At 69.0% G+C, this 54,449-nt stretch carries 65 protein-coding genes and 2 tRNA genes (2 of these 67 only partly in view); 26 read left to right on the forward strand and 41 right to left on the reverse strand.

Annotation, left to right across the window (positions count from 1 at the left end):
- The 5 genes from AOM45_RS10170 to AOM45_RS10190 all read left to right on the forward strand — a co-directional run.
- A protein-coding gene (locus AOM45_RS10170) for a TetR/AcrR family transcriptional regulator (RefSeq protein ID WP_030472159.1) crosses the window boundary here: on the forward strand, nt 1–306 show its 3' portion. The gene continues 231 nt to the left of window position 1, outside the view; the window shows 306 of its 537 coding nt (coding positions 232–537); its start codon lies beyond the left edge, outside the window; it ends in the stop codon at nt 304–306.
- A gap of 107 nt (nt 307–413) precedes the next feature.
- Nucleotides 414–1,952, forward strand: coding sequence for an ABC-F family ATP-binding cassette domain-containing protein (locus AOM45_RS10175; RefSeq protein ID WP_030472158.1), 1,539 nt, complete (start codon nt 414–416; stop codon nt 1,950–1,952).
- 43 nt (nt 1,953–1,995) lie between these two features.
- Entirely contained in the window at nt 1,996–3,210 is a 1,215-nt protein-coding gene (locus tag AOM45_RS10180; protein WP_030472157.1) for a cytochrome P450, read from the forward strand.
- Nucleotides 3,207–3,398, forward strand: coding sequence for a ferredoxin (locus AOM45_RS10185; RefSeq protein WP_059362331.1), 192 nt, complete (start codon nt 3,207–3,209; stop codon nt 3,396–3,398). The genes AOM45_RS10180 and AOM45_RS10185 overlap by 4 nt, the downstream gene beginning before the upstream one ends.
- 252 nt (nt 3,399–3,650) lie before the next feature.
- The gene (locus tag AOM45_RS10190; protein WP_030472155.1) at nt 3,651–4,451 is read left to right on the forward strand and encodes a phospholipid scramblase-related protein; all 801 of its coding nucleotides are present in this window, start codon (nt 3,651–3,653) and stop codon (nt 4,449–4,451) included.
- Here AOM45_RS10190 and AOM45_RS10195 read toward each other — a convergent pair.
- From AOM45_RS10195 to AOM45_RS50705, 7 genes are all read right to left on the reverse strand, one after another.
- A complete protein-coding gene (locus AOM45_RS10195) occupies nt 4,448–7,372 on the reverse strand; it encodes an AfsR/SARP family transcriptional regulator (protein WP_081902611.1) in 2,925 nt (974 codons plus the stop codon). The two genes, AOM45_RS10190 and AOM45_RS10195, sit on opposite strands and share 4 nt — an antisense overlap.
- Before the next feature lie 281 nt (nt 7,373–7,653).
- On the reverse strand, nt 7,654–8,613 hold the full coding sequence (locus tag AOM45_RS10200) for an NsdA family TPR-like regulatory protein (RefSeq protein ID WP_051784471.1): 960 nt from the start codon (nt 8,611–8,613) through the stop codon (nt 7,654–7,656).
- A 276-nt stretch (nt 8,614–8,889) separates the two neighbouring features.
- Nucleotides 8,890–9,084: a ferredoxin gene (locus tag AOM45_RS10205; RefSeq protein WP_030472152.1), complete on the reverse strand. Its 195-nt coding sequence runs from the start codon at nt 9,082–9,084 to the stop codon at nt 8,890–8,892.
- On the reverse strand, nt 9,081–10,277 hold the full coding sequence (locus AOM45_RS10210) for a cytochrome P450 (protein ID WP_051784470.1): 1,197 nt from the start codon (nt 10,275–10,277) through the stop codon (nt 9,081–9,083). The genes AOM45_RS10205 and AOM45_RS10210 overlap by 4 nt, the downstream gene beginning before the upstream one ends.
- 78 nt (nt 10,278–10,355) lie before the next feature.
- Nucleotides 10,356–10,919: a TetR-like C-terminal domain-containing protein gene (locus AOM45_RS10215; protein ID WP_059362320.1), complete on the reverse strand. Its 564-nt coding sequence runs from the start codon at nt 10,917–10,919 to the stop codon at nt 10,356–10,358.
- 77 nt (nt 10,920–10,996) lie between these two features.
- Nucleotides 10,997–12,889, reverse strand: a complete 1,893-nt coding sequence (locus tag AOM45_RS10220; protein WP_035913017.1) for a bifunctional polysaccharide deacetylase/glycosyltransferase family 2 protein — start codon at nt 12,887–12,889, stop codon at nt 10,997–10,999.
- An 82-nt stretch (nt 12,890–12,971) separates the two neighbouring features.
- Nucleotides 12,972–13,391: a DUF6542 domain-containing protein gene (locus tag AOM45_RS50705; protein WP_030472148.1), complete on the reverse strand. Its 420-nt coding sequence runs from the start codon at nt 13,389–13,391 to the stop codon at nt 12,972–12,974.
- A 34-nt stretch (nt 13,392–13,425) separates the two neighbouring features.
- Here AOM45_RS50705 and AOM45_RS10230 point away from each other — a divergent pair, with 34 nt between their 5' ends.
- Nucleotides 13,426–14,490, forward strand: a complete 1,065-nt coding sequence (locus AOM45_RS10230) for an LCP family protein (protein WP_236703277.1) — start codon at nt 13,426–13,428, stop codon at nt 14,488–14,490.
- A gap of 73 nt (nt 14,491–14,563) precedes the next feature.
- Here AOM45_RS10230 and AOM45_RS10235 read toward each other — a convergent pair whose 3' ends face one another.
- The gene (locus AOM45_RS10235) at nt 14,564–16,747 is read right to left on the reverse strand and encodes an ATP-binding protein (protein WP_051784468.1); all 2,184 of its coding nucleotides are present in this window, start codon (nt 16,745–16,747) and stop codon (nt 14,564–14,566) included.
- 235 nt (nt 16,748–16,982) lie between these two features.
- On the opposite strand from AOM45_RS10235, the gene AOM45_RS10240 reads away from it, so the two are divergent.
- Nucleotides 16,983–17,759 (forward strand): STAS domain-containing protein, encoded by a 777-nt coding sequence (locus tag AOM45_RS10240; protein WP_051784467.1) that lies wholly within the window; start codon nt 16,983–16,985, stop codon nt 17,757–17,759.
- A gap of 15 nt (nt 17,760–17,774) precedes the next feature.
- On the opposite strand, the gene AOM45_RS10245 is transcribed toward AOM45_RS10240, so the two are convergent.
- Nucleotides 17,775–18,134 (reverse strand): hypothetical protein, encoded by a 360-nt coding sequence (locus AOM45_RS10245; protein WP_030472144.1) that lies wholly within the window; start codon nt 18,132–18,134, stop codon nt 17,775–17,777.
- Between the two features lie 159 nt (nt 18,135–18,293).
- On the opposite strand from AOM45_RS10245, the gene AOM45_RS10250 reads away from it, so the two are divergent.
- The 5 genes from AOM45_RS10250 to AOM45_RS10265 all read left to right on the forward strand — a co-directional run bounded on the left by AOM45_RS10250 (nt 18,294) and on the right by AOM45_RS10265 (nt 21,707).
- A complete protein-coding gene (locus AOM45_RS10250; protein ID WP_156094273.1) occupies nt 18,294–19,166 on the forward strand; it encodes a tetratricopeptide repeat protein in 873 nt (290 codons plus the stop codon).
- Nucleotides 19,167–19,233: 67 nt separating this feature from the next.
- On the forward strand, nt 19,234–19,596 hold the full coding sequence (locus AOM45_RS10255) for a hypothetical protein (RefSeq protein WP_030472142.1): 363 nt from the start codon (nt 19,234–19,236) through the stop codon (nt 19,594–19,596).
- A gap of 5 nt (nt 19,597–19,601) precedes the next feature.
- Complete coding sequence (locus tag AOM45_RS53445) at nt 19,602–19,724, forward strand: hypothetical protein (RefSeq protein ID WP_269083635.1); 123 nt, start codon at nt 19,602–19,604, stop codon at nt 19,722–19,724.
- Between the two features lie 4 nt (nt 19,725–19,728).
- Complete coding sequence (locus AOM45_RS10260; protein ID WP_030472141.1) at nt 19,729–20,400, forward strand: response regulator transcription factor; 672 nt, start codon at nt 19,729–19,731, stop codon at nt 20,398–20,400.
- The gene (locus tag AOM45_RS10265) at nt 20,397–21,707 is read left to right on the forward strand and encodes a HAMP domain-containing sensor histidine kinase (protein WP_030472140.1); all 1,311 of its coding nucleotides are present in this window, start codon (nt 20,397–20,399) and stop codon (nt 21,705–21,707) included. Before AOM45_RS10260 ends, AOM45_RS10265 begins: the two co-directional genes overlap by 4 nt.
- 41 nt (nt 21,708–21,748) lie before the next feature.
- Here AOM45_RS10265 and AOM45_RS10270 read toward each other — a convergent pair whose 3' ends face one another.
- Nucleotides 21,749–22,609 carry an exodeoxyribonuclease III gene (locus AOM45_RS10270; RefSeq protein ID WP_236703280.1) on the reverse strand — a complete coding sequence of 287 codons (861 nt, stop codon included), beginning with the start codon at nt 22,607–22,609 and terminating at the stop codon, nt 21,749–21,751.
- 23 nt (nt 22,610–22,632) lie between these two features.
- Complete coding sequence (locus tag AOM45_RS10275) at nt 22,633–23,766, reverse strand: MFS transporter (RefSeq protein ID WP_236703282.1); 1,134 nt, start codon at nt 23,764–23,766, stop codon at nt 22,633–22,635.
- Between the two features lie 53 nt (nt 23,767–23,819).
- Between AOM45_RS10275 and AOM45_RS10280 the strand changes: the two genes are divergently transcribed.
- Nucleotides 23,820–24,551, forward strand: coding sequence for an AraC family transcriptional regulator (locus tag AOM45_RS10280; RefSeq protein ID WP_030472137.1), 732 nt, complete (start codon nt 23,820–23,822; stop codon nt 24,549–24,551).
- Here the strand turns inward: AOM45_RS10280 and AOM45_RS10285 are convergent.
- Nucleotides 24,548–25,249 (reverse strand): SDR family NAD(P)-dependent oxidoreductase, encoded by a 702-nt coding sequence (locus AOM45_RS10285; protein WP_030472136.1) that lies wholly within the window; start codon nt 25,247–25,249, stop codon nt 24,548–24,550. The genes AOM45_RS10280 and AOM45_RS10285 overlap by 4 nt on opposite strands.
- Nucleotides 25,250–25,359: 110 nt before the next feature.
- On the opposite strand from AOM45_RS10285, the gene AOM45_RS10290 reads away from it, so the two are divergent.
- Complete coding sequence (locus AOM45_RS10290; RefSeq protein ID WP_030472135.1) at nt 25,360–25,923, forward strand: TetR/AcrR family transcriptional regulator; 564 nt, start codon at nt 25,360–25,362, stop codon at nt 25,921–25,923.
- 27 nt (nt 25,924–25,950) lie between these two features.
- Here AOM45_RS10290 and AOM45_RS10295 read toward each other — a convergent pair.
- Nucleotides 25,951–26,028, reverse strand: a tRNA-Ile gene (locus AOM45_RS10295).
- Between the two features lie 105 nt (nt 26,029–26,133).
- On the opposite strand from AOM45_RS10295, the gene AOM45_RS10300 reads away from it, so the two are divergent.
- Nucleotides 26,134–26,595 (forward strand): GNAT family N-acetyltransferase, encoded by a 462-nt coding sequence (locus tag AOM45_RS10300; protein WP_051784462.1) that lies wholly within the window; start codon nt 26,134–26,136, stop codon nt 26,593–26,595.
- On the opposite strand, the gene AOM45_RS10305 is transcribed toward AOM45_RS10300, so the two are convergent.
- From AOM45_RS10305 to AOM45_RS10315, 3 genes are all read right to left on the reverse strand, one after another.
- Nucleotides 26,550–27,407, reverse strand: a complete 858-nt coding sequence (locus AOM45_RS10305) for an oxygenase MpaB family protein (RefSeq protein ID WP_030472133.1) — start codon at nt 27,405–27,407, stop codon at nt 26,550–26,552. The two genes, AOM45_RS10300 and AOM45_RS10305, sit on opposite strands and share 46 nt — an antisense overlap.
- Before the next feature lie 52 nt (nt 27,408–27,459).
- A complete protein-coding gene (locus AOM45_RS10310) occupies nt 27,460–28,197 on the reverse strand; it encodes a glycosyltransferase family 2 protein (protein WP_030472132.1) in 738 nt (245 codons plus the stop codon).
- 74 nt (nt 28,198–28,271) lie between these two features.
- Nucleotides 28,272–28,344, reverse strand: a tRNA-Asn gene (locus AOM45_RS10315).
- Nucleotides 28,345–28,486: 142 nt separating this feature from the next.
- Here AOM45_RS10315 and AOM45_RS10320 point away from each other — a divergent pair.
- Nucleotides 28,487–28,768: a YtxH domain-containing protein gene (locus tag AOM45_RS10320; RefSeq protein WP_030472131.1), complete on the forward strand. Its 282-nt coding sequence runs from the start codon at nt 28,487–28,489 to the stop codon at nt 28,766–28,768.
- A gap of 6 nt (nt 28,769–28,774) precedes the next feature.
- Here AOM45_RS10320 and AOM45_RS10325 read toward each other — a convergent pair whose 3' ends face one another.
- From AOM45_RS10325 to dnaG, 3 genes are read right to left on the reverse strand one after another with little or no spacing between them, the layout of a single operon-like run.
- Nucleotides 28,775–29,515: a trans-aconitate 2-methyltransferase gene (locus tag AOM45_RS10325; protein ID WP_030472130.1), complete on the reverse strand. Its 741-nt coding sequence runs from the start codon at nt 29,513–29,515 to the stop codon at nt 28,775–28,777.
- Nucleotides 29,516–29,539: 24 nt separating this feature from the next.
- Nucleotides 29,540–30,031, reverse strand: coding sequence for a hypothetical protein (locus AOM45_RS10330; protein WP_030472129.1), 492 nt, complete (start codon nt 30,029–30,031; stop codon nt 29,540–29,542).
- The gene (gene dnaG / locus AOM45_RS10335) at nt 30,031–31,920 is read right to left on the reverse strand and encodes a DNA primase (protein WP_030472128.1); all 1,890 of its coding nucleotides are present in this window, start codon (nt 31,918–31,920) and stop codon (nt 30,031–30,033) included. Before dnaG ends, AOM45_RS10330 begins: the two co-directional genes overlap by 1 nt.
- A 35-nt stretch (nt 31,921–31,955) precedes the next feature.
- Here dnaG and AOM45_RS10340 point away from each other — a divergent pair, with 35 nt between their 5' ends.
- Entirely contained in the window at nt 31,956–32,822 is an 867-nt protein-coding gene (locus tag AOM45_RS10340) for a sigma-70 family RNA polymerase sigma factor (RefSeq protein WP_030472127.1), read from the forward strand.
- 96 nt (nt 32,823–32,918) lie between these two features.
- The gene (locus tag AOM45_RS10345) at nt 32,919–33,545 is read left to right on the forward strand and encodes a dioxygenase family protein (RefSeq protein ID WP_030472126.1); all 627 of its coding nucleotides are present in this window, start codon (nt 32,919–32,921) and stop codon (nt 33,543–33,545) included.
- 1 nt (nt 33,546) lies between these two features.
- Here the strand turns inward: AOM45_RS10345 and AOM45_RS10350 are convergent, their stop codons facing one another.
- On the reverse strand, nt 33,547–34,359 hold the full coding sequence (locus AOM45_RS10350; RefSeq protein WP_035913004.1) for a class I SAM-dependent methyltransferase: 813 nt from the start codon (nt 34,357–34,359) through the stop codon (nt 33,547–33,549).
- Nucleotides 34,360–34,363: 4 nt separating this feature from the next.
- Nucleotides 34,364–34,921 (reverse strand): carboxymuconolactone decarboxylase family protein, encoded by a 558-nt coding sequence (locus AOM45_RS10355; protein WP_030472124.1) that lies wholly within the window; start codon nt 34,919–34,921, stop codon nt 34,364–34,366.
- Between the two features lie 82 nt (nt 34,922–35,003).
- Between AOM45_RS10355 and AOM45_RS10360 the strand changes: the two genes are divergently transcribed.
- On the forward strand, nt 35,004–35,183 hold the full coding sequence (locus AOM45_RS10360) for a hypothetical protein (RefSeq protein ID WP_030472123.1): 180 nt from the start codon (nt 35,004–35,006) through the stop codon (nt 35,181–35,183).
- Here the strand turns inward: AOM45_RS10360 and AOM45_RS10365 are convergent.
- The 4 genes from AOM45_RS10365 to AOM45_RS10380 form a co-directional block, all read right to left on the reverse strand.
- Nucleotides 35,180–35,698, reverse strand: coding sequence for a Scr1 family TA system antitoxin-like transcriptional regulator (locus AOM45_RS10365; RefSeq protein WP_030472122.1), 519 nt, complete (start codon nt 35,696–35,698; stop codon nt 35,180–35,182). The two genes, AOM45_RS10360 and AOM45_RS10365, sit on opposite strands and share 4 nt — an antisense overlap.
- Nucleotides 35,699–35,767: 69 nt before the next feature.
- The gene (locus AOM45_RS10370) at nt 35,768–36,775 is read right to left on the reverse strand and encodes a serpin family protein (RefSeq protein ID WP_030472121.1); all 1,008 of its coding nucleotides are present in this window, start codon (nt 36,773–36,775) and stop codon (nt 35,768–35,770) included.
- Between the two features lie 238 nt (nt 36,776–37,013).
- On the reverse strand, nt 37,014–38,252 hold the full coding sequence (locus tag AOM45_RS10375) for a deoxyguanosinetriphosphate triphosphohydrolase (RefSeq protein WP_030472120.1): 1,239 nt from the start codon (nt 38,250–38,252) through the stop codon (nt 37,014–37,016).
- Complete coding sequence (locus tag AOM45_RS10380; protein WP_051784460.1) at nt 38,252–38,926, reverse strand: YdcF family protein; 675 nt, start codon at nt 38,924–38,926, stop codon at nt 38,252–38,254. The genes AOM45_RS10375 and AOM45_RS10380 overlap by 1 nt, the downstream gene beginning before the upstream one ends.
- Before the next feature lie 51 nt (nt 38,927–38,977).
- Between AOM45_RS10380 and AOM45_RS10385 the strand changes: the two genes are divergently transcribed.
- Together AOM45_RS10385 and AOM45_RS10390 are read left to right on the forward strand one after the other, a co-directional pair.
- Nucleotides 38,978–39,709, forward strand: coding sequence for a Type 1 glutamine amidotransferase-like domain-containing protein (locus AOM45_RS10385; protein ID WP_030472118.1), 732 nt, complete (start codon nt 38,978–38,980; stop codon nt 39,707–39,709).
- Between the two features lie 16 nt (nt 39,710–39,725).
- Nucleotides 39,726–40,634 (forward strand): serine hydrolase, encoded by a 909-nt coding sequence (locus AOM45_RS10390; RefSeq protein WP_156094271.1) that lies wholly within the window; start codon nt 39,726–39,728, stop codon nt 40,632–40,634.
- Here the strand turns inward: AOM45_RS10390 and AOM45_RS10395 are convergent.
- The 6 genes from AOM45_RS10395 to AOM45_RS10420 form a co-directional block, all read right to left on the reverse strand.
- Nucleotides 40,624–41,448 carry a hypothetical protein gene (locus AOM45_RS10395; protein WP_030472116.1) on the reverse strand — a complete coding sequence of 275 codons (825 nt, stop codon included), beginning with the start codon at nt 41,446–41,448 and terminating at the stop codon, nt 40,624–40,626. The two genes, AOM45_RS10390 and AOM45_RS10395, sit on opposite strands and share 11 nt — an antisense overlap.
- A gap of 35 nt (nt 41,449–41,483) precedes the next feature.
- Complete coding sequence (locus tag AOM45_RS10400) at nt 41,484–41,990, reverse strand: hypothetical protein (protein ID WP_030472115.1); 507 nt, start codon at nt 41,988–41,990, stop codon at nt 41,484–41,486.
- Nucleotides 41,987–42,754, reverse strand: a complete 768-nt coding sequence (locus tag AOM45_RS10405) for a hypothetical protein (protein WP_030472114.1) — start codon at nt 42,752–42,754, stop codon at nt 41,987–41,989. The genes AOM45_RS10400 and AOM45_RS10405 overlap by 4 nt, the downstream gene beginning before the upstream one ends.
- Nucleotides 42,751–43,071, reverse strand: coding sequence for a hypothetical protein (locus AOM45_RS10410; RefSeq protein WP_030472113.1), 321 nt, complete (start codon nt 43,069–43,071; stop codon nt 42,751–42,753). Before AOM45_RS10410 ends, AOM45_RS10405 begins: the two co-directional genes overlap by 4 nt.
- Entirely contained in the window at nt 43,068–43,760 is a 693-nt protein-coding gene (locus AOM45_RS10415) for a YbaB/EbfC family nucleoid-associated protein (protein ID WP_030472112.1), read from the reverse strand. The genes AOM45_RS10410 and AOM45_RS10415 overlap by 4 nt, the downstream gene beginning before the upstream one ends.
- Before the next feature lie 86 nt (nt 43,761–43,846).
- Entirely contained in the window at nt 43,847–45,232 is a 1,386-nt protein-coding gene (locus AOM45_RS10420) for a glycine--tRNA ligase (RefSeq protein WP_030472111.1), read from the reverse strand.
- 93 nt (nt 45,233–45,325) lie between these two features.
- Between AOM45_RS10420 and AOM45_RS10425 the strand changes: the two genes are divergently transcribed.
- Entirely contained in the window at nt 45,326–46,003 is a 678-nt protein-coding gene (locus tag AOM45_RS10425) for a tetratricopeptide repeat protein (RefSeq protein ID WP_051784459.1), read from the forward strand.
- On the opposite strand, the gene AOM45_RS53450 is transcribed toward AOM45_RS10425, so the two are convergent.
- Nucleotides 45,984–46,418, reverse strand: coding sequence for an antibiotic biosynthesis monooxygenase (locus AOM45_RS53450; RefSeq protein WP_308202656.1), 435 nt, complete (start codon nt 46,416–46,418; stop codon nt 45,984–45,986). The two genes, AOM45_RS10425 and AOM45_RS53450, sit on opposite strands and share 20 nt — an antisense overlap.
- Here AOM45_RS53450 and AOM45_RS10435 point away from each other — a divergent pair.
- Genes AOM45_RS10435 through AOM45_RS10445 form a run of 3 tightly spaced genes read left to right on the forward strand, consistent with a single transcriptional unit; the run spans nt 46,379 to nt 47,417 of the window.
- A complete protein-coding gene (locus AOM45_RS10435; protein WP_051784458.1) occupies nt 46,379–46,657 on the forward strand; it encodes a hypothetical protein in 279 nt (92 codons plus the stop codon). The genes AOM45_RS53450 and AOM45_RS10435 overlap by 40 nt on opposite strands.
- Nucleotides 46,658–46,668: 11 nt before the next feature.
- Nucleotides 46,669–47,019, forward strand: coding sequence for an ArsR/SmtB family transcription factor (locus tag AOM45_RS10440; RefSeq protein WP_030472107.1), 351 nt, complete (start codon nt 46,669–46,671; stop codon nt 47,017–47,019).
- Nucleotides 47,016–47,417: a Fur family transcriptional regulator gene (locus AOM45_RS10445; RefSeq protein WP_030472106.1), complete on the forward strand. Its 402-nt coding sequence runs from the start codon at nt 47,016–47,018 to the stop codon at nt 47,415–47,417. Before AOM45_RS10440 ends, AOM45_RS10445 begins: the two co-directional genes overlap by 4 nt.
- On the opposite strand, the gene AOM45_RS10450 is transcribed toward AOM45_RS10445, so the two are convergent.
- The 9 genes from AOM45_RS10450 to AOM45_RS10490 form a co-directional block, all read right to left on the reverse strand.
- Nucleotides 47,404–47,967, reverse strand: coding sequence for a hypothetical protein (locus tag AOM45_RS10450; RefSeq protein WP_030472105.1), 564 nt, complete (start codon nt 47,965–47,967; stop codon nt 47,404–47,406). The two genes, AOM45_RS10445 and AOM45_RS10450, sit on opposite strands and share 14 nt — an antisense overlap.
- An 8-nt stretch (nt 47,968–47,975) precedes the next feature.
- Nucleotides 47,976–48,680 (reverse strand): TIGR03943 family putative permease subunit, encoded by a 705-nt coding sequence (locus AOM45_RS10455; RefSeq protein ID WP_030472104.1) that lies wholly within the window; start codon nt 48,678–48,680, stop codon nt 47,976–47,978.
- A complete protein-coding gene (locus AOM45_RS10460) occupies nt 48,677–49,687 on the reverse strand; it encodes a permease (protein WP_030472103.1) in 1,011 nt (336 codons plus the stop codon). The genes AOM45_RS10455 and AOM45_RS10460 overlap by 4 nt, the downstream gene beginning before the upstream one ends.
- Nucleotides 49,684–50,124: a hypothetical protein gene (locus AOM45_RS52140; protein WP_063757157.1), complete on the reverse strand. Its 441-nt coding sequence runs from the start codon at nt 50,122–50,124 to the stop codon at nt 49,684–49,686. Before AOM45_RS52140 ends, AOM45_RS10460 begins: the two co-directional genes overlap by 4 nt.
- A 13-nt stretch (nt 50,125–50,137) precedes the next feature.
- Entirely contained in the window at nt 50,138–50,536 is a 399-nt protein-coding gene (locus AOM45_RS10470; RefSeq protein ID WP_030472101.1) for a YbjN domain-containing protein, read from the reverse strand.
- Nucleotides 50,533–51,351 carry an isoprenyl transferase gene (locus AOM45_RS10475; protein ID WP_030472100.1) on the reverse strand — a complete coding sequence of 273 codons (819 nt, stop codon included), beginning with the start codon at nt 51,349–51,351 and terminating at the stop codon, nt 50,533–50,535. The genes AOM45_RS10470 and AOM45_RS10475 overlap by 4 nt, the downstream gene beginning before the upstream one ends.
- 42 nt (nt 51,352–51,393) lie before the next feature.
- Nucleotides 51,394–52,146, reverse strand: coding sequence for a DNA repair protein RecO (gene recO / locus AOM45_RS10480; protein ID WP_030472099.1), 753 nt, complete (start codon nt 52,144–52,146; stop codon nt 51,394–51,396).
- Entirely contained in the window at nt 52,146–53,042 is an 897-nt protein-coding gene (gene era / locus AOM45_RS10485) for a GTPase Era (RefSeq protein WP_030472098.1), read from the reverse strand. The genes recO and era overlap by 1 nt, the downstream gene beginning before the upstream one ends.
- Before the next feature lie 62 nt (nt 53,043–53,104).
- A complete protein-coding gene (locus tag AOM45_RS10490) occupies nt 53,105–54,049 on the reverse strand; it encodes a PLL family lectin (RefSeq protein ID WP_236703283.1) in 945 nt (314 codons plus the stop codon).
- Between the two features lie 228 nt (nt 54,050–54,277).
- Between AOM45_RS10490 and AOM45_RS10495 the strand changes: the two genes are divergently transcribed.
- A protein-coding gene (locus AOM45_RS10495) for an ester cyclase (protein WP_030472096.1) crosses the window boundary here: on the forward strand, nt 54,278–54,449 show its start. The gene runs 263 nt beyond the window's last position; the window shows 172 of its 435 coding nt (coding positions 1–172); its start codon is at nt 54,278–54,280; the stop codon falls past the right edge of the window.

The raw sequence follows: 54,449 nt of genomic DNA on the forward strand, positions 1-54,449 counted from the left end.
ACGATCGACGGCTGGCTCGTCGAGCGGAACCGGACGCTCGCCAGGTACGCGGCGATGCTCGAAGCCACGCACCACCCGGAGCTCAGGACGATCCTCGCCCACTCCCCGCGCGAGCAGGCGACCGCGCTCGCACAGGCGTTGGGCCACGAAGATCCCGAACGCTCCGGCGCGCACATCACCGCGTTCATCGAGGGCCTGCTCTTCTACCGGCTCGTCGGCGGCGGCAGCACGACCGGACCGGCGCCCGGCACGGAGGAGAACGTGCGAGACCTCGAGCGGGCGGTCGAAAAAGCGTTGCGACCGTAAGTACCGTGGGTCTCATGGGATTCGGGTACGGGGTCTTCTACCTCTGATCACGGACGTGTGCCACCACGCAACACGTCCGGATTTCGCATACCCAAAAAGAGGATCCCGTGCGCTCGCACGTTCATTTGACGACCCAAGATCTCACCAAGGGCTATGAGGCCGCCCCCGTCGTCGACGGCATCTCGCTGAAGGTCTCGGCAGGCCAGCGTCTCGGCGTCATCGGCGAGAACGGCCGCGGCAAGACCACGTTGCTCCGCCTGCTCGCCGAGGACCTGGCTCCAGACCAGGGAACTGTCACGCGCCACGGTTCGTTGAGCCTGGTGCGACAGGAAATGCCGTTCCACGACGGCGAAACGGTGGGGGACCTGCTGTCAGAAGCGCTGCGCGAAAGCCGCACCGCACTGTCCGAACTGGACAGTGCGGCGGATCCCTTCGACGAGCAGCGCTACGAGAACGCTCTCGCCCACGCCGAGGCCATCGAGGCGTGGGACGCCGAACGCCGCGCCGACATCGCGTTGAAGGCACTGGACGCCGACCACGACAGGTCGACCGCACTGGCGACTCTCTCGGTGGGACAACGCTATCGGGTCAGGCTCGCGTGCCTGCTCGCCGAACGCGCGGACGTCCTGCTGCTCGACGAACCGACGAACCACCTCGACGCGGGCGCGTTGACCTTCCTCACCGAACGCCTCCAGCAGCACCACGGCGTCGTAGTGCTCGTGAGCCACGACCGCACGCTGCTGGACGACGTCTGCACCCAGCTGCTCGACCTCGACCCGTCCCCGGACGGCGAGGTGCACCTGCACGGTGGCGGCTACCGCGCGTTCAAGGAGGCCAAGCGCGCCGAACGCCTGCGCTGGGAGCAGCGGTTCGCCCAGGAGGAGGCCGAGCACGACGAACTGGCCGAGAAGGTCGAACGCGCCCAGTCACGCCTCAAGGACGCCTGGCGCCCGCCGAAGGGCGCGTTCAAGCACAAGCGCGGCACCCGCGCGGCGAACAAGATGCGCAACGTCGCACGGAGGCTGGAAGAGCTCGACGACCAGCGCGTCGACGCTCCCCCACCACCGTTGCGCTTCACTCCGCCGGAGCTGGAGGCGAGCGGCGACCTGCTGCACGCCACCCCGCTCGAAGTACCCGAAAGGCTGAACCTCACCGAACCGATCTCGCTCAGCGCGGGCGAGAAGCTGCTCATCACCGGTCCGAACGGGGCGGGCAAGTCGACGCTGCTGAACGTCCTGGCCGGTCGCCTGACACCGGCGACGGGCACCGTCCACCACGTCGGCCGCGTCGCGCTGCTGGCCCAGGAGTCCACGTTCGAGAACGAGGAGGCCACCGCGGCCCAGTTGTGTTCGCGGGTGGGGGAACTCGGTCTGCTCAGCGGAAAAGACCTCGTGCGCCCGGTCGGCCGGCTGTCCACCGGCCAACGCAGGCGGCTCGAGCTGGCGATCCTGCTGAGCGGCGGCCCGCACGTGCTGCTGCTCGACGAACCGACCAACCACCTGTCGATCGCACTGGTCGACGAGCTCACGGAGGCACTGCTCCAGACTCGCGCGGCCGTGGCCGTCGCGACCCACGACCGTCAGATGCGGACAGATTTCGCGTCGTGGCGATCCGTGACTCTTCACAGAGTCATGAAAGTTCTGTAGCTTCGAAACAAGGTCTTCTACCGAGCACTGGGAGGTGTGCGAGATGACCGAAGTGATCTCCGAAGAGCTGCCGATCACGCGCCAGAAACCGTTCGACCCGCCCGCCGAAGTCACCGAGATCCGCGAGAAGGCCCGCATCAGCAGGCTGAGGTTCACGGACGGTCACCTCGGCTGGCTGGTCACGGGTCACCACCAGGTCCGTGAGGTGCTGGGAAGTCCAAAGTTCAGCAACGACCCGAGAAAGCACCACCTGCTCGACAAACGCTTCCAGGGCGACGTGCCGGACGACCCGGAGGCCCGCAAGCCCCAGCCGGGCCTGTTCCTCAGCCAGGACCCGCCGGACCACACACGGCTGCGCAAGATGCTCCAGGGCCAGTTCACGGTCCGGCGGATGAACCAGCTGTCCGAGTGGATCGGCACGATCGTCGACGACCAGCTCAAGCACGTGCGGTCGTTGAACGGCAAGGCCGACCTGGTGACGGAGTTCGCGCTTCCGGTGCCGTCACTGGTGATCTGCGCGCTGCTCGGCGTCGACTACGACGAGCGGCACCGGTTCCAGGAGGACACCGCGACGTTGCTGCGCCTGGGCTCGTCGTTCGAGGAGGTGAGAGCCGCCCTCGAACGCATCCAGGGGTTCATGCGCGAGCTGATCACCCGCAAGAAGGCGAACCCCGGCGACGACATGATCAGCGACCTGCTGGCCACCGGGGAGCCGACGGACGAGGAAGCGTCGAACATGGCGATGCTGCTCCTGCTCGCCGGGCACGAGACCACGGCGAACATGTTGGGCCTCGGCACGTTCACGCTCCTGCGGCACCCGGACCAGCTGAAAATTCTCAAGGACGAGCCGGAGAGCATCGACAACGCCGTCGAGGAGCTCATGCGGTACCTGTCGATCGTCCACTTCGGACCGGTCCGCACCGCGGTCGAGGACGTGGAGATCGACGGTCACCTGATCAAGGCGGGCGACACGGTGCTGCTGCACCTGCCGGCCGCGAACCGCGATCCCGACAAGTTCGCGGGCGACCCCGATGAGCTCGACCTGCGCCGGCCCGCGTCGGGGCACGTCGCGTTCGGGCACGGCATCCACCAGTGCCTCGGCCAGCAGCTCGCCCGCATCGAGATGCGGATCGGGTTCTCCAAGCTGTTCCAGGAGTTCCCGGACCTGCGGCTGGACGTGGCACCGGAGGAGGTGCCGCTGCGCGCCGACATGGGGATCTACGGGGTCCACTCGTTGCCGGTAGCGTGGTCGGCATGAGGATTTCCGTCGACCAGTCGAAGTGCTGCGGTTCGGGAATGTGCGTTTTGACCGACCCGGACCTCTTCGACCAGAGCGAAGAAGACGGGACGGTCGTGCTCCTGCAGGAGCACCCGGACGCCGCGCACGAGGCCACCGCGAAGGAAGCGGCGAGTCTGTGCCCGGCGAGCGCGATCACGATCAGCTGATCCGCCCGCGGGGAAGAGCTGCCAGGCGACGACAAGGGCCTGTGTCGAAGTCTGGTTCGATGAGAGCCGCGCTTGAGGTGGTTCCTGGTGGTGCGGCCGGACGGCCCGCATACCGGTGTTGTATGTGGGTCGTCCGGCCGTGCCGCCAGGGGCCGCCTCGGGCCCGGCTGTCGCGGATCAGACTTCGACACAGGCCCTGGTGCCCTGTCGCCTGGCACCCCAGCGGTCGTCGTGAGGTCGTACGCTCACGCCATGAACACCGCGCCCGGCTGGTACCCGGACAACGCCGACCCGCGCTTCGTCCGCTGGTGGGACGGCACGCAGTGGACGTCCCACGTGCAGCCGCGCCAGCAGCAGGCCGACGCCCACCACGCGGAGCTCCAGATGGGCGGTACGGGCCAGGAGAAGGTGGCCCAGCAGGTCCAGCGCGCCGGCGTCCAGGGCGTCGTGCAGGGTGGCGGCGGCACGCTGTTCACCGAGCCCGTCCTGGTGGTGAACCAGAAGGCGAAGCTCATCGAGATGTCGAACTCCTACGTCATCTACGACCAGCACGCCCGCCACCTCGGCACCGTCGAACAGGTCGGTCAGTCCGGCGCCGCGAAAGCGTTGCGCGCCTTCACCAAGCTCGACTCGATGCTCGACGTGCGGCTGGAGATCCGGGACGTGCAGGGGCATCCGCGGCTGCGCGTCACCCGCCCGGCGACGATGTGGAAGTCCAAGGTGATCGTCGAACGCGGCGACGGCATGCCGATCGGCGAGATCGTCCAGGAGAACGTGTTCGGCAAGGTCCGTTTCGCCTACGTGTGCAACGGGATGCAGATCGGCGGCATCTACGCGGAGAACTGGCGCGCGTGGAACTTCTCGCTGCGCGACCACACCGACACCGAGGTCGCGCGCATCACCAAGACGTGGCAGGGCTTCTCGAAGGCGATGTTCTCCACGGCGGACAACTACGTCGTGCAGTTCCACCGCCAGGTGCCGGACCCGTTGCTGAGCATGATCGTGGCGTCCGGTGTCACGGTCGACACGGTGCTCAGCCAGAACCAGGGTTAGCCGGTCGCCAGGCGGAGCTCGTCGACCTCCGCCTGGAACCCTGCCGCCGTCAGTGTTTCCTCGGCCTGCCGCCAGTGCTCGCGGGCCTCTTCCACGCGTCCGGCGCGCTCCAGGGCGTCGCCCATCACCCGCAACGACCGCCCGAGCTCCGGCGGCGAGTCCATCCCCCGCACGTGCTCCAGCGCCAGCGAGGCCAGCCGCAACGCCTCTTCCGGCGTCTCGGCCAGTGCGGATCTCAAGCGCCACACCCAGATCCGGCCGTGCTCGTCGTCGTGCTCCTCGAAGAACTCCCACGCCTGGCGGAGTTGCTCCTCGGCCAGCGAGATCTGCCCGGACCGGATCAACGTGTCGGCGAGGAACACCCGCATGTTCGCGGCGAAGTCCGGATCACCGAGCTTCTGCGCGGCGGCCAGCGACGACCGCAGGAACGACGCCGACATCTCGAGCTCACCGGTGAACTGGTGCAGCCGCCCCAGCTCCAGCGTCGCCATCAGCTCGCTCTGCTCGTCGCCGAGCTGACGGGCGATGCGCCGCGCCCGTTCCAGGTAGTCCTGCGCCCCGGCGAGCCCACCGGCACGCCGCTCGATGGCGCCCAGCGAGCACAGCACCTCGACCTCGCCGTGCGGGTTGCCCGACGCCACGAACCGGGTCATGGCCTCACGATGTGCCTCGCGGGCCTCCGCCGAGCGGCCGCTCCACTCGTGCATCCAGCCCATTCCGTACCAGGCGTAGGCCTCGCCCCACACGTCACCGGACGCGGCGAACCCCTCCTGGGCGGCGGCGAAGTCGGCCGACGCCTCGACGTAGCGGTGCAACCGGCCGCACAGGATTCCCCGCTGCTGGATCAGGACCGGTCTGCGCTCCGGCGGTGCGCAGGACAACCCGAGCTCGTTGATCTGCGCCCAGTCGTCGAACCGCGCGCGCAGGTCGCAGAACGCCGCCGACCGGATCGCCAGCTCGGCGGCCAGAGCGCCCAGCCCGAGCGCGGCGGCCTGCGTGATCACCGCGTGGAGGTTCTGCCACTCCGCGTCGAACCACTCGGCCGCGTCGCCGAGATCGAACCGTTCCAGCGCAACGGGTTCCAGCCGGATCGCCTGGTGCGGCAGCTCGACGTCCGCGCGCGTGACGAGGTCGAGCCACTGCTCGAACAACGCCTTCAACGCGATCGCCGGATCCTCCGACGCCGCCTCGCGCCCGAACGCGCGCAGCAGGTCGTGCAGCCGGTACCGCACCTGTCCGAGCCCGTCGCGGCCCGCGTAGTCGACCAGGCGGGCGTCTACCAGCGCCTCGACGTGGTCCTCCGCGTCGTCGAGGTCCATGCCCAGCAGCCCGGACGCCGTCCACGCCGGGAAGTCCGGGGTGTCGACCAGCGACAGCAGCCGGAACGCGGTCCGGTGCGAGGAGTCGAGCCCGTCGTAGGACAGGGCCAGCGACGCCCGCACGTCGAGGTCGCCCAGCGACAGCTCGTCGAAGCGGCGGCGTTCGTCGGACAACCGGCCCGCGAGCTTCGCGAGCTGCCAGTGCGGGCGCGCGACCAGACGTGCCGCCGCCACCCGCAACGCCAGCGGCAGCTTGCCGCAGTACGTCACGATCTCCTGTGCCGCATCGGGTTCCGCGGCACAGCGGGCCTCGCCGACGGCCGCGCGGAGCAGCGCCAGCGCGTCGGAGGAAGGCAGCACGTCCAACGGCACGACGTGAGCCGCCTCCAGACCGGCGAGCGCCGCCCGTGAGGTCACCAGCGCCGCGCCGGAGGTCGTGCCCGGCAGCAGCGGCCGGACCTGCGCCTCGTTGATCGCGTTGTCCAGCACGACCAGGATCCGCCGGTCCGACAACAGGTCCCGGTAGAGGTCGACCCGATCCTCCACAGTGGACGGAATGGCACCGCCGGACACGCCGAGGCCGCGCAGCAACCGGTCCAGGGCCGCGGCCGGTTCGACGGGCTTCTGCTCGCCGCCGCGCAGGTTCAGGTACAGCTGGCCGTCCGGGAACGCGTCCCGCACGAGGTGCGCGCAGTGCACGGCCAGCGAGGTCTTGCCGACGCCGCCGGGACCGGTGATCGTCCACGTCCCGCCGGCGCGCAGGCCCGCCGTGAGCCGCGCTACCTCCTCCTCCCTGCCGGAGAAGTCGCCAACCGCGGGTGGCAGCCAGGACGGTCCGGACTGGACGGCGACGGGCGTGGAAGAGCCCGCCAGCACCTCCATGTGCAGGGCGCGCAGTTCGGCGTTGGGGTCGATGCCGAGCTCGTCGGCGAGCACGTCGCTGGCCCTGCGGTACACGTCGAGCGCCTGCGCCTGCTGGCCGGAGCGGTGCAGGGCGAGCATCAGCTGGTACCAGAAGCGTTCCCGCAACGGGTGTTCCGCGACGACCGACCGCAGTTCGTCGACGATCTGGTCGTGCCGCCCGAGCTGCAACTCGGCGTCGTTGCGGCGTTCCAGCACCTCCCAGCGCTGCTCGTTGAGGCGCTGGACGTCGGTCTGTTCCATGCGCAGCGAGGACACCTGGTCCAGGGCGGGCCCGCGCCACAGCGCCGCGGCCTCACCGAGCAGCCGGGCCTCGGTCTCCAGGTCGGGGGCGCGCCGCGCCTCCGCCCGCAGCCGCTGGAACGTCAGCAGGTCGAGCTGGTCGTCGTCGACGTGGATCGAGTAGCCGGTCGGCCACGTCCGGACGAGCTGACGGTCGGCGAGGTCGTCCAGCGACTGTCGCAACCGCATGACGTACGTCTGCAGAGTCGCGCGCGCCGAACCGGACGGTTCCTCACCCCAGAGGTGTTCCATCAGCTCGTACGAGGAAACCGGCGCGTTCGCCTTCATCAGCAACGCCGCGAGCAGGACACGCTGTTTGGCCGAGCGGAGTTCCACGACCCGGCCGGAGTCGATGACCTGCAACGATCCAAGAACCCTGAACCCCCAACGCCGTTGCATGGGCCGATCCTAACCAGGCGGTAACCCCAAGTGTCAGCGAAATGTCAGCGGGTCACGTGATGCTTCTCGCCCATGAGGAGGTCAACAGCGATCGCCGCGGGTGAGTTGCTCGGCTCCTGCGCGCAGATCTACCGCGCGAGCACCGAGATCCGCTGCTGACCGCCCACACCGGACGCCGGGCGACGTCGAGGCCCCCCAGCTAGACGTTGCCCGGGCACATGGTGTCGCCGGGGCTCGAAGCCCAAACCTCTCCTCGGGCCCCGGCGGCGCCTTCCACGGCCTCAGGCCGCACCCTGCGAAGTGCTCATGAACGCGCTGAGGCGGGACGACAGCTCGTCCGCGGCCTCGTTGCCGCGCAACCGGTCCGCCTCCTGCTTCAGCGGCCGCATGCGATCACGGGTGCGGGCGGAACGGATGGCGCCGGACACGGCGATCGCCTGTTCCCCGATGTCTCGCGCCTGCTCGGTTTCGTTCTGCACCAGGTAGTTCATCGCGAGCGCGGCCAGCCGGAACGACTGGCTGCGTGACGCGTCCTCTCCCCCGGACGAGATCGCCCTGGTGAGCAACGGGATCGCCGACCGCGCGTACTTGACGTCACAGGTGCGTGCGAGTTCCGTGTGCACCATGCCGCCGATCGACACGAGGTCGGCCAAGTCGAAGAACCGCGCCCACGGCGGTGCGTCCTCGGTTTCCGCGCGTTCGAACTCCTCCTCCGCGCGGGCGAACTGGCGCAACGCCTGTTTCTCCGCACCCATCTTCGCGAACGCCCACGCCTCGTTGGCGTGCAGGATCGACACGGCCAACGTGGACCCACTGGCCTGTGCGATGGGCAAACCTCGTTGGAACGACGCCAAAGCGTCTTCCGCGAGTTCGTAGTGCAGGTGCACGCGGCCCATCCGGTAGTGGATGTTGGCCTCCAACTCGGTGTTGCCCGACATGCGCGCGAGTTGCATCGCACGGCCGAAGTGCAGGTGTGCGGATTCCAGCAGGCCCATGTCGAACGACGCCCAGCCGGCCAGGTTGTGCAGGTCCGCGATGGCGACCTGGAGGCGTTGGAGCACCGGTCCGGACGAGCCGGTGTCGAGCAGCGGGTTCGCCCAGTTCAACAACGCGACGCAGGCGTCCCGGCAGGAACCGCCGCCGTATTCGTAATCCAGTGCCCGAAGCGCGCTGGTCAGCGTTTCGACATGCCGCACGTCGGTTTTGTCCACGCGAGCTGGAAATGCGTCGCCGTTGAACATAGCTGGCCCTCCTGACGTGCGCCGGACACCCGTACAGGTACCCGTTACACACCGCCGGTACTCACCGCGCCGCCGTCACCATCCCGCTGTTCGGCCTGGTCGGGAAGGGCCTTTCGACTCTCCCGGGCAACGTGGGCGCGACCGCCACAACGCCGTGGTGGTCGCGCCTACGATTCTGGACGATCATGGTGATCGGAAAGGGGCCATAGAGGTGTCAGCGCACCGGAAACTGAATCAATTTCCCGTGATGACACCTCACCGGAACGGCCGATCAGGTCACTCTTCCAGACTCACCACCTGAGCGGGACAGCGGTCCACGGCGTCACGCACGCCCGGCAAAAGCTCGGCAGGGGGTTCGGCGATCAGCACGAGACCGAGCCCGTCGGAGTCGGACTGGTCGAACACGTCCGGTGCGGCGAGCACGCACTGGCCCGATCCGATGCACTTCGTCTGGTCTATCCGGACCGTCACGACCACACCACCGGAATCGCGGCGGCGCCGTAGGTGATCATGTCCTCGCGGAACGCCATCTCGGCCACGGGAATCGCCGGGCGCACATTCGGGAACCGCGTGAACAGGGTGCGCAGCAGGATCTGCAGCTCCACGCGAGCGAGGTTCGCGCCGAGGCACTGGTGCGGACCGAACCCGAACCCGAGGTGTGGCACCGCCCTGCGTTCCAGGTCGAGCTCGCTCGCGTGCGGGCACAGCTGTTCGTCGAGGTTCGCGTGGGACGACACGGTGACCCAGTCGCCCGCCCGGATGGTCACGCCGTCGACCTCGACGTCCTCGAGCGCCCTGCGCGCGATGCCCGCACCGCCGAGCTTGCCGATGGTGTAGCGCAGCAACTCCTCGACGATCACGTCCGCACGGCTCGGGTCGCGCTTCAGGACCGCGAGCTGGTCGGGGTTCTCGAACAACGTCAGCGTGAACAGGCCGAAGAAGTTCGACGTCGTCTCGTGGCCGGCGACGAGCAGGCCGATGGCGAGCATCAGCAGCTCGTCCATCTCGAAGTCGGTGTCGTTGACCATCAGGCCGATCAGGTCGTCGGTGGAGCCCGACGCCTTCTTCTCGTCCACGACCTTCGCGAGCACCTCACCGAGTTCCGCGGCCTTCGCCTCGTACTCGGCCTTCGAACCGTTCTTGCCGAGCATCTCCCTGGCGGTGGCCTGGAACAGCGCCTGGTGCTCCGCACCGACGCCCAGCAGCTCGGCGATCACCAGTGACGGCACGGGCAGGCACACCGACGACACGAGGTCGGCGGGTTCGCCCCCGCGCTCCATCTCGTCGAAGTGCTGGTCCACGATCTCCTGGATCCGCGGGCGCATCTCGTTGAGGCGCTTGACCATGAACGCGCGCGACAACGGCCGGCGCAGGCGCAGGTGCTCGTCGCCGTCCATCACGTTCATGTTGCCCGGCTGAGGCAGGCCGAGGATCTGCTCGCCCTCGGTGCGCATCTCGGGCCCGCCCTCCTTGTTGGCGCTGAACCGCCTGTCCGAGAGCACCTGCCGGACACCGGCGTAGCTGCTGACGACCCAGGCCTCGACCCCGTTGGGCCAGAGCATCTTCACCGGGCCGTTGCTGATGGCCTCCTCGAAGCCGGCGGGCGCACCGAGCGGATGCGTGCGGTTCTCGTGCGGGACTGGGCAGACGGCAGCTTCGGTCACGGCGTTTCCCCTCAACAGAACAGAACTGTTCTTTTGACACCATGACCGAACGTAGCGAAGAAACTACGATCTGACGAGTTATTTGGTCCGAAAGGTACCGATCAGCGGACGCAGCAGCCCGTCGACGATGCTGTCGATCACGCCGTGCTCCTCGGAACGCAGCACGAAAGTCGAGATCAGCGCGGTGATGAGAATGCCGGCGTCGAGGCACTCCGGCAGCTCACCGCGCGCCTTCGCCCGGTCCACCGCGATCTGGAGGTGCTCCGTGTAGGCGCGGTCGATGCGCTCCTCGCGCAGGCACGCGAGATCGGCGTCCTGGCGGCTGCCCTCCAGCAACCCGAGGAAGATCCCGGCGGTGTCGAACGGCGTGGGCTCGCCCCACGCGCGCAGGATCTGCCGCACGTCCTCGGCGAACGTCCCCTCGTCCGGCTGCGGCAGCTCGGGCAGGTTCGCCTTCAACGCGGCCGTGATCAGCCGCGCCTTCGACGGCCAGCGCTGGTAGAGGCTCGCCTTGCTGGCACGCGCCCTGGCCGCGACGAGATCCATGTTGAACCGGGCGTAGCCGACCTCGGCCAGCACGGCGAGCACGGCGGAGAAGAGCTCCTGCTGACGCGCGGGCGCGTCCAAGGGCGTGCGACCCACCGACTTCCTCTCACCGGGCGGCTAGGTGACGTGCACTGAGTGACGTGCGCTGAGTGACGCGCGCTAAGTGACGTGCCCTAAGTGACGTGCACAGTACCGCCGGGTGCGTCCGCGAGCCGACCCGTGCGGCGCACCGACATCCACCGCAGCTGCGTGCCGTGCACCGCCGTGATCAACGACTGGATGACGACCGCATACATCAGCTGCCTGTATACAATCTGCTGTAGGGGATATGCCCACAACGGCTTGAGCGACTCGCCGTCCAGCCTCAGCGCGTAGCCCGCACTCGCTGTCTGCAGTAGAAGGAATACCGTCCACACAACGGCCGCGAGCGGCGCATCGGCCACCAGAAAACCGTATACAACATACAGATCCATCATCGGGGCCAGCAGCGGCAGCAGCAGGTGGAACACCACGAGGTAGATGAGTCCGAACCGGCCCATCGGCCCACGCTCCACCAGTGCGCCACGGTGTTTCCACATCGCCTGGAAAGTGCCGTACGACCAGCGATAACGCTGACGGAACAGGCTGGGGACGGTGACCGGCGCCTCGGTCCACGCCTTCGCCTGGGGCCGGTAGGCCACCCGCCACCCCGCGCGCGTGACCGCCATCGTGAGGTCGGTGTCCTCGGCCAGCGTGGCGTCGCTGACCCCGCCGACATCGGTGATCGCGGCCTTGCGGAACGCGCCGATCGCGCCCGGCACCGTCGGGATGCAGCGCAGTGCGTGCAGGATCTGCCGGTCCAGGTTGGAGCCAGCGCAGTACTCGAGGTGCTGCCAGCGCCCGAGCACGCCCTGACGGTTGCCGACCTTGGCGTTGCCCGAGACGGCGCCGATGCCGTTGTCCGCGAACGGCTGCACGAGCTGACCGATCGTGTCCGGCTCGAAGATCGTGTCACCGTCGAGCAGCACCAGCACGTCGTGCCGCGCCCGGCGGATGCCCGCGTTGAGCGCCGCGGGCTTGCCCTGGTTGGCCTGCCTGATGATGGTGACGCCCGGCAGGTCCAGCTCCTCGGCCCGGTCCGCGGTGCCGTCGGTCGAGCCGTCGTCGACCACGATCACCTCGACGTCGGCGAGGTGGTTGTTGGCGGCGATCGACCGAATGGTGGCGGCGATGTTCAGCGCCTCGTTGTAGGCCGGGACGACGACCGAGACCGGTGGCGCGAACCACGGCGCCGGCGCCTGCTCGCTCTCCCTGCGCAACCGGCGGTCGGTGTGCGCGAGCCCCAGTTGCATGAGCGTGCGCAGGATGCCGAGCAGCGCGGCGATCGCGATGGCCGTGCCGAGCAGCACGAGCACCACACCGCCGTTGCGCTGCGACCACGTCGTGACGGTGCCGGTGAACCGTTCCGTCGCGCCGGCCTCGACCACCTGGTCGCCGGAGACCGTGACGAACCGGTAGCCGGGCGCCTTCACGAGCTCGCGGGCGATGTCGGCACCGATGCTGCCGTCGTCGTGCAGCCGGACCACGCCTCCCTTCTCCCGCAACGACATCCGCACCAGCGTGCCGATGTCCTGGAAGTCGCGGTCACCGCTGTCGACCTCGGCCGGCGCGCCGACCAGCCGCGCGTGCACGCCGAGCGCGTCGGCCAGCGCGGCCTGGGCGAACGCCAGGTTCAGCGGGTTGGTGTGGTCCCCCTCCGCACGGAAGCCGTCGATGCCGATCTGGTGCCCCTCCGCGACGATCCGCCTGGTCACCTCGGGATTGCGGGTGACCTGCGCACCGGTGACGAAGAAGGTCGCCCTGACCCCGGCGTCCCTGAGCACGTCCAGCGCACGCGGTGTCCACTTCGGATCCGGACCGCCGTGGAAAGCCAGCGCGAGCGTGTGCTCCGGCAACTCCCGCACGGCTCCCACGTGCCGCACCGGCTCGGGCCTGACCGCGGTGTAGGCGTGGAACGAGACCACGCTCATCAGCACGAGCAGCCCGAGCAGGATGGAGATCCAGTGCACCCGCGGGGTGCGGTTCACCACGCTCCCAGCAGCGTGCCACCGACCACGGCGGCGAACGCGATCAGTCCACTCGCGACAGTCAGGCTGACCAGCCTCGCGACTACCCGTCTGCCGCCGTTGCCGTCGACGAAGACCTGCACTTCTGCTTCCCCCAAGTGATCATGCGGACGGCCACGACGACCAGCGCCGCCCCGACCGCGGCCGCCAGCCACGGAAACCCGCCCACGAACCACGGGACCGCGTCGGCGGCGAACTCCTCGCTGCTCCCCCACCACGACTGCCGGTGCGACTGCCGCTGCCACGCGGCGTTGCCCGCGGCGGCGACGACGAACACGACCGGTGGCGCCGGTGCCACCGTCCACAACCCAACGCGACGCACGAGTGCGGAAGCGATCACCGCGCCCGTCACCAGACACACGCCGAAGGGCACGCCGAGGTTGTCTCCGTCGAGCCAGATTCCCGCCTGCGCGAACACCGCCAGCACCGCGACCGCCGCCAGACTCGGCAGCTCAACCCCCATGACCACCTAGAATAGTTCAGGGGGTGTCCTGTTGGTGAAATCACGTGGTGTCCGTCACCGCACGGTCCTGCTCGTCCTGCTGCGCGCCGCGTGGGTGAGCCTGTGCGCCGTGGTCCTCGTCGCCGCGGGCATCGCGTGGTCGACCGTGTCCACCATCTCGACCAGCGTCGAGCGGTCCTACGCGCTCGACAACGCTCCCCGTTCGACGTCCGGCCGCAACATCCTGATCATGGGTCTGACCACCCGGCTGGACCTGCACGGCGAGCCGCTGCCCGACGACGTGCTGCGGCGCATGCAGGCGGGTGAGAGCGACCGCGGCGGCTACAACGCGAACACGCTGATCCTGTTGCACGTCCCCGCTTCCGGGCCCGCGGTGGCGATGTCCGTGCCGCGCGACAACCTCGTGCCGCTGTCGTCAGGCGGCGAGGGCAAGATCAAGGAGGCGTACGGCCGGGCCAAGATCGTCGAGGAGGACCGCCTGCGCGCCGCCGGGACGCACGACAAGCGGGAGCTGGAACGCGCGGGACGTGAGGCCGGACGGCGCGCGCAGGTCGAGACGGTGTCGACGTTCCTGAACCAGCCCGTCGACCACCTCGTGGAGATCTCGCTGATCGGGTTCTTCCACATCGCCGAGGGCCTCGGCGGGGTGGACGTCTGCCTGCGCGCCGCGACGAAGGACCCGTTGTCCGGTGCGGACTTCCCCGCGGGGCCGCAGCACCTCGACGCCGGCCAAGCGCTGTCGTTCGTGCGGCAACGGCACGGGCTGCCGCACGGCGACCTGAGCCGCACGCGCAGGCAGCAGGCGTTCCTGTCGGCCGTGACGAAGCGGTTGAAGGGCGCGGACGTGACCGCGGTGCAGGCGATGATCGACATGGCGAAGCAGGACGTCGTGCTGGACGCCCGGTTCGACCTGGCGGACCTCGCCAGGAACCTGCCGTCGGAGGTGCGGTTCGACACGCTGCCGATCGAGGGCAGCGCGCATCTCGGCGGGCTCGACGTCAACAAGGTCGACCAGGCCAAGGTGCAGGCGAAGGTGACCGAACTGGCCACCGCCCCGCCTCCCCCGCCGCCGAACGACGGCATTCCGTGCGTGGACTAGCGGCGACGTCGTACCGGTTCGGGTGCAGGCTTGTCGTAGGCCTGCACCGCGCACGCGGTCCTGTTGTGCGGCGCTAGTTCCGCCGCTCAGTCACCCACGTGGCGATCTGCGCCCGTGAACTGAAACCGAGCTTCTGCAGGATCCGCTCGACGTGCCCCTCCGCGGTCCTGCGGGCGATCACCAGCCGAGCCGCGATCTCCTTGTTCGACATGCCACCGGCGATGAGGTCTGCCACCTGCTGCTCGCGCCGGGTCAACGGCGTGGGCGCCGCCACGATCGGCTGCGGCGGCTCCTCCAGCTCCTCACCGATGGCGAACGTGATGGCGTCCTCCAGCTCCAGGTCCATGCCCTTGCGGAACAGCGCGCGGAACTCCTGGTCTCCCAGCGCGGAGATGGCCGTGGCCTCGCATTCGCCGTGCGGGGCGCCGAAGTACCGGGACCCGAACATGGGGTAGCCGACCGACTGCCAGATCTCGCTGGTGGCGCCCAGCAACGTCGCCGCCCGTGCCGTGTCGCCCTGCGAGGCGGCGATCCAGGCCAGCACCTCGATCGCGAGCACGATGCCGAGCAGGTCGTGGAACGTCCGCTTGATCCGCAGGCACTCCCGGCCGAACTGGTCGGCACGCGCGAAGTCGCCGCTGACCCACGCGCACAACGCCAGCACGTAGATCGCGTACGCCTGCGCCCAGAGTTCGCCGTGCTCCTCGCCGACGGACTTGGCCTCGACGCAGAGTCGTTCCGCCGCCTCGAAGTCGTGCCGGAACGTCGCCGAGATCGCCAGCTCGATGCCGGCCAGCATGGTGTGGCTGTTGACCGTGCCCTGGCTGCGGTAGAGCGACACCGCCTCCTCGAACAGGCCGTCCGCCAGGTCGAGGTCGTCGCCGACGAGGTGGGTGCAGGCGAGGCGGTGGGTCGAGTAGGCCAGCGAGGCCGCGTCACCCGTCCGCTCGGCGTACTCGCGGCACTCCTCCAGCATCCGCACGGAGGCGGTGAGGTCGCCCTGCAACGTCGCCACATAACCGTTGACCCACAGCGCCTTCGCCCGCAACGGGCCCTCCGGCGCCCTCGCCAGCGCGCGGTCGAGCCAGTGCCGGCCCTCGCCGAGCATCCCGCACCCGGCCCAGTAGAACCACAGCGTGCCGGCGAGGCGCACGCCGTCGTCGCCCTCGTGGTCGAAGCAGAAGTCCAGCGCTGACCGCAGATTCGCGTGTTCCAGGCGGGTGAGGGTGAAGATCTGCGGCTGGGCCGGGCCGAACCACTCCTTCTCCCGCCGCTGTGCCCACTCGATGTAGTGGTCGCAGTGCCGTTCGCGCATCACCTGCTCGCGACCGGCGGCGCGCAGCTTCTCCAGGCCGTACTGGCGCAACGGCTCCAGCAGCCGGAACCGGGTGCCGCACGGGTGCTGCTCCGACACCACGACCGACTTGTCGACCAGGCCCGTGAGAGCGTGCATCACGTCGTCGCGCGCGACGCTGTCACCGGAGCAGACCCGTTCCGCGGCCTCGAGGTCGAACGAACCGGAGAACACCGACGCCCTCGCCCACAGGATCTGCTCCGAGCGCGTGCACAGGTGAAAGCTCCAGTCCACCGCGGCCTGCAGCGTCTGGTGGCGCGGGTCGCCGCCGCGTTTGCCGTCGGCGAGCACGCGGAACGTGTTGTCCAATCTGGACAGGAGGTGGTCGAGCGTGAGCACGCGCAGCCGCACCGCGGCCAGTTCGACGGCCAACGGGATTCCGCCCAGGAGCGCGCAGATCTGCCGGACCTTCTCGTGGTTGTGCGGGCCGAGCGTGAAGCCGGGTTCGACGGCCGCGGCCCGTTCGGCGAACAGCGCCAGCGCCGGATCCTGTGGCAGCGGCGCGACCTGCCAGAGGTGTTCGCCGTCGACTCCCAGGCGTTCGCGGCTGGTCACGAGCACGCGCAGACCGCGTACGCCGCGCAGCAAAGCGTCCACGAGCTCGGCGGTCGCCCCGACGACGTGTTCGCAGTTGTCCAGAATGATCAGCATCTGCCGGTCGCGCAGGTGTTCCACCAGAACGGTGCGGTGCTTGCGGACCGTGTCGTCGTGGACGCCCAGCTGCTCCAGGACCGTGTGCACGACCAGTTCCGGGTCGACGACGCCGCCCAGTTCGACGAACCACACGCCGTCGCGGAACGCCCGGTGCGTCTCGGCCGCCGCCCGCAACGCGAGCCGGGTCTTGCCGACGCCGCCGACACCCGTCAGGGTGACGAGGCGGGACTCGGACAGCAGTCTCCTCACCTCGGCGACGTCGTGCCTGCGGCCGACGAAAGTAGTTGTGTCAGCAGGCAAATTGCCTTTGCGTCCTGGGGAAAGCAAACCGCCCACAGCGGCACCCTAGGTGGGCCCAATCTCCCGCTGCAATGCGGTCCCCCGGAGGTACCAACGCCGAAACACGGGTAGTTACCCCCTAGGGCTCCCGCGGTGACGTCGCCATGGTGGAACGTCGGGTCGTGCCAGTGGGAGGGGACGGATCATGGCCGGTGACAGCCTCGACGTGAACGTCCGGGAGCAGAACGGCGTCCTCGTGGTCCGGTTCAGCGGACGACTCGACTGGTCGACATACCTGCGTGTGCAGGACGTGCTGCTCGACTGCGCCACCAAGGAGCTCGTCGGCGTGGTGGTGGAGCTCGACGACCTCGTCGCGGAGTCACCCGCGCTGCTCGTGGTGTTCGACGTCGTGTGGCTGTCCGCGGCGCGCTGGCCCGGTATCTCGCTGAGCCTCGTCGTCAGCGACCACCAGCTGCGCTCGACGCTGGAGTCGCGAGGTCTGCCCCGGCACATCCCGATGCACCTGACCACGACGTCCGCGGTGGCAGCGGTGGTGCGGCTGCGGCACGAGGACCGGGTGGACGCGGCACTGCCGACGTGCCGCTGCCTGCCGCACGTCGCCGAGCGGATCACCGAACGCGCCTGCGAGCGGTGGGGCGTCCAGTCCATGCTCGACGTCGCACCGCAAGTGGCCGTTGAGCTGGTGTCGCACATCGAGGACGACAGTCCCCTCGCACTGCTGCTGCGCATGCGCGGTGACAAGTTGTCCGTTGCCGTGCGCACGACCGCACGCTTCGACCTCAGGCAGTGGCACATCATGCGGCGCAACGTCGCATCCATAGCCGTGTGCAACTTCTCCATGGGAGAAACGCCTGCGGGCGGTGGGCGGAACATCATCTGGGCGTTGCTCGACGTGCCGTCCGACAGCCAGCGGCCCCCGAGCTATCTCCCGGAGGCCACCGTCTTCACCCACCAGGCTTAACGCTTCCGGGTCCTTCTACTGCGCGTGCATCGCGGCGATGCTGGTGCGGCACGCCCTGACGACCTGGCGATTCGCCGCCGTGTCGGGCGTTCCGGTACCGCACCTGGGACAAGACAGGCGCGCAGTCGTCTCGTCGACGAACACCTCGAGAGGGCGGCCGCACGGACGGCACCAGCGATGGCCCGTCACGGGAATGACGTGGTCCGGTGAGGCGACGCACTGGTGCAACCAGCAACGATGCAGGCCGCACGTGACACGGGCGTGGGGGTCGAGACCGAGCTCCTCGGCCAGGTCCTCGGCGCTGAGGACCGCGGTGAGGGTCGTGTCCTCGGCCTCGCAGGAGCTCACCAGCCGCAGGTGTCCACGTCGCCTCATGGGCAGAACGATGCTCCGCTCAGGAGCGCTGGTATACCCGCATTAGTACCTGTTTAATCGCGCTTTCGTTCGAATTCCACCTGACGCGGAACTCTCTTCTCACCCTGCGGCGAGCACCCTACGCTCAGATTCAGTAGGCGCGGCGCAGAGGTGTTCCACATGGCAGATCCTGCGTATTTCCCTCCCCCGCACTCCGCCCGCATCGGGATGAGCGATGTGGAACAGCTGGAGGCGCAGACGCATTCGCTCAGGTCGGTCGACTACCAGTACGGCGGTGGCGCGTGCCGCGACGCGGTCGTGGTGCGGATCTACTGGGCCCAGCAGCTGCTCGCGGCCGCGGCAACGGATGTCGTGCGGGCACGCCTGCTGTCGGCCGTCGCGGATCTGCACAACCTGGCCGGGTGGACGTCGTTCGACAGCGGACAGGTCGGCGCGGCGTACCACCACTTCGACCGTGCGTTGGACTTCGCGCGACACGACGAGGATCTGACGACCAACATCGTGTACCGCCGTGGGCGCGTGCACCTGCATCACGGCGCACCGGGTGATGCGTTGGCGTACTTCCAGAGGGGTGCGGTCGCACCGTTGGCGGCGAGCATCATGCATTCCAACGCGGCGTGGGCTTATGCACGGCAGGCGCGTGCTCATGAGGCGTTGCTCGAATTGGGGAAAGCGGAGGAAGCGTTCGCACGGGCGGATTTGGCGCACGTGCCGGACTGGGCGCGGTTCCGCGACGAGACCGACCTGACCGCGATGATCGGCACGGTCCACGCCGAGCTCGGGGACACCCGGCGCGCGATTCCCGCGTTGACGTCCGCGATCGAGCAGTTCGGCCCGGCGATGGCGCGGAGCTGGACGTTCTGCCTGATCGCCCTCGCCTCGTGCCACTTCCTGGACGGCGACGTCGACGAGGGCCGGACCGTCGGGGCCCAGGCCGTCACCGCCGCGGAGGGACTGCGGTCGGAACGGGTGTGGGACCGGCTGCGGCTGATGATGAAGGCAGCGGCAGCACGTGGGGTGTCGCTGCGGTAGTGATCTTTGCAGAACCCGAACATTCGGCGGACCCGCTTCTGATCGTGGGCGGTCATCGTTCTGTGTCATGAACATTTCGCGAATCGGTGGGCTCGTGGCGGGGATGTTGCTGCTGGGCGCGGGAACCGCGTCGGCGCAGGAACCGATCACGATCAGCCCGGAGAAGGTGCAGCAGATCTGCTCGAACCGCGTCCCCAGGGTCGAGGCCAAGGTCAAGGCGCTGACCGACAAGATCAACGGGAGCCCGGAGACGTTGGGCTCGAAGAAGTGGATCGAGCAGAAGGCCGCCGACGCGCGCAAGGCCGGCAACACGGCGCGTGCGGACGTTCTGGACGCACGGCTGAAGCTGCGTGACGCGCAACTCGTCAAGCTGGCGAAGGCGGGCGAGCGGATCGCCAAGTTCAAGTCCGAGCACTGCGGGTCGAAGTGAGGTGGGTGGCGGCGCTGGTTCTGCTCGTGTCGCTGACGGCGTGCCGGGGTGAGGCGCAGGTGCCGGACCTCGATGATGTGGAATCAACGCTGAACAGCATCGAGTCGGACATCAACCAGCCGGGGTGAACGCGTGGAACGTGGCCTGGTGCTCGTCGTGGAGGACGAACCGGCGATCGCCGAGCTCGTCGCGCTGTACCTGCGGCGCGACGGCTTCGGGGTGCACCTGGAGTCCTCGGGGGACGCGGCACTGGCCGCGGTCCGGTCGCTGTCACCCGTGGCGGTGGTCCTGGACGTCGGTCTGCCCGGCATGAACGGCATCGAGGTCTGCCGCGCGTTGCGTGCGGCAGGCGACTGGACCCCGGTGCTGTTCGTGACGGCTCGCGACGACGAGGTGGACCGCCTGCTGGGCCTGGAACTGGGCGCCGACGACTACATCACCAAGCCGTTCAGCCCTCGCGAGCTCGCTCTACGCGTTCGCACGGTCCTGCGACGTTCTTCTGGCGGTGTGTCGGACGTCTTGCAGGTGGGTTCGGTACGGCTCGATGTGGGCGAACGGCGTGCGTTCGCCGGTGCTGATGAGATTTCGTTGACGTCAACGGAGTTCGGGTTGCTGTCGTATCTGATGAAGCATCCACGGCAGGTGTTCTCCCGTGAGCAGCTCTTGAGCGCGGTGTGGGGCTACTCCTCCGTGGCAGGCACACGAACCGTTGACGTCCACATCGCGCAGTTGCGCGCCAAGTTCGGCACGTCGAGTCCAATTCGGACGGTGCGCGGCGTCGGCTACTCGGCGGACGCGTCGTGAACCTCGCCACCCGGATCGCGTTGCTGTGCCTGGGAGTCGCGTTCGTCGCCGTGCTGGTGGCGGGCTTAGTGTCGATCCGCCTGGTGCTCTCGACCTCGCAGCAGGTGAGCCGCGAGATCCTGCGCTCCCAGGCCGACGTGGTGGCGGGCCAGATCGCCAACAACCGCGTGGAGCAGATCCTCGAGGGGCAGGGCATCGCGATCGTGCGGATCTCGGCCTCCGGCGAGGTGACGGGCTCCGATCGCGCCGCGGTCCGCGCGGCACGTGAAGTCAAGGCAGGACAGGTGTTGTCGGGTTCCGCCGTGTCCGGGGTGAGCGGCCGTCTGAACGTGGAAGCCCGTCCGTCGGGGGCGGGCGGCTTCGCCCTGGTCCAGGAGACCGAAACCAGCAACTCCTACCGCAAGCTGGTCCGCAACATCCTGTTCGCCCTGGGCGTGGGCCTGGTGGTCGCCTGTCTGGCAGGCCTCGCCCTGGGTGTCGGTCTGGCCCGCCCGCTGCGGAGGGTGGCCTCCGTGGCCCACTCGATGAGCGCGGGCCGCCGAGACCTCCGCGTACCGGTCTCCGGCCCGTCCGAACTGGCCGAGGTGGCCGTGTCCGTGAACTCCCTGGCGGACGCCCTGCAACGCAGCGAGGCCCGCCAGCGCGACTTCCTCCTGTCCGTCTCCCACGAGCTCCGCACCCCGCTGACCGCCGTGACGGGCTTCGCGGAGTCCCTGGCGGACGGCGTGGTGTCCGGCGCACAGGTGGCACCGGTCGGCACGGTGATCCTGGACGAGGCCCGCCGTCTCGACCGCCTGGTGACGGACCTGCTGGACCTGGCCAGACTCGGCGCCGACGACTTCCGCCTGGACATGGCAGCCGTGGCACTGGAACCAGTGGTCCGCTCAGCCGCCGAGGTCTGGCACGCCCGCTGCCACGCGCGCGGGGTCGAGTTCTCCCTGCAGGTGTCGTCGTCCCCGGTCGTGTGGGCAGACGCACGCCGCCTGCGCCAAGTCATCGACGGCCTGATGGAGAACGCCCTGCGCGTAACCCCAGCAGGCCACCCGGTGGTGCTCGCGCTGTCGTCGGTCCTGGAAGTGCGCGACGGCGGCCCGGGCCTGGCCCCGGAGGACTACCCGGTGGCGTTCGACCGGGGCGTGCTGCACGCCAGATACCAGGAGTCGCGGCCGGTCGGGACCGGCGTGGGCCTGGCGCTGGTGCACGGGCTGGTGACGCGGATGGGCGGGACGATCGCGGCGGGGCCGGCGGCGGAGGGAGGGGCGGCCTTCACCGTGACGCTGCCGCCACCGGTGGCCTTCTCGGGGTGACCCCGGCCTCCACGGCGAGACGGTGGCCCTTGATCCCTCACCTACTTCGACTGGGGCAGCTTGACCTTCTTCTTGGCCCCAGGCGACGACGGCGGCGGCACCACGGGCCCGATGTCCCCGTCCGGCGCCTCGTCCAGGTCGACAATCACCGGCGCGTGGTCGCTCGGCCCGGTTCCCTTGCGCGCGTGCCGGTCGATCCACGCCGCCTTCACCCGCGGCGCGACGGACGTGGAGGCGAGGATCAGGTCGATGCGCATGCCCAGGTCGCGGTGGAACATGCCGGCGCGGTAGTCCCAGTAGCTGAAGATCCGTTCGTTGGGCCACCGTTGCCGCACGACGTCGTGGAACCCCAACGCCTCGATGGCCTGCAACGCCGCTCGCTCGGGTTCGGTGACGTGTGTCTGGCCGATGTAGGCCTCGGGGTCGAACACGTCGGCGTCGGTGGGGGCGATGTTGATGTCGCCGCACACCACGGCGTCCGCGGGGCCGGCCTGGAGCACGTCGCGCAGCGCGGCGAGCCACTCCAGCTTGTACTTGTAGTGGTCTGATTCGGGCTCACGGCCGTTGGGCACGTACAGCGAATGCACGCGCACTCCGCCGCACGTGGCGGCCACGGCGCGTGCCTCGACGTGCGGGAAGCCCGGTGCGCCGGCCACTCCGACCGTGACGTCGTCCAGGCCCACGCGGGACAGCAGCGCCACGCCGTTCCACTGGGTCTCGCCGAACACGGCGATTTCGTAGCCGCGCTCCTTCAGGGGCTCGCTGAGCAGCGCGGCGAAGGCGTCGTCGGCCAGTTTGGTCTCCTGCAGGCACACGACGTCGGGCTTGCGCTGGTCGAGCCACGGCAGGAGCCTCGGCACGCGCTGCTTGACGGAGTTCACGTTCCAGGTCGCCACTCGCACGCACCCAACCGTAGCCATCGCGCCTAGAACGCGCATCGAGCAGGTTCGGCCAGTCCTCTGGCGCCCACCCACGCGATCACCGGCAGCACCGGCAACGACAGCAGGGCCCACTGCAGCGTGGTCGCGGAGGCGAGCGCGCCGACAGCGGGTGCCGCGAGTCCTCCGACGCTGACCGCGAGGCCCAGGGTCATGCCGCTGGCCGTGCCCAGGCGGTTCGGCAGGTAGTCCTGGCCGAGTGTCGTGTGCAGGGAGAACGGCGCGTACAACGTCAACGCGGCGAGGGCGACGAACAGGTAGACGGCTGGTCCTGGTGCGATGGCGATTCCTGCGACAGAAGGCACCGCGAGCACGTACGACACCCGCACGACCCGGATGCGGCCCCATCGGCCAGCGAGCACGCCGCCGAGGAGCGTGCCCAACGCACCGATGCCGAATAACAGCACCAACGCGACCGAACCTGCGATGAGGCCTCCTGCCCGTTGCGCCACCCACAGGGCGAGGAACGTGCTCAGGCCGAACGTCACCATCGACCGTGCGATGACCACGACCGTCAGTCGGCCGAACTGGCGCCAGTCGTCCTGTCCGGCACGCGCCTCGACGGCGTCCGCTCCCCGCACGCCGCGCATCGCCGCCAGCGTCACCACTCCACCCACCAGCGCTGGGATCATCAGCAACGGGCTCGCGCCGAGGCCGCCCAGAGCGAGAACCGGCGTGACGAGCACCGGTCCCAGCGCGAACCCCGCGTTGCCGCCGACCGCGAACCAGCTCATCCCGACGTGACCGTCACGCGCGACGCGGCGGGCGAGTCTGGCCGCCTCCGGGTGGTACGCGGCGACGCCCAGGCCCGACAACGCGATCGCGAGCCAGGTCAGCAGGTACGAGTCGCTCAGGCCGCACAGACCGATGCCCGCCCCTGCCACCGTCATGCCGGCAGGGACCAGCCACGGCAGCGGACGGCGATCGGTCAGCAGGCCGAACAACGGCTGCACGACCGACGAGAGCAGCGTCGCGGCGACCGTGATGCCGGCCGCCGCGAGGTAGCTGTAGGAGCGTTCGGCGACGAGGAACGGCACCACGGCGGGAACGGCCCCTTGGTAGAGGTCGTCCACCGCGTGGCCCGCGACCAGGACCGTCATCCGCCATCGAGAGGTGTTCACGCACCGATCGTCGGCGTCCCAGGTGGTTCGCGATTCCGATATTATGCCGATGTATGTCGAATTCTCGCCATCTGCCGGCGGCGCCGACCACGAGCCGCGACCTGGCGGCTGCCAGTGGTGTGACCGCGCACTGGCACGACGAGAACCAGATCGTCTACGCCAGTCACGGCGTCGTGGCCGTGCACACCGAGGCGTCGCGGTGGATCGTTCCCCCGCACCGCGCGCTGTGGATCCCCTCCGGCACAGTGCATGCCCACCGCGCGTACGGCGTCACCCGGCTGCACTTCCTCGGCCTCACACGCAATCCGTTGACGCTCCGCGAACCGACCGCGCTCGCCGTGTCTCCTCTGCTGCGTGAACTGCTGATCGCCTACACGGAGCTGGACGACCGCGAAACCCCTGCGGGCAAACGAATGCGCGCCGTGCTGCTCGACCAGCTCGCCACCGCCTCCGAACGACCGGTGCGCGTGCCGGCCGCCCGTGACCCGCGGCTCGCGGCCGTCTGCGCCGTGCTCGAGACCGACCCCTCGGACACACGCGGTCTCGAAGCACTCGGCCGCGAGGCGGGCGCGAGCGGCCGGACGCTGACCCGGCTGTTCCGCGAGGACACCGGCATGACCTTTCCCCAGTGGCGCACGCAGTTGCGGCTCTACCACGCCCTGCGCCTGCTCGCGGAAGGACAGCCCGTCACCACCGTGGCGCAGCGGTGCGGGTTCGCCACCGCGAGCGCGTTCATCGACGTCTTCCGGCGCTCGCTCGGCCACACCCCCGGTTCGTACCGCTAGAGCACGGAGAACACCTCCTCCGCACGGTCGCGCTTGACGAACATCTGCCACGCGACCTCGGCGATGTCGTCGGGGTCGAGCGTGTGCCCTGCCAGGTCCCCGAACCGCTCGGGCCTGCTCGCCACCATCTCGTGGATGTCACCCCGTTCGACGACACCGCCGATGGTGAGCGTGCCCGCGTACACGCCCTTGTCCGCGAGCGCCGCGTTGAGCGTCAGGGCGTAGTTGCGCAACGCCGCCGACGTGAGAGCGAGCGCGCCGAGCACCGGCATCGGCCGAACCGCGCTGAGCCCGCCGGCGAACAACAGCCCGCCACCGCGTTCCAGCACACTCGGCAACACGTGCCCGACCACGTCAACGGCCGGGTAGAGCCAGCTCACGGCGTCACGCGCGTCGTCAGAGGTGATCTTCGTGATCTCCACGGGCACCTCGTCGAGGTCGGTGGCACCCGGCCCGTGGTAGAGGACGTCGACGGGCCCGATCGAGTCCAATGTGGACATCAACTGCTCGCGGTCGCGCACGTCGGCGGCGAACGCCCGAGCCCGCACACCCGCCTCGGCGAGCGCGGCCAGGTAGCCGGCGTGCCGCTCAGCGCGACGCGAGATCAGCACGACGTCGTAGCCCTCGCGCCCGAACCGGTGCGCGACGGACATGCCGAGCCCAGGACCAACACCGACCACAAGTGCGGTGGGAGACATGGATTTCACCCTTCCCCAGATAATTCGAGGCAACCCTCGACTTACACCGCCCGACGCTACCACAGAATTCGAGGGCACCCTCGACTTAACCGCTGAGTAGGATCCGGCCCATGGTCACCGCGTCGAGGCCCCTGCGTGCGGACGCGGCACGCAACCGGGAGAAGCTGCTGGCGGCGGCCGCGGAACTGTTCGCGGAACGCGGCCTCGACGTGCCGCTCGAACACATCGCACGCCGCGCGGAAGTCAGCATCGGCACGCTCTACAAGCACTTCCCGACCCGCGACGACTTCGTCGGGGCGATCTTCCCCGAACGCCTCGCCGCACTGGACGCCATCGGCGAGAAGGCCCTGGCCGACCCGGACCCGTGGCACGCGTTCGCCGGCTACCTCGAAGACCTGTACGCCCTGCAGGCAGAGGACCGCGGCCTGAACGACGTCCTGGCGAGAGACCTGCCGAACGCACCCGAGGTGGTCTCGGCCTGCCACCGCGGCGCCGGCCACGCGGGAACCCTGATCGAGCGCGCCGTCGAGGCCGGCGTGCTGCGCGCCGACTACTCGATCGCGGACCTGGCCGCGCTGACCAGGGCGATGGCCCAGGTGATCAGGGACGTGCCGGACGGGTGGCGCCGCTTCCTGTCCATCTACGTGGAGGGCTTGGGCGCGCGGAACTCGTGAGCGCGCACAGCGCCCGCGGGGTCAGACTGGTGGGGCAGGTCGGATTCGAACCGACAACCTGACAGATTATGAGTCTGCTGCTCTGACCGGTTGAGCTACTGCCCCCTCGCAACGGCGGACGCGACCCGCTGACGCTGCGTGGTGGAGGATACCGATCACGCCGAACGGCCCTTGCGCGCCCCCGTGGCGAGCGACACATAGGCTGCACCCGTGCGTTTGACCCTCCGCGACTTCACCCCGGCGGACGAGCCCGAGGTGCTGCGGCTGTTCGCCGACTGCGACGACTGGTTCCAGGCTGCCACGGGCCACCCGTCCGGGCCCGGTGACGTGCAGAGTCTCTTCTACGCGTTGCCGGAGGGGGCCGCGTTCGAGCAGAAGCAGCTGCTGGTCGCGCAGGCCGAGGGCATGATCGGGTTCGTCGATCTCGTGCTCGACCATCCCGCGCACGGGCACGCCAGCATCGGGTTCTTCCTGGTGCCGAAGGACCTTCGGCGGTGGGGCATCGGCAGGGAGATGGCCAGGGCGCTCGCCGAGCGTTACCCGTTGATCACGCACGTGCACGTCCGGCTCGACGCGTTCAAGCCCGGCAACGAGTTCCTCAAGGCCATGGGCTTCACGCTCAACGGTCAGGGCGCCGTGCTCGAGATCGCGCCGAGGTCCGACGGCCGGTAGCCGCGCGGGTAGCCCGGATAGGTGCGGTTGCGGGAGTTGGTCAGCTTCAGCGAACGACGCACCGGCATCCGGCGCACCACCCGGGCCCGCGCCCGCAACGCCAGCCGTCCCAGCGTGCCCACCCAGGCCGGCGGTGCTGTGAAGCCGAACGCGCGGACCATGTGCGGGCTCAGCATCGCGACCACGGCGCGGGAGACCACGGGGCGTGCGATCGACGGGTACCACGAGCAGAACAGGTCCAGCGTGTACTGGCCGATCCTGCGGTTCGACGGCGCGAACACGAAGTGCGACCGTTCGTAAGCCTCCTTGAACTCGCGGAACTCCGTGAAGGACTCCGGGATGTCGCGGATTCCCATTCGCATGCCGACCGCTCGGTAGAACCAGAACGCCGCCAGCTGCTCGGTCCGCGTCAACGGACGCCAGCCGTACTGGGAAAGCCACTCGATCGGGTTGTAGATGAACGTCGCCAGCACGTAGCGCATGTCGTCGTTGGAGATGTCGTAACGGCCGTGCTGGCGGTTCACCACGCGCAACGCCTCACGCCCGCGCGGTGAGTCGTAGCCGTGCTCCACGAGCTCGGCCATCAGGACCGCGGTGTCGTCGTAGCGCTTCTGCGGGCGGCGTTCGAACTCGCCGGTGCGCTCCAGCAGCCCCGAGATCGTCGGGACGCAGTACGTGCTGAACAGGGCCATCTGCAGCGACTTCTCGTAGTCCCACGGGAAGTCGAGGCCCGCGGAGATCCGCATGATCTCCTCGTGGTCGGTGACGGGGTCCAGCGACGTGATGCGGCGGAGGTTCGCGAAGCGGGCCATGCACCCAAGCTGACCCAGCAGACGGCAAAGCACCAGGCCCCAGATGTGCGAACTAGAGCAACGACTGCAGTGCCGCCGCGCGTTCGTCGATCAGCTTCATCCGCGCGTTCCACTCGACCGTCTCGTAGTGCTCGCTCCCCGCGGCGGACCCCTGCCCCGGCCACTTGCGGTAGTGCAGCCCGACCGTCGCGTCGAAGAAGCCGGCGGTGAGGACGCTCGCGGCGATCAGCAGGCCCGTGTCGTCGCTGCCGGGCACGGCCATCCAGCCGCCCAGCATCACCGCGAGGTCGCGTTCGATGCACAACGTCGTGGGGTGCAGGGGCAAGCGGAAGTCGTTGCGGCGCCAGTGGTCGAGCACCACGCCCGGCTCCAGCGGCCCGTGCGGCGGGTCGCCGTCGAAGCCGACCAGCTCGCCGTCGGGCAGGAGGTCGAGCACGCGCGACGTGGTCCACCGGACGCGGTCGTTCCCGGTGATCGCGGCGATGTCGCGGGCCAGCACGCCGGGCATCAGCACGTCGTCCTGGTCCAGGTTCTTCACCAGCTCACCCCGCGCACGAGACAACGCGAGGTTGCGCGTGATCGCCACCCCGCCGTGCCGGCCCGAACCGTGGCTGATGCGCTCGTCGGACGGCAGCAGCTCCTCGGCGACGCCGGTGCGGCCGTCCTCCTGCACGAGCCACTCCCACGCCCACCCGGCGGGAAGCTCCTGGGCCGCGAGCGACCGGTACGCCTGCGTCAGGTGGCCGGGTTCCGGGCGGTGGACGGGGGTGATCACCGAGATCAGGCGCACAGTGCTGCTCCGCGGGAAACGAGCGTGAAACGAGAAGAGGCCCCATCCGCAGTGGATGGAGCCTCATCGGTAAGCTCCCCCAACTGGACTCGAACCAGTAACCCTGCGATTAACAGTCGCATGCTCTGCCAATTGAGCTATGGGGGAATGTTCTGTTGTTCTGCCTGTCAGGCTTGGTTCCTCCTGACAGGGGGTAACTCTACATGAGCCGCAAAACGGGTTCTGCAGGCACCCCCCACTTTGCGGGAGAATGGCCTCTGACCTGCCACGATGTGAGAGGAGAAGCCGCATGAAGGGCATCTTGGTCGGCGCGGCGATCGGCTACGTGCTCGGCGCGAAGGCCGGACGTGAGCGCTACGACCAGATCGTGCGCCTCTGGCACCGGTTCATCGAGAACCCGACGGTGCGCAAGACGGCCAGCCAGGCCAAGGACAAGGCGTTCGAAGCCGCCCACCAGGCGAAGGATCTGGCCGCGGACGCTGCGGAAAAGGCCGCGGAGAAGGCTCCGTGGCGGCACCAGGAGGAAGCCAACGGCCGGCCCGTCACGCCGCCCGTCACGCCTCGTGCGTGACGATCTTCACACCTGAGCCACCACGAAGATCCGCCTGAAGGGGAACCACGTCGTGCCGTCGGCCCGCTCCGGGTAGGCCTCGCGCAGCCGCGGCGCCAGTTCCGCGACGTACGCGTCCCAGTCCGATGAGGACAGTGCCGCGCGCACGGGCCGCAACGCCGTGCCGGTCACCCAGTCGAGCACGGGATCCGGTCCGGACAACCGCTGCACGTACGTGGTCTCCCAGGCGTCCACAGAGGAGCAGTCCGCCAGCAGGTCGGCGTACTCCACGGGCTCCAGCACCGGCTTCTCCGCACGGAAGACGTGCGCCAGGCCGGGGCCTGCGACCTCGCGGATCAACCGGTGCGAGGGGTCGGCGTAGTTGCCGGGCACCTGGAACGCGAGCCACGCGCCGGACGGCAGCGCCGCAGCCCACTTCTCCACGATCGAGGGATGTGACGGAACCCACTGCAGGACCGCGTTGGACACCACGACGTCGGTGTCCGGCAACGGTTCCCACGTCGTCACGTCGTCCACGCGCGCGTCGACACCCGCCGCCCGCGCCGCCTCGACCATCTCAGGCGACGAGTCGAACGCCTCGACCACGGCGGACGGCCAGCGCGAGGACAACGACACCGTCAGGTTGCCGGGGCCGCAGCCCACGTCGACCACGCGCCGGGGCTCCGAAGCCCTCACGCGTGCCACGAGCTCGTAGAACGGCCGCCCCCGGTGATCGGCGAAGGCCAGGTACTGCGCCGGATCCCACATACGGCTAACAGTACACGCGTACTGCTAGCCTGCAAGCCTCGAAGCGAACGCGGAAACGGCCGCCCGCACGGCCTCCAGCTCCACCCCGGCGTCCCCGCGCGCCTGCCACACGAAGCCGTCCCTGCCCGGAATCTTGCGCTGCAGGATCCACACCCCTGGCGACTCGACGCGCTCCCGGTGCCGGATGGAGCCCTCCACGCGCTGGCTGATCGCGCGCAGCACACGACGGGGGTCGTCGACGGCGAACCGTTGCGCGGGAAGGTCTTCCAGCAGCACGACAGGGCCCTCGGCGGAGGCCTCGAGAGCCTCGACGACCCGCAGCGCGCCCTCCCACTTCACCTTGCTGATCAGGTGCCAGCCGATGCGGCGCGGACCCGGTACCCACAGCCCGAGCGACGTGACGACGAGGTGACCGTCCTGCACGGGTGCGTGAGCGATCACGGTCTCGTCCGGCTCCAGCTCCCCGGTGAACCCGTCCGGCGCACCGTTGCCGAACAACCGCCGGAACAGTCCCACTACAGCACTCCAGCGCTCTGCTGCAGGAGCGCCTTGCGGTACTCCTCCAGCGCCACCAGGTCGCCCCACAGCGCCCGGTACTCGTCGGCGTCCTTGATCGGGGACAGCCGCCGCAGCCGCGACTTCACGTCCTCGACCTGCTTGCCGACCTGCACCTCCTGCAGCCGCGCGATCACCATCGACACGTAGCGGAACTCGTCGTTCTGCTTGACGGTCAACGGTTCCACCGCGAGCTCGGTCAGCACCGACCGCACCGACGCGTGCGAACACGCCTGCGAGATCGCGTCCAGGTACGCGGTTCCGGCGAGCCCCGAGGACGCGCCACCGGCGGCACGGATCGCGCGGTGCAGCGCCACGTACGCGGGATCGGTGAACGCCTCGTCGGGCAGCGAGTCGTACAGCGGACCGGCGTACTCGGGCAGCCGCAGCGCGACCTTGAGCACCTCGCGTTCGGGCACCAGCCGCGGGTCGCGCGGGTTCGGCCGCGGCGGGCCGTCGACGTCCACGCTCAACGAGATCTGGTTCGGGTCGACGCGCTGAGCTGTGGCGACCGGCTTCTTGCCCCCGGAGACCTGGCGCACCCGGCGCACGACCATCGCCTCGTCGTCCCAGCCGACCCACCACGCGAGCCGCGTCGCGTACCCGTCCCGCTTGGCGCGGTCCTTGATCTGCGCGACGAACGGCACCATCTTCTTCAGCGCCTCGACGCGCCCGTCCACGGAGTCGAGGTCGTACGCCTTGAGCTGCGCCTTGATCGCGAACTCGATCAACGGCGTGCGCCGCGCCACCAGGTCGCGCACCGCCACGTCACCCTTGGCCTGCCGCAGCTCGCACGGGTCCATGTTGTCCGGCGCCACCGCGATGTAGGTCTGCGCGGAGAACTGCTGCTCTCCCTCGAACGCCTTGAGCGCGGCCTTCTGGCCCGCCTCGTCGCCGTCGAAGGTGAAGATGACCTCGCCGTTCACGTCGTCGTCGATCAGCAGCCTGCGCAGCACGTTCATGTGGTCGACGCCGAACGCCGTGCCGCAGGACGCGACCGCCGTCGGCACGCCGGCCAGGTGCATCGCCATCACGTCGGTGTAGCCCTCGACGATGACCGCCTGCTTGCGCTTCGCGATCTCCCGCTTGGCCTGGTCGAGCCCGAACAGCACCTGCGACTTCTTGTAGATCATCGACTCGCTGGTGTTGAGGTACTTCGCCTGGATCGGGTCGTCGTCGAAGATCCGCCGCGCACCGAACCCGACGACCTCGCCGCCGATGTCCTTGATCGGCCACAGCAGCCGCCGGTGGAACCGGTCGATCGGCCCCTGCCGGCCCTCCTTGGTGAGCTGCGCCTTGATCAGCTCGGTGAGCTCGAAACCCCGGCCCAGCAGGTGCTTGGTCAGCTTGTCCCAGCCGCCGGGCGCGAACCCGCAGCCGAACTGCCGTGCCGCGGCCTCGTCGAACCCGCGCTCGGCCAGGAACTCCCGCGCCGCCTGCGCCTCCGGTGAGGCGAGCTGCTCCGCGTAGTACTCGGCGGCCTGCTTGTGCGCCTCGATGAGCCTGCTGCGGGTGCCGCGGTCGCGCTGGATCGTGACGCCGCCGCCCTCGTAGGTGAGCTGGATGCCCGCCCGGTCCGCGAGCCGCTCGACGGCCTCGACGAACGAGAGGTGCTCGACCTTCATCACGAAGGCGATCACGTCGCCGCCCTCGCCGCAGCCGAAGCAGTGGAACGTGCCGTGCGACGGGCGCACGTTGAACGAAGGCGTCTTCTCGTCGTGGAAGGGGCACAACCCCTTCAACGCTCCCCCGCCGGCCCTCTTGAGCGAGACCTGGTCCCCCACGACCTCGTCGATGCGGCTGCGCTCACGCACCAACGCGATGTCGCTCTCCCTGATGCGTCCTGCCACGACCTGGAGTCTAATCCTTTGGCAAACTGCCAACCGTGACCACGGCCGAGGACTTCGGACTCCACCGCACGCACCTCATCGGCGTCGCCTACCGGCTGACCGGCAGCATCGCCGACGCCGAGGACGCCGTGCAGGAGGCGTGGCCGCGGTTCGCGAAGGCCGAGGGGATCGAGGACGTGCGCGGCTGGCTCACGACCGTGGTGAGCCGCATCTGCCTCGACCGCCTGCGTTCCGCCGCCGTGCGCCGCGAGACGTACGTGGGCTCGTGGCTGCCGGAGCCGCTGATCACGACCGGCGAGGACGACGACCCGCTGGCGAGCGTCGTGCGGTCCGACGGCGTGCGGATGGCGGCGCTGGTCGTGCTCGACAAGCTCACGCCCGACCAGCGCGTGGCGTTCGTGCTGCACGACGCGTTCGCCCTGCCGTTCAGCGAGATCGCGGACGTGCTGGGCGTCTCCGAGGCCGCGGCGCGCAAGCACGCGTCACGGGCCCGCAAGATCGTCACCGGCTCGGCGCCACCGCCCCGCGCGGCGCTGGACGAGCAGCGCGAGGTGCTCGAGAAGTTCCTCACGGCCATGTCGAGCGGCGACGTCGAGGCCGTGCTCGGCCTGCTGCACCCGGACGCGGTGATGATCGGCGACGGCGGCGGCAAGGCCCGCACCGCCGTCAACACGGTCTCCGGCGCCGACAAGGTCGCCCGGTTCTTCTTCGGCCTCGTCCGCAAGTACGGCTACCCGCAGATGCGGCCGGCGCTGGTCAACGGCGACCTCGGCGTCGTCATGGCGGCGCAGGGGGACGTGGCGGAGCGCGTCACCACGTTCACCGTGCACGACGGCAAGGTCCTCGCGGTGTACGACATCGCGAACCCGGACAAGCTCGGCCACGTGGACTTCTTGGTCTAGACCGTAACTGGTTCCGGGATCGTTTCGTCGCTAACGTCACACCAGTTGGTCCAGCCCAAGCCCCCTGCCGCGGGTTGCAACCACCGGAGTCCGACCATGCCCGAACACGACGTCCCCTCACGCCGGGCGTTCCTCGCGACCGGTGCGGCCGCTGTGGTCGCGCTGACCGCCGCCGGCACCACCACCGCGCGCAGCGCCCCTCTCCCCCTCACGCCGACCTGCGTCGATGACGACGACACGCCGTCGAACATCGAAGGTCCCTACTTCAAGCGGAACTCACCTCAGCGCACGAACCTGCGCACGCCCGGCGTCACCGGCGTCGTGCTCAGCATCACCGGGTTCGTCTACACGATGAAGTGCGCGCCGATTCCCAACGCACTGCTGGACTTCTGGCAGGCCGACGACCGCGGTGTGTACGACAACACCACGTTCAAGATGCGCGGGCACCAGTTCACCAACGCCTCCGGCGCGTACGTGCTGGAGACGATCGTGCCGAAGGACTACCCGGGCCGCACCCCGCACATCCACGTCAAGGTGCAGGCGCGGGGCGGCCCGATCCTGACCACGCAGCTGTTCTTCCCCGACAACCTCAGGGCGTACGGGATGAACGTGGCCTACCTGAACCGGCGCGACGCGTACCTCGACCGCGAGTGCGAGGTGGAGCTCGGTCCGCTGGTCGGCAACCGCTACACCGCCAAGTTCGACTTCGTCATCGACTCCTGAGTCACCACCGCAGTCGCAGCAGCTTCCCGACGTCGCGGAGCTTCGGGATCGCGCTGACGACCTTCATCTGGATCCTGCCGGACCTGGGCAACGCGTCCAGGTGCGGCAGGTCCACGCTGCGCCAGGCGTCCACAGTGGTCAGTCCGGGGTGCAGCGCCTCGATCTCGCGCGGATCGTCGACGCCCCAGTGCAAGGTCGCGCCTGCGTTGCGCACGGCGGGAACGAGCTTCTGCAGCTTGATCCCCCACGTGCCGTACACGTCGAACAGCAGCTCACCGCTCGTGAACCGTTCGGTGATCCTTCTGATCAACGCGTGGCCTTCTGCCTGTGTGAGGTACATCGACAGACCCTCGAACACGGCCACCGTCGGGCGGTCGGCGGGCACTTCGTCGAGCCACGCGTTCTCGGTGACAGACGACGCCACGAGCCGATAGTCGCCTTCAGGCGTTGGCAACAGCTTGTGCCGCAACGCGACGACGTCCGGCATGTCGACGTCGATCCACCGCACGGTGTCCGGCCGTTCGAGCCTGTGCGCGCGGGTGTCCAGGCCACACGCGAGATGCAGCACCGTGCAGGACGGGTGGCGCTGGAGGAACTCACGCGTCCAGTCGTCGAGCACCCGCGCGCGTATGGCGACACCCACCGCCGACGTCAGGTTCATCCCGGTCTTGCCGAAGTCGTAGTCGATGCGGTCGACCGCGCGCTTGGCCTCGTCGTCCCGCAGCACGGAGACGGGACGCCCGCTGTCGAGCGCCCGGCCGTACAACGTGGCGAGCATGGTCTCCTGGGCGCCCGTCAGGGTGATCTTCTCCACGGTTCTAGTGTGTCGGGACGCGGCAGGCGTCACCACTGGTGAACCCCTGGTCCTTGATACCGAACGCGCTGTTGAACCGCGCACGCTGGTTCTCCAGCGCAATCTGGTAGGTCAGCGCGACGAGTTCCTTGCGCCCCAGCAGCTCCTCCAGCTCGGCGACCTGCTCGTCGGTGACGCTGACGGGCGTGTCGGTCATCGCGTCGGCGTAGGCGAGCGCCTTGCGTTCGAGATCGGTGAAGAGCTCTGACGTGGCATACGAGTCGATGTGCTTCAACCGTTCGATGTCCAGCCCCGCGTGCTTCATCAGCATCGCGCCGAAGTCGACGCACCACGAGCAGCCGAGCTTCACGGCCGTGCGGTAGACGCAGAGCTCGAACAACGGCCCGTGAACCGCCTTCTTGACCGCCAGCTCGTGGCGGCCGCTCGCGATCAGCAGCTTCGGGTGGTGCGCCATGACCGTGACGGGCTCGGGCACGGCCCCGAACTCGCGCCGCGCGAACCAGTACAGGGCCCTGGTCAGCCGGCCTGCGTCCTTCTTGGTGACTCCGTTGATCCTCGTCATGTCCTGTGGACGAGACAGCCCGCCAGAACGTGACACCTTTGGGTGACTGGGTTGCGGGGCGGCCAGCTCATAGGGTCCATCCATGAGCAACGACTTCGTGCTGGACATCGATCACGAGTCGGCCGGCCTGCTGGCGGGGACGCTGCTGGCGGGCGACTCGTGCGCGGTCCCGGTGCGGCACCAGAACGTCCGGCTGCTGCTGTGCGCGCTGCCAGGTGAGGACGGCATGCGGCTGTTCCTGCGTCGCAACACACCGAACTAACGGTCGTAGACCGCCACGTACTCCATGAGCAGGTCGCGCGACCGCTCGTTGTCGAGTGCGACGGCGTGCATGCGCTGGAAGATCAGCACGGCCCGTTCCACGGTCGCCGCGTCGCTGACGAGCGCCCAGTTCGCGAGGTAGACCAGCGGCGGCTCGTGCTCGTACTGGATCAGCGCGTAGTCCAGGCCGACCGCGGCCGCCCCGCCCGCGCTGGCCGGCACGATCCTGATCGACGGCGCGTGGAACAGCAGGTGCAGGACCTGGTCCTCCATCAGCCGGTCGTTCCCCACCGCCGTGCGCAGCGCGTACTCGTGGATGAAGAACACGCACCGCGGCAGCACGCCGTCGGGTTGCAGCTCCGGTGCCGGTGTGAGTCCCAGCGCCTCTGCCAGGGCTTTCGCGTAGCCCTCGGTGCGCAGGAGGACGGGGATGGTGACGCCGCTGAAGCAGGTGATTTGCGTGGCGCCGGCCGCGGCGAGCACGACGAGCTGCTCGCCGGCACCGTGCTGGGTCATGCCTGGAACGGTAAAGGCATGATCATGATCTCGCCGCGCGAAACGCTCGCCCGTCAGGGCGAATGGTGGTTACGGACGGGCTACCTGGGCGAGGAAGTAGATCGCGCCGGAGCGGGCGTGGCGGACGGCGAGCAGGAACGGCCGGTCCACGGTGACCACGATCGGGTCCGCCGGGATCTCGATCGACACCGTGCGGAACGTGATCGCGGTGGCCGCCGCGCCTTCGAGGCCCTCCTCGTCCACGCGCAGCACGGCCTCGTGCACCACGTCGTCGACGAACATCCGCTCGTCGGGGGAGAGTCCGGAGAAGTCGGCCTCGCGGGTGAACATGCGCTCGACCCCGAGCTGCCGCAACGTGCTCTTGAGGTTGAACTTCGCCCGTACGTCCACTTTGGGCAGTGACAGTTCGAGCCTGGTGTAGTTCTGGGCCGTGAGCAGCGACTCCTCGAACGGCTGCTCCAGCGAGGTGTCCGGGAGGAGGATCACGGCCTCGACGCCGGACGCGGCGGGCAGCACGATCGTCTGCCAGCCCTCGTGGCGGGCGTAGCGGAACTTCTCGGTCACCTTCATCGTCGGGACGTCCACGTCGCCGCCGGGCGCGTGGAACGGCTTGTCCGCGGTCTCCCACGCGGCGAACGGGTTGAGCCACCCCACCTTGAGGTACAGGGCGTTGACGATGATCGCCGCGGCGTCCGGTGGCGGCGGGCTCGCCAGCAGTTCGGGGATCAGGCCGCGGGTGGTCTCGGCGACGTCGGTGTTGACGAGCTTGCGGACGGTCGTGGGGTCGGAGAACGCCGTGCGGCGCACCGAGGAGGCGAGCGAGAAGTCCGGGTTCAGCGTCAGGTGGTCGTCCGCCCACAACGTGTTCGCGACCGCGAGCTCCGGCACGTCGAGCGCGTCCGAGGCGTCGAAGTCCCGCAGGAGGCCGTCGAGCTCGGCGCGGGTCTCGCCACGACCGGCCTCGCGGGCCAGCGCGAGCGCACTGGCCACCGAGAACGGTGACCAGCACGCGTTCGAGGACGGATCAGGTACGGCGACGCGGTGCACGGTCAGAGCGAAGTCGGCCTGATCGGTCACGTGGACTCCCTATTGGCGTGGATCTGGCAGTGACATCACGATCGGATCTTCCGGGACGGGCCGCTCCCCCGCACCTCCCATCGGCCCGAGTGGTTTCGGGTGACGAGGTTCGCGCACACCCGCGGAACCGTCGTCGTCCCCCTCGTCGTCGAAGCCCACGGGAACGGCTTCCCTGCTCGGTCTCCGCCACGGCCACGGTCGGCCTGGCGGTCTCGACTCGTCCGCCATGCCTTCGAAGCTACGCCGATGCGCGGTGCCAGGCCACGGCCTGCGCGTCGGTGAGCAGCGCGACCTGGTCGACGACGACGCGAAGCCTTGCGGCGTAAGAGGAAGCGGCCGCGAACACCGGGCGGAACGCGGGGTCGAGCAGCGTCGGGCGTTCCATCAGACGGGTGACGAGGTCGGCGATCAGCTCGCGTTGCGCGGCCTGCATGGCCAGGCGGGCGGGGTCGCTCATCACGTACCGGACGGCCATCGCCTTGAGCAGAGCCACTTCCGCCGCGACCTGCCGCGGGATCTCCAGCGACGCGTTGTAGCGGGTGAGCGCGCCCTCGCCGTGCACCTCGCGGGTCGCGGTGACGGCGGCACTCGCGAACCGGCCGACCAGTTCACTGGTGAGGTTCTTCAACGCCACCTGCGCGCCCAGCGAACCGTCGTACTCGTGCTCGGTCCAGTACGCGATCACCGGCAGCGTGAGCAGTTCCTCCGCGGTGGCTTCGAGGGCCGACTCGGACTCGTCGGAGAACGTCTTGGCGGCGAGGGACGCGATGGCGGCGCGTTCGTCGGGACGGGCCAGCGCTCCGAGGCTGATCCGGTGCGCCAGCACGCCGTCCTCGACGTCGTGCACCGAGTACGCCACGTCGTCGGACCAGTCCATCACCTGCGCCTCGATGCACCGCTCACGGTCCGGTGCGCCCCGGCGCATCCAGTCGAACACTTCGAGGTCGTCGTCGTACACGCCGAACTTCACCGTTCCCGGCGTGCGTTTCCACGGATACTTCGTCGACGCGTCGAGCACCGCGCGAGTGAGGTTCAACCCGTGCGCGGACTTGGGTTCGAGGCGCGCGAGGATGCGGAACGTCTGCGCGTTGCCCTCGAAGCCACCGCACGGTCCGGCGAGCTCGTTGAGCGCCCTCTCGCCGTTGTGCCCGAACGGCGGATGGCCGATGTCGTGCGCGAGACCGGCCGTGTCGACGATGTCCGGGTCGCAGCCGAGCTCGTCCCCGATGCCGCGGCCGATCTGGGCGACCTCCAGCGAGTGCGTCAGGCGCGTGCGCGGCACACCGGTGACCTCGGAACCCTCGCCGGGGCCGACGACCTGGGTCTTGCCCGCGAGCCGGCGCAGGGCCGCGGAGTGCAGCACTCGGGCGCGGTCACGGGAGAACGGTGTGCGGGTGTCGGTGCGGGCACCCGGCAGCGCGGCGCTCTTCGGTTCTTCCGGGAGCAGGCGCTCCGCGTCGTGGCCGGTGTATCCCATCACCCGATTTTAGGGAGGTTGAGCTCCTCGAACACGCCGGCGTGAGCCTTCATCAGGCGGTAGTACAGCAAGGCTCCGGTCTCGCGCTTGATGTAGAACCACTGCGTCTCGCGCGTCTGCACGTTCGGCCCGACCCGCGTCGGTGACGTCCACGCCTCCAGCCCGGCGTCCTCGGCCATCGTGCGGGCGCGCAGCGAGTGCCACGGGTCGCTGACGATCACCGCGGTCTTCAGGCCGCGCTCGTGCGCCACCGACGCCACGGCCCGCAACGAGCCGAGCGTGTCCGCGCCCTCGCCGACCTGGAGTACGTGGTCCTCCGGCACACCCCGTTTGACCAGCCACATCTTGCCGACCTGGCCCTCGGTGAAGTTGTCGCCGGGCTGACGGCCGCCGGTCGTGGCGATGTAGCCGACGACGCCCTTGTTGTAGAGGCCCAGCGCGTGCTGGAGCCGGGCTTCGAGCACGTCGGAGGGGACGCCGTTGTACTGCGCGGCACCGAGGACGACCGCCACGTCGGCCTTCGTCCAGTCGTCCACGCGCGCGACCTGCCACACGCGGAACGCCGTGCCGCCCACCACGAGCACACCGACGACCAACGCCCCGAAGACGAGGCGCAACACGATCCGGCGAATCCTGGCGAATGGTTTGAGGGGCGTGGTCCGCACACCCTGCATGCTCCCAGACCGCGCGGGGTTCGCGTTGACGCCCCTGCGAGGATCACCATCATGCCTGCTGAGCAGCCCACCATCCTCGCCACGTCCGGGGGCTTGCGCTCCGGTCACCGGACCTTCCTCGAATTCGGCAAGCTGATCCACTTCGCGCTGGACCTCTCCGGAGTGGAAGGCCGCAAGCCGCGACTCTGCTACGTCGGCACCGCCGGGGGCGACCAGCGGTACATGAACGCGAACATGATGGAAGCGGGCAACATCGCGGGCGTCGAAGTGTCGGTGCTGAACCTGTTCACGATGCCGCCGACCGACGACATCGAGAGCTTCGTGCTCTCCCACGACGTCGTGTGGGTGGGTGGCGGGTCGGTCGCGAACCTGCTCGCGGTGTGGGAGGTGCACGGGCTCGGCCCGATCTTCCGCAAGGCGTGGGAGGCCGGTGTGGTGCTCAGCGGTGTGTCCGCGGGCTCGCTCTGCTGGCACGCGGGTGGCGCGACGGACTCGTTCGGCCCGGACCTGAGGATCGTCACGAACGGCCTGGGTTTCCTGCCCTACGGCAACGGCGTGCACTACGACTCGGAGGAGCAGCGCCGCCCGAAGATCCACGAGGCCGTGGCCGCCGGAATGCTGCCGAAGACCTACTGCACCGACGACGGCGTCGGCCTGCTGTACCGGGGCACCGAGCTCGTCGAGGCGGTGACGGAACGGCGGGGTTCCGGCGCATACGTGGTGGTCAGAGAGGATTCTTCAGCAACCGCTCAGGAGGAAAAGCTCGACACCCGGCTCTTGTGAGAAGGACCTTGAAAGTGTGCGCTGGGCTCTGATCCTCCTCCTCACGGCAGCCGTTTTCGTGGTCCCGGACGCCTCGCCGTGCAACGCGCACGCGAAGTCGTCGGCGGCTGATATATCGCGTGGACCCGATGTATTGGATACGGGCGACCCCACCGATGACGCAGCCGCGGACGCCCCTGAAGGCGATATATCGCATACCAGTCCTGATATGTCGGTGACCGGTGAGCCGTCGGCAGTATCCGATGTGTCAGCGGCTGATATATCGGATATCGCCGCGGCGGGCGGCAACTCCGACGTCGGCGTCGCGGTGATGGACCTGGAGACCGGCCAGGTCGTCTCGCAGCAGGGCGACCAGCCGTTCTACTCGGCGTCGCTGTCGAAGCTGATCCTCGCCGTCGACGCGTTGCAGCAGCCGGTGTCCGATGACGACCTCGACCTGATCCACCGCGCGTTGAGCGTCAGCGACGACGACGCCATGGACGTGCTGTGGACGAGGTTCGACGGCATGGACGCCATCGGCCGGGTCGCCGCCGAAGCGGGCCTCACCGGCACTCACGCCCCGGACGACCCGTCGCAGTGGGGAGAGGTCGTCATCACCGCGAACGACATGGTCCGGCTCTACCAGTACATCCTCGGCTCACCGGAGCGGGACACGATCGTGGCGGCGCTGTCGTCCGCCCCCGACACCGCGGCCGACGGCTTCGACCAGGCGTTCGGCCTGCTCGGCGTCAGCGGCTTCTACGCCAAGCAGGGCTGGATGTACTACCTGCCCAGCGACGTCTACCTGCACAGCGCGGGTGTCCTCGACGACCGCTACGCCGTCGCCGTGCTCACCACGAACCCGAGCGGCTCCTGGACCACCGCCAGGCAGTCGATCAACGCCGTGACCAAGGCCCTCCTGACCAAGATGGGCGTCAACGGCTGAAGGCCGGCTTCCAGTCGGCGGTGTACTCCCGCACCACGAGGAGCGCGACCACCACGAGCACGACGGCCCCGAAGGTCAGCGCACCGAACAACATCCCCGGTGCCGCACCGACGGAGCCGACTTTGGCCACGGCGAACCCTCCGGCGATCAGCGCGACGAAGTACGAGCCGACGTTGCGCCTTCGCGCCGAATGCACGTCCTTCACCCGCATCAGGACCGTCCCGAGCAGCACCGGCGTGAGCGTCATCAGCAGACCGGGGATCTCGAGGAACAGCCAGTACGACGGCACCGTGCACGCCACCGCCGTCACACCGATCGACAACGCGACACCCGCCACGACGAGCACGGTGCCGAGAACCCTGATCCGCTGGGCCGGCGCACCGGCACCGGAGTCCGGCACGGTCTCAGGCACAGCGATCCTGTGCACGGTGCGCGTGGCCCACGTGGTGAGCAGCAGCGCGGCGGCCACCGGAACCACGAGCGCCAGCACGACCCCCAGCAGGAAGTGGCCCAGCCTACCCGCGGGCTCGATGCCGAACGTGAACCAGTAGAACGGGAAGAACACCACCAGCCCGACACCTTCGAGCACCACGAACACGTGCCGCACCCGAGCAGCCGATTCGGCGCCGGTGATCCGCGTCGCCACGAGACCGGCCGCCAACGGGCACAGGCACACCAGCCCGGCGCTCACGGCCGTGCCCACGAGCACCTGCGGGTTCCCGACCTCAGCCAGCGCCGCGAAGACCACCACCCAGACGACGAGCGCCGCCCCCACCGCGGCCAGCACGAAGCCGCGCCCCCGGATCCCCTTCATGCCTTCTACACGCGGAAACAGCCCAGAATGTTGCTTCAGGCCACCCGCAGCACCCGGCGCGCGGTGAAGAACGCGACCCCGCCCAGGACCACGAGCACGACCAGCAGTGCGAGGTACACCGCCGACCCCACCGTGAACGGCACCGGCCGCGTCTTGGCATTCAGCGCCATCACTTCGGCGAACCCGGCAACCAACGCGCAGAAGATCGCACCGCCCCACCACACCCCGAGCAGGCGGCGAACCAGGCGGGCCCCGTTGACGTCGACGAACTCACCCCGTGCGCGGGAACGGGCAGTGGCGAGGCTCAGCCCGGACAGCACGCCCCAGAACGCGCCAATGCCAGCCGTCATCACTCCGATCACGTTGATCGGGTTGTCTGAAGACGGCAAGTTCAGGCCGACCGCGACGAGCACGACCCCGAACACCAGCGCCATCCCGATGAGAGGCAGTCCGGTCAACGCCAGCCGCGTCCTGATCCGCTCGACGCGGGCCGCGGAGACCCACACCCAGTGCGGCTGCGGCCCCTGGCCGACGATGATCAATTGTCGACCTTCCAGTCCGACCCGTCGCCGTCGGTGACGCTGGCGTCGCTCATGTCACCGACGTTGGGCATCGTCCACTCGCGACCGATGTCGTGGATCTTCTGCATGATCGCGTTCTGCTCGGTCTCGATCGTGTTGGTGTGCGACTCCAGCGCCATGATCGTGGCGCCGATGATGCCGATCGCGGCGGCCAGCCCGCCGGCGATGGCGGCAACGGCGGCGGGCGTGCCGACGACCGTGCAGGCCGCCGCGATCGCGCCGACCGCCGCCACGACGAAGGTCGCCAGCGCGACGCCCATGGCGATCCAGAACGCGTCGATCGAGTTCGCGAGGCTGTTCAGCGACGCGCGCATCTGGTTCGCGACGTCCTTGACCGAGTTCAGTCCCTGCGACTGCGGTGGCACCGTCGCCGAGTAGGCGCGAGCGGCCCTGCCCTCCCACTCGACGTTCGTGCGCATCTTGTCGAGCGTGATCGTGCCCGCGATGTCACCGAGCTTGTTGCCGACCTGCTCGACCCACCCGGTGCCGACCTGCCGCAGCCGGTCCGAGTCACCAGGCTGCTCGAAGAGCTGGTTCACCCGTTCCCAGAACTCGACGATCTTCTGGTTGAGCCACCGCATGCCTTCCTCGACCTTGTCGATGACCCACTGCAGCGGGGCCGGTACCCAGCTCAGCGTGCTGTTCACGACGTCGAAGAACCGCTTGAGGTTGCGGTCGACGTCGTCGACCTTCTCCTTGGCCTGCACCACCAGCGGATTGGTCACCTGATCTCCCCCGTGAGCCGGTTCATCTCGTGCAGGTTCGCGTCTTCCTCGCGCTCGTAGGTGTCCGCGGCCGCGCGCAGACTGTCGCCGAGGCCGTGGAACGCCTGCATCGCCTGGCGCAGCAGGTCTTCGAGCACCACGCGGCCGTTCTCGTACGTGCGGTCCAGTCCGCGGTCGACCGCCCACATGGACACGTCGTGGCCGGTCAGCGTCAGTCCGCTGACGGCGCTCTGCGGACCCTGCACGTTGTCGGCGGCGGCCGACCACAGGCCCGCGTCCGCCCGCATGGCCTCCAGCGCGACTTTCAGGTCACTCATGCCAGCCCCACCTTCCGCAGCAGCCTCGCCGGATCGCTCGCCAGTGCCTGGAGCTCCGCGATGGCGGGCCCTCCCGGCTGGGGCGCGGGTGTGCCGCGGTCGTGCAACGCGCGCAGCACCTCGGCGAGTTCGCTTTCGATCTCGGGGTTGGGCGCGGTGTAAACCCACCGGTCGTCGATCTCGAAGCGGACGACCTTCCCGAACTGCGCGGTGCCGCGAACGTGCCCGCCGCGGCTCTCGGCCTGCACGGGTGCGTTCACCGTCTGGTCGAGGCCACCGGTGAACGCGGCGAGTTCGGCGTTCACGGCGTCGAACAGGCGCATCGCGTCTTCGCTCGTGAACGGCGTCTCGTCGACCTGGCCGCGCACCGGGACCGGCTCGGCGGCGGTCAGATCCCCCTGCGCCTCCACCGAGCGCGACAACGCCTGCATGGTCGCGTTGTTCGCCGCGCTGAGCACGGCCGCGTCCAGGGCACGCTGGTCGAGGCTGTCACGCCACCGCTCGGCGAGCCGGACCTCCCGCACCCGGCCGTCGAGCTCGACGACCACCGACACCGCGCCGCTCGCGTCGGTGCCGACGCACTCGTCGGTGTCCTCTTGCTGGGCCGCGGGCGGCGTGGTCCGCCTGCCCGCGTCGTACTCCCAGTCCTCTGCTTCCTCGAACCCCCACCTGCGGTTGTCTTCGTTCAAGACGCCCCCTACGACATGTCACCAAACGACTCCGCTTGGTGACACCGTAGCGAGAATACGGCCGAACAGAGCAACCGACGGCGTACTTAGCAGCCGATCAGGCGAGCCGCCAGGTACGACTCCAGCTGGTCCATCGCCACCCGCTCCTGCGACATCGTGTCGCGCTCCCGCACCGTCACGGCGAGGTCGGTGAGCGTGTCGAAGTCGACCGTCACGCAGAACGGCGTGCCGATCTCGTCCTGACGGCGGTAGCGGCGACCGATGGCGCCGGCGTCGTCGAAGTCGACGTTCCAGTTGCGGCGCAACGCGGTCGCGAGGTCGCGGGCCTTCGGCGAGAGGTCGGCGTTGCGCGACAGCGGCAGCACGGCGACCTTCACCGGGGCCAGGCGGCGGTCGAGCTTCAGCACGACGCGCTTGTCCACGCCGCCCTTGGCGTTCGGTGCCTCGTCCTCGGTGTAGGCCTCGAGCAGGAACGCCATCATCGGGCGGCCGACACCGGCTGCCGGCTCGATGACGAACGGCCGGAAGCGCGAGTTCGTGGCCTGGTCGAAGTACGACAGGTCGACGCCCGAGTGGTTCGAGTGCGTGGTGAGGTCGAAGTCCGTGCGGTTCGCGATGCCCTCGAGCTCACCCCACTCCTGGCCGCCGAACTGGAAGCGGTACTCGACGTCGACCGTCCGCTTCGAGTAGTGCGACAGCTTTTCCTTCGGGTGCTCGTAGTGCCGCAGGTTCTCCTTGGAGATGCCCAGGTCGGTGTACCAGCGGGTGCGCTCGTCGATCCAGTACTGGTGCCACTCTTCGTCCGTGCCCGGCTCGACGAAGAACTCCATCTCCATCTGCTCGAACTCGCGGGTGCGGAAGATGAAGTTGCCCGGCGTGATCTCGTTGCGGAACGACTTGCCGATCTGACCGATGCCGAACGGCGGCTTCTTGCGCGACGTCGTCTGCACGTTCAGGAAGTTCGTGAAGATGCCCTGCGCGGTCTCCGGGCGCAGGTAGTGCAGGCCCTCCTCGGTCTCGATCGGACCGAGGTGCGTCTTGAGCAGGCCGTTGAACATCTTCGGCTCGGTGTACTTGCCGCGCGTGCCGCAGTTCGGGCACGGCACGTCCGAGACGTCGCCCTCCGCGACCTCCTTGCCGGTGCGCTCGGCGTACTCCTCCGACAGCGTGTCCGCGCGGAACCGCTTGTGGCACGACTCGCACTCGACGAGCGGGTCGACGAACGCCTCGACGTGACCGGAGGCGACCCACACGTCACGCGGCAGGATGACCGACGAGTCCAGGCCCACGACGTCCTCGCGGCCGCGGACCATGAAGTTCCACCACTGGCGCTTGATGTTGTCCTTGAGCTCCACGCCGAGAGGTCCGTAGTCCCACGCCGAGCGGGTACCGCCGTAGATCTCCCCGCACGGGTAGACGAATCCCCTGCGCTTGCAGAGGCTGACAACGGTTTCGATGCGATCGGCGGGCAAGGGGAACTCCATCGGGGGAATGAGAATCGGGGGCCCAAGCCTAGCCCGTCACGTTGCGCCCCGAACGGGCGACCGGAGCCTTACCCTGCACGAATGGAAGACCGGCTGAGAGAGCTGTGGGACTTCGCGGACCTGGACGGCACCGAGGCAAGGTTCCGCGCGTTCCTGAACAACGTCGAGACCGACGACGAGCGCGCGGAGGTGCTGACCCAGCTCGCCCGCGTCGAGGGCCTGCGGGACGACTTCACCGCTGGTCACGCCCTGGTCGACGAGGCGGAGACGCTCGTCGCGCCGGACTCGACCGGCCGGGTGCGGGTGTTGCTCGAACGCGGCAGGCTGCACCGCTCCGGCGGCGATCCCGAGGCCGCCCAGCCGTTGTTCGTGGCGGCGTTCATCCTGGCCAAGACCCGCGGTGACCTGTCGCTCGCCGTCGACGCCGCGCACATGGCGTCGCTGGTCGACGACCCGGAGAAGTGGACGAAGCAGGGCCTCGAACTGGTCGAGGCGAACCCCGAGCTCAGCCGCTGGCTCGGCCCGCTGCACAACAACCTCGGCTGGTTCTACTTCGAGAACGGGCGCTTCGACGAGGCGCTGGAGGCGTTCGAGAAGACGCCGGAGGCCTACGCGGAGAGCGGCAAGGCCAAGACGCTGCACGCCCTGGGCCGCACCGAGGACGCCGCGGAGGCCGCGCGCAAGGCTCTCGAGCTCCTCCCCCACGACTCGCACGAGGAGTGGGTCAAGGAGATGGAAGCTATCGCCGCGGGTTCGTAGGCCCGGCCGCCTCGCCGAGCCGCACGGTGAACGCGTCCTCGGCGAGCAGGCTCGTGTGCTCCTCGACCTCGCCGCCGGCGCTGGTCAACGTGGGCTCGTACATCGCGGGCTCGTCGGTCAGCGCCTCGGACAGCAACGGGATGACGTGTTCGCGCACGGGGAACGGCGACATCGCGCGCCGGTAGGCCACCACTGACTCGAACTCGACCGTCAGCACCCACCTGTCGTCCTCGTCGGTGGACCGCGCCAGCGTGCCCTTGTGACACCCCTTCTGGGCAGTTAGAAGCTCTAACGCCCGCTTGACCCTGGCAGTAAACGTCTCAGGGTCGGATACGCGGAAACGGCACACCAGCAGCACGGTGCAAGGATGGCACGGTGACCTCCAAGCGCCCTCTCCTGCCCGGTGACGGCCCACTCGCGCGCGTACGCCCCGTCGTGGCGTTCGTGCTCGTGCTCGGTCTGTTCATCACGGGCGTCTTAGTCGGCGGCGCCGTCGGTGCGGCGCTGCTCGGCGTGCTGATCATCGGCGCGGGAGTGCTCCTGGCGGCAACGTGGAAGGTGCTTTCCCCAGCTCAACGCACGTTGCGCGTGGTGGTACTGCTGGTACTGGTCATCATCACCGTAGAATTGGTTGTGAAAATCCCTACCAGGTGAGGTGCGCCGCCATGACTGCTCAACTGCACGGCGAGCACTCCCCCGAACGTGAGGCCCCCGCGCCCGCGCCACCCCGCTCCGCCCGCACCCTCGCCGAGGCCGGCGATCTGCTGCGCGCACTCGCCGCCCCCGTCCGCATCGCCATCGTGCTGCAGCTGCGCGAACACGACCGCTGCGTGCACGAACTGGTCGAGGCGCTCGGGGTGGCCCAGCCGCTGATCAGCCAGCACCTGCGCGTGCTGAAGTCCGCGGGCGTGGTGCACGGCGAACGACATGGCCGTGAGGTCGTGTACCGACTGGTAGACGAACACTTGGCGCACATCGTCGTGGACGCTGTGACGCACGTCGAGGAGAAGTTGTGACCGGACTGAGGTCCACCAAGCAGCGCACGGCGGTGTCGAACCTGCTCGACCAGCTGGACGACTTCCGCAGCGCCCAGGAACTGCACGAAGAACTTCGCCGCCGCGGCGAGGGCATCGGCCTGACGACGGTCTACCGGACCCTGCAGTCCCTCGCGGACGCGGGCCAGGTCGACGTCCTGCGCACCGACTCGGGCGAGGCGATCTACCGCCGTTGCTCGGCCCACCACCACCATCACCTCGTGTGCCGTCACTGCGGCCGCACGGTCGAGGTGGAGGGCCCTGCCGTCGAGAAGTGGGCGGACCGTGTCGCGGCGGAGAACGGGTTCTCCGAGGTCAGCCACACCGTCGAGATCTTCGGCACGTGTGCGGAGTGCGCGGCGAAGCTCAAGCAGGCTTGACCCGCAACCGCGCGACGGCGATGACGGTCAGTGCGGGAAGGCCGGCCGGGGCATCCACGTCCAGGCAGTCCTCGACCTCCCGCACCAGTTCCGGACCTCCCCAGCGCTCCGCCAGCGCGAGGGCACCGCGCCGCAACGGGTCGTGGGTCCGGAACTCGGTGAGCAGTTCCTCTCTCGTGTCGAGGAGGAAGCGAGCGAGACCGCGGTTGCGGTGATTCTCCTCCGGCTGCCGCATCCACTCGACCACGTCCGGGTCGTCGACAGCCTCCGCCATTCGCAGCGGCTGGAGCAGTTGGTGCGCACGCCACTTCACCAGTTCGTCCGGGTGATCCGGCGGACGCGTGTCGGGGTGGTCCCGCACGTACTGGTCGACCGCGTCCTGCCACGTGCGACGCTGCGACTCCGAGTGGAAGCTGAAGTCCCAGTTCGGATTCTCCCGGAACGCGTGGATCCACGCCGGGTGGATGCCCGCGTTCCGGTACCCCGTCTCGAAGATCTCGAAGAACCCGGAGTCGTCACGCGGCCCGAAGCTCATGCCGCCGTGGCGCATCGGGGTTCCTAGGACTCGTAGGGCTCAGCCGGTTCGGCCACCGCGTTGAACGACTCCACCGTGAAGCTCGGCACCCACGAGTTCTTCTCGTTCGCCGACTTCGGCACGACCTGCCCGCTGAGCTCCACCCACTGCTCGTCCGGCAGCGACGGCACGTCTCCGGCCAGCTTGACCTTCAACGGCCGTGCGTCGGCGGCGCAGCACGAGATCGCGAGCCTCGCCACGTACGTGGAGCCCTCCGCGCGCGTGAGGAACCCCGTCAGGCGAACGCGCCGGTTGTCCAGCGTGCCGGACTCGTCCCACGCCGTGCGCGTGACGAACTCCGTCATGGACAACGGGATGACGTCGCCGGACGGCAGTTCGCCCAGCAGGTTGCGGGACCGCTGCGTCTGGTTCGTGTCGGCGGCCGAGCTCACGACGTCGCCGCCCAGTGCGGGGGGCGAGATCAGGAACACCGCCATCACCGGCAGCAGCATCAGCCAGGTCGAGCGCGACGAGTGCGAGTGCTCGTGGTCGTGCTCGTCGGCTGCCCTGCCGCGCCGGATGTCGCGGATGATCGCGAACAGCGCCAGCCCGATCATGATCACGCCGGCCGCGATCAGCAGCGGCAGCAGGCCCTTCTGGACGTACCTGAGGTAGAGGCCGGAGAAGCTGATCTTCAGCAGCGCGCCGCCGAGCAGGACCAGCAGGATGTTCTGGGTTTCCCGCCTCACAGCAGCACCACTCCTGTCACGACTGCGCACAAGATCGCCACCACGAAGGTAGCCGGTGCGAAGCGGAACGCGAAGGACTTGCCGAACGCACCCGCCTGCAACGCGATCAGCTTCACGTCGACGGCGGGGCCGACGACCAGGAAGACCAGTCGCGGCAGCAACGGCAGCGCGGAGAACGCCACCGCCACGAACGCGTCGGCCTCCGAGCACAGCGCCAGGATCACGGCCAGGAACGCCATCACGATCACGCCCAGCACGATCTGGCCGCCGAGGGTCTGCATCCACGCGACCGGCACGAACGTCTTGAACGCCGCCGCGAACAACCCGCCCAGCACCAGGAACCCGCCGGCGTCCACGAGGTCGTGGCGCGCGCTCTCGGCGAACACGGCCCACTTGGACGTGCCGGAGTGGTCACCGAGGCGTGCCAGCGCACGTTCGGCGATCCACTCCATCTTGCCGAAGCGCACCCACAGCCAGCCCATGACCATCGCCGTCAGCAACGACCCCACGAACCGCGCGACGACCATCATCGGGGTGTCGTTGAACGCCACCGCCGTCGCGACCAGCACGATCGGGTTCACCGCGGGCGCCGCCAGCAGGAACGTCAGCGCCACCGCCGGCGCGACGCCCTGCTGCATCAGCCGCCGCGCCACGGGCACCGAAGCGCACTCGCAGCCCGGCAGGGCCACGCCCGCGACGCCTGCCACGGGCACGGCCAGGGCGGTTTTCGAGGGCAGCAACCGGCGCAGGGCCGACGCCGGCACGAACGCCGCGATCGCGCCGGAGATCAGCACGCCCAGCACCAGGAACGGCATGGCCTGCACGCAGATCGCCACGAACACGGTCGACGCGGTGCGCAGCTTCGGCACGTCGAGCAGGTCGACGAGCCTGGACTGGAAGAGCAGTGCGAGAACGAGGATCCCGCACAGCACCTCCAACGACGTGATCTTCAGACGAGGCGGGCCTGAGCGCCGCTTCGACGACCGGATCTCGCCGGTGATCGTCATTCCGCGTCCGCGTCCAGGTCGAGCAGACGACGGTAGGTGCGGGCCATGCCTTCGCGGATCTCCTCGGGCGATGGCGGCTCGGCGAACTCGGCCTCTTCTTCTTCGAGGTCTTCCTCGTCGTCGAAGTCGACGGGCGTGCCGTTGACCGTCTCCTCCTCGTCGTCCTCTTCGAGGGCGGCCTCGCGCAGCTCCTCGATCGTGGCCGAGACGTCCTCGGCCGACAGCGCGGGCAGCATCGGCTTCACGATGGCCAGCACACCGCCCTCGGCGTCGTCCAGAGCCACGGCCTCGGCGAGCGCGACGGCGTGGTCACGCTCGTACGGGCCGCAGATGAACGAGTCCCAGTCGTCGCCGCCGGACGGCTCGAACGTGACGGTCCACGGGAACTCGTTGACGTCCGAGTCCTCTTCCGGCTCGTAAATGATCACGCCACCCATCGAGGGGTCCTTTCTAGGAAAAGCGGGAGAGGAGCTCGCCGCGCACCTGCGAGGCGGTCGACACGACCAGCATGAGCAACGTGCTCAGCGGTTCCGGCTTGAGGCCGTCCGCCGGGAACGCGTACCGCAGCATGACGTCCGTGCCCCGTTCGGACGCGATCACACCGAGCGTGCCGAACAGGCCCTGACCGGCGCGTTCGGCTACCCACACCGCCGCCTCGCCCGGCAGGTCCCACGCGACCACGCACGTCAGCGAGAGCACGGTCAGGCCCTCGGACAGCTCCATGCCCTGCACCGCGCACGGCACGTCGCCGTGGCGGAAGCTCAGGGCGCCGTCGTCGTCCACGGCGACGTCGTGGAACAGCTCCAGCGCCTTGCGCGCGGCCTCGAGAGCCTCACCGCTCGCGTTCACGACACCTCCGAATCGGGCTTGTCGATCGCACCACCGAAGCGGCGGTCGCGCTCGGCGAACTTCTCGACGGCGCGCCACATGTCGCGGCGGTCGAAGTCCGGCCACAGGATGTCCTGGAACACCAGCTCGGCGTACGCGGACTGCCAGAGCATGAAGTTCGAGGTGCGCTGCTCGCCGGACGGCCGGATGAACAGGTCCACGTCCGGCATCTCGGGCTGGTAGAGGTAGCGCGCGATGGTCTTCTCGTCGACCTTGTCCGGGTTGAGCTGCCCGGCGGCGGCGAGACGGGCGATCTCGCGGGCGGCGTCACCGATCTCGGCGCGGCCGCCGTAGTTGATGCACATCGCGAGGTTGAGCTTGTCGTTGTCGCGGGTGCGCTCCTCCGCGATCTCCAGCTCCTTGATGACGCTGCGCCACAACCGCGGCCGGCGGCCCGCCCACCGCACGCGGACGCCCAGCTCGTCGAGCTCGTCGGTGCGGTGGTGGATGACGTCGCGGGAGAAGCCCATGAGGAACCGGACCTCTTCGGGGCTGCGGCGCCAGTTCTCGGTGGAGAAGGCGTACAGCGACAGCCACTTCACGCCCATCTCGATGGCGCCCTTGGCGACCTCGACGACGACCTGCTCGCCGCGCTTGTGGCCCTCGACCCGCGACAGTCCGCGCTGGTTGGCCCAGCGGCCGTTGCCGTCCATGACGATCGCGATGTGCTTCGGCACGAACTCGGCGGGGATCGCCGGTGGCGTCGCGCCTGAGGGGTGCGGCTCCGGCGGGCGCGGGACGCGCTTCTCGCGTTCGGAGCGGCGGCGACGCAGCATGAGGCTCGGCATCCTTTCGGCAGCGATCGGGTGGCCGCCAGATTAGCCGTCGTCCAGCTTGGCCTTGCGTTCGACCAAGGGCAACGATCGCAGCTGCCGTTCGAGGTGCCACTGCAGGTGTGCCGCGACCAGGCCACTCGCGTCCCGGCGGGCCAGGTGCGGGATCTCGTCGACCACGCCCCACTGGCCGTGCAGCAGCGCCGAGAGCAGCGTCAGCGTGTCCGCCGACGGCGACGCGGAGCCGGGCGGGCGGCAGTTCGGGCAGCACGTGCCACCGGCCTGGACGCTGAACGCGCGGTGCGGGCCGGGGGTGCCGCACTTGGCGCACTCGTTCACCGCGGGCGCCCAGCCGGCGAATGCCATGGCACGCATGAGGAACGCGTCCAGCAGCAGCGACGGGTCACGTTCTGCTGCGGCCAACGCGCGCAGGGCACCCGTGACGAGCAGATAGAGCCGTACGACAGGTTCGCCCTCTTCGGCCGTGAGGCGGTCGGCGGTCTCGAGGATCGCGCACGCGGCCGTGTAGCGCTGGTAGTCGTTGACGATGCCGACGCCGAACGCGTCCAGCGTCTGCACCTGCGTGATGATGTCGAGCGACCGGCCGGGGTGGAACTGCACGTCGACGTGGCAGAACGGCTCCAGCCGCGCGCCGAACTTCGACGACGTGCGGCGCACGCCCTTCGCGACGGCTCGCAACTTCCCGTGCCGCTGCGTCAGGAAGGTGATGATCCGGTCCGCTTCACCGAGCTTCTGCACGCGCAGCACGATTCCGGTGTCGCGGTACAGGTTCGCCATCAGAACCCCAGGCGGCGCAACTGTTTCGGATCGCGCTGCCAGTCCTTGGCGATCTTGATGTGCAGGTCCAGGTACACGCGGGTGCCCAGCAGCGCCTCGATCTGCTTGCGGGCCGTCATGCCGACCTGCTTGAGCCGCTCACCCCGGTGGCCCAGGATGATCGCCTTCTGCGACGGCCGTTCGACGAACACGAACGCGTGGATGTCCATCAGGTCGTCGCGACCCTCGCGCGGAAGCATCTCCTCCACCACCACGGCGATGGAGTGCGGCAGCTCGTCGCGCACGCCTTCGAGCGCGGCCTCGCGGATCAGCTCGGCGACCAGCGTCTGCTCCGGCTCGTCGGTCAGGTCGCCGTCCGGGAACAGCTGCGGGCCTTCCGGCAGCTTCTGCAGCAGCAGGTCGCTCAGCTTGTCGACCTGGAAGCCGTCGACCGCGGAGACCGGGATGATCTCGGCGAACTCCATGACCTTCTGCAGCGCGAGCAGCTGCTCCATCACCTGCTGCTGCGACACCAGGTCGGTCTTGGTGACGATGCCGACCACGGGCGTGCGCTTGGCGACCTTCTCGAGCTCGGCGGCGATGAACTTGTCGCCGGGACCGACCTTCTGGTCGGCGGGCACGCAGAAGCCGACGACGTCGACCTCCGACCACGTCTCGCGCACCAGGTCGTTGAGCCGCTGGCCGAGCAGCGTGCGCGGCCGGTGCAGACCGGGCGTGTCGACCAGCACGAGCTGGCCGTCGGTGCGGTGCACGATGCCGCGGATCGTGTGGCGGGTGGTCTGCGGCTTGTTCGACGTGATGGCGACCTTCGTGCCCACCAGCGCGTTCGTCAGCGTCGACTTCCCTGCGTTCGGGCGTCCGACGAAACACGCGAACCCGGAGCGGTAACCATCCATGAAGTCCATTGTCCCTGGGACCGGCGACGAGGTTGTCGCCGGTCCCGAAATCTGCTAGCCGATCACGCCCACCACTTGTGGTAGAGCGCGTTGTCGGTGCCGACGACGAACGTGTCGATGCGGTTGTTCGACCACGAAACCGCTGCTGGGCCGCTGATCAGCCCGCCACCGAGCGACTCCCAGCCGGACCAGCCGCTCTGGAACCACTTGTGGTACATCGCGTTGTCCGTGCCGCGGACGAAGATGTCGAGCCGGCCGGAGGCCCACGACGAGGCGCCTGGCCCCGAGGTGACGGTGCCGCCGAGCGATTCCCACGCGGACCAGCCGCTCTGGAACCACAGGTGGTACAGCGCGTAGTCGGTGCCGCCGGCGAACACGTCGATGCGTCCGGAACCCCACGAGACGGCTGCCGGGTAGGTGCTCAGGACGCCGCCCAGCGACTCCCAGCCCGACCAGCCGTTCTGGAACCACTTGTGCCACAGCGCGTTGTCACTGCCGCGCCCGAACACGTCCAGTCGTCCGGCGCTCCACGACGAAGCACCCGGAGCCGACGTCAGATAGCCGCCGAGTGATTCCCAATCGGACCAGCCGTTCTGGAACCATTTGTGGTACAGCGCGTTGTCGCTGCCGCGGCCGAAAACGTCAATTCTTCCGTTGCTCCACGAAACAGCTGCGGGTGCGGACGTCAAATAGCCGCCGAGCGACTCCCAGCCGGACCAGCCGCCGTCGTACCACTTGTGCCACAGGGCGTGGTCCTGGCCGACGGCGAACACGTCGAGCCTGCCCGGCGCCCACGACGAGACCGCCGGAGCCGAGATCAGGTAGCCGCCCAACGACTCCCAGCCCGACCAGGCCTGCGTGGTGAGACCGCGTTCGTGGCCGACGATCATGCCGGTCAGGCGGTCGGTGGTGGCTCCCGCCCGTACTTCGGCCTGAGCCGGTGCCGCCGCGACGACACCGGCGAACAACAACGACAGCACGACGAGAACAGATCTGAGCTTTTTCATGACCATCCTCGGTTGGTCGCGAATTTCTCCCCGCAACCGAACCTAGGACCGAATTGCGCGCACGGTCAATCGCGCATTCAGATCACTCCGCACTTTCCCATTTTGGGTCGCACGGAATAGGGCCTTTCATGGGGTCTTCCGGCACTGGTCCGGACGGGTGAGGCGGGCGCAGGCTGACCGCCGCGTCCCCCGCGTCCATTCGTACCTCGCGCACAAGGAGAGTGCGACATGTCAAGAGAAGAGCTGGAGCGCCTGAACGACGAAGGCATCGGCGCGTGGGACCGCCACGACCCCGACGGCTTCGTGAAGCTGCTCGCGGACGACTTCGTCTGGATCGACGACACCACACCGGAGCCGATGCGCACACGAGACCAGGCCCGCGCCTACACCCAGGCCTGGT

Source organism: Lentzea aerocolonigenes (assembly GCF_000974445.1).
Lineage (GTDB): Bacteria > Actinomycetota > Actinomycetes > Mycobacteriales > Pseudonocardiaceae > Lentzea > Lentzea aerocolonigenes.

Excerpts from the sequence above, each read along its gene's own strand:
- AOM45_RS10180 (WP_030472157.1), top strand. The coding sequence starts at position 1,996 with ATGACCGAAGTGATCTCCGAAGAGCTGCCGATCACGCGCCAGAAACCG.
- AOM45_RS10185 (WP_059362331.1), top strand. The coding sequence starts at position 3,207 with ATGAGGATTTCCGTCGACCAGTCGAAGTGCTGCGGTTCGGGAATGTGC.
- AOM45_RS10190 (WP_030472155.1), top strand. The coding sequence starts at position 3,651 with ATGAACACCGCGCCCGGCTGGTACCCGGACAACGCCGACCCGCGCTTC.
- AOM45_RS10195 (WP_081902611.1), bottom strand. The coding sequence starts at position 7,372 with ATGCAACGGCGTTGGGGGTTCAGGGTTCTTGGATCGTTGCAGGTCATC.
- AOM45_RS10200 (WP_051784471.1), bottom strand. The coding sequence starts at position 8,613 with ATGTTCAACGGCGACGCATTTCCAGCTCGCGTGGACAAAACCGACGTG.
- AOM45_RS50705 (WP_030472148.1), bottom strand. The coding sequence starts at position 13,391 with ATGGGGGTTGAGCTGCCGAGTCTGGCGGCGGTCGCGGTGCTGGCGGTG.
- AOM45_RS10240 (WP_051784467.1), top strand. The coding sequence starts at position 16,983 with ATGGCCGGTGACAGCCTCGACGTGAACGTCCGGGAGCAGAACGGCGTC.
- AOM45_RS10245 (WP_030472144.1), bottom strand. The coding sequence starts at position 18,134 with ATGAGGCGACGTGGACACCTGCGGCTGGTGAGCTCCTGCGAGGCCGAG.
- AOM45_RS10250 (WP_156094273.1), top strand. The coding sequence starts at position 18,294 with ATGGCAGATCCTGCGTATTTCCCTCCCCCGCACTCCGCCCGCATCGGG.
- AOM45_RS10255 (WP_030472142.1), top strand. The coding sequence starts at position 19,234 with ATGAACATTTCGCGAATCGGTGGGCTCGTGGCGGGGATGTTGCTGCTG.
- AOM45_RS10280 (WP_030472137.1), top strand. The coding sequence starts at position 23,820 with ATGTCGAATTCTCGCCATCTGCCGGCGGCGCCGACCACGAGCCGCGAC.
- AOM45_RS10285 (WP_030472136.1), bottom strand. The coding sequence starts at position 25,249 with ATGTCTCCCACCGCACTTGTGGTCGGTGTTGGTCCTGGGCTCGGCATG.
- AOM45_RS10290 (WP_030472135.1), top strand. The coding sequence starts at position 25,360 with ATGGTCACCGCGTCGAGGCCCCTGCGTGCGGACGCGGCACGCAACCGG.
- AOM45_RS10305 (WP_030472133.1), bottom strand. The coding sequence starts at position 27,407 with ATGGCCCGCTTCGCGAACCTCCGCCGCATCACGTCGCTGGACCCCGTC.
- AOM45_RS10320 (WP_030472131.1), top strand. The coding sequence starts at position 28,487 with ATGAAGGGCATCTTGGTCGGCGCGGCGATCGGCTACGTGCTCGGCGCG.
- AOM45_RS10325 (WP_030472130.1), bottom strand. The coding sequence starts at position 29,515 with ATGTGGGATCCGGCGCAGTACCTGGCCTTCGCCGATCACCGGGGGCGG.
- AOM45_RS10345 (WP_030472126.1), top strand. The coding sequence starts at position 32,919 with ATGCCCGAACACGACGTCCCCTCACGCCGGGCGTTCCTCGCGACCGGT.
- AOM45_RS10355 (WP_030472124.1), bottom strand. The coding sequence starts at position 34,921 with ATGACGAGGATCAACGGAGTCACCAAGAAGGACGCAGGCCGGCTGACC.
- AOM45_RS10360 (WP_030472123.1), top strand. The coding sequence starts at position 35,004 with ATGAGCAACGACTTCGTGCTGGACATCGATCACGAGTCGGCCGGCCTG.
- AOM45_RS10365 (WP_030472122.1), bottom strand. The coding sequence starts at position 35,698 with ATGACCCAGCACGGTGCCGGCGAGCAGCTCGTCGTGCTCGCCGCGGCC.
- AOM45_RS10375 (WP_030472120.1), bottom strand. The coding sequence starts at position 38,252 with ATGGGATACACCGGCCACGACGCGGAGCGCCTGCTCCCGGAAGAACCG.
- AOM45_RS10380 (WP_051784460.1), bottom strand. The coding sequence starts at position 38,926 with ATGCAGGGTGTGCGGACCACGCCCCTCAAACCATTCGCCAGGATTCGC.
- AOM45_RS10385 (WP_030472118.1), top strand. The coding sequence starts at position 38,978 with ATGCCTGCTGAGCAGCCCACCATCCTCGCCACGTCCGGGGGCTTGCGC.
- AOM45_RS10395 (WP_030472116.1), bottom strand. The coding sequence starts at position 41,448 with ATGAAGGGGATCCGGGGGCGCGGCTTCGTGCTGGCCGCGGTGGGGGCG.
- AOM45_RS10410 (WP_030472113.1), bottom strand. The coding sequence starts at position 43,071 with ATGAGTGACCTGAAAGTCGCGCTGGAGGCCATGCGGGCGGACGCGGGC.
- AOM45_RS10425 (WP_051784459.1), top strand. The coding sequence starts at position 45,326 with ATGGAAGACCGGCTGAGAGAGCTGTGGGACTTCGCGGACCTGGACGGC.
- AOM45_RS10440 (WP_030472107.1), top strand. The coding sequence starts at position 46,669 with ATGACTGCTCAACTGCACGGCGAGCACTCCCCCGAACGTGAGGCCCCC.
- AOM45_RS10450 (WP_030472105.1), bottom strand. The coding sequence starts at position 47,967 with ATGCGCCACGGCGGCATGAGCTTCGGGCCGCGTGACGACTCCGGGTTC.
- AOM45_RS10460 (WP_030472103.1), bottom strand. The coding sequence starts at position 49,687 with ATGACGATCACCGGCGAGATCCGGTCGTCGAAGCGGCGCTCAGGCCCG.
- AOM45_RS52140 (WP_063757157.1), bottom strand. The coding sequence starts at position 50,124 with ATGGGTGGCGTGATCATTTACGAGCCGGAAGAGGACTCGGACGTCAAC.
- AOM45_RS10475 (WP_030472100.1), bottom strand. The coding sequence starts at position 51,351 with ATGCTGCGTCGCCGCCGCTCCGAACGCGAGAAGCGCGTCCCGCGCCCG.
- recO (WP_030472099.1), bottom strand. The coding sequence starts at position 52,146 with ATGGCGAACCTGTACCGCGACACCGGAATCGTGCTGCGCGTGCAGAAG.
- era (WP_030472098.1), bottom strand. The coding sequence starts at position 53,042 with ATGGATGGTTACCGCTCCGGGTTCGCGTGTTTCGTCGGACGCCCGAAC.
- AOM45_RS10490 (WP_236703283.1), bottom strand. The coding sequence starts at position 54,049 with ATGAAAAAGCTCAGATCTGTTCTCGTCGTGCTGTCGTTGTTGTTCGCC.